62 protein-coding genes (2 of these 62 cut by a window edge) are annotated in these 54920 nt (G+C 64.1%); 48 read left to right on the forward strand and 14 right to left on the reverse strand.

The window, feature by feature from the left end; all coding sequences use genetic code 11:
* The 23 genes from rplC to G404_RS17565 form a co-directional block, all read left to right on the forward strand.
* Window positions 1-686, forward strand: partial view of a 50S ribosomal protein L3 gene (rplC, locus tag G404_RS0100300; protein WP_028639307.1) — the 3' portion only. Its footprint begins 40 nt before the window's first position; 686 of the gene's 726 nt are visible here — the last part of the coding sequence; its start codon lies off the left edge, out of view; the stop codon is at window positions 684-686.
* A 3-nt stretch (window positions 687-689) separates the two neighbouring features.
* A complete protein-coding gene (gene rplD, locus G404_RS0100305; RefSeq protein WP_028639308.1) occupies window positions 690-1313 on the forward strand; it encodes a 50S ribosomal protein L4 in 624 nt (207 codons plus the stop codon).
* Window positions 1306-1611 (forward strand): 50S ribosomal protein L23, encoded by a 306-nt coding sequence (locus G404_RS0100310; protein WP_028639309.1) that lies wholly within the window; start codon window positions 1306-1308, stop codon window positions 1609-1611. Before rplD ends, G404_RS0100310 begins: the two co-directional genes overlap by 8 nt.
* 13 nt (window positions 1612-1624) lie before the next feature.
* Complete coding sequence (gene rplB, locus G404_RS0100315; protein WP_028639310.1) at window positions 1625-2461, forward strand: 50S ribosomal protein L2; 837 nt, start codon at window positions 1625-1627, stop codon at window positions 2459-2461.
* Window positions 2462-2467: 6 nt separating this feature from the next.
* Window positions 2468-2746 (forward strand): 30S ribosomal protein S19, encoded by a 279-nt coding sequence (rpsS, locus tag G404_RS0100320; protein WP_028639311.1) that lies wholly within the window; start codon window positions 2468-2470, stop codon window positions 2744-2746.
* Window positions 2746-3123, forward strand: coding sequence for a 50S ribosomal protein L22 (rplV, locus tag G404_RS0100325; protein ID WP_036519809.1), 378 nt, complete (start codon window positions 2746-2748; stop codon window positions 3121-3123). The genes rpsS and rplV overlap by 1 nt, the downstream gene beginning before the upstream one ends.
* A gap of 3 nt (window positions 3124-3126) precedes the next feature.
* On the forward strand, window positions 3127-3822 hold the full coding sequence (rpsC, locus tag G404_RS0100330; protein WP_028639313.1) for a 30S ribosomal protein S3: 696 nt from the start codon (window positions 3127-3129) through the stop codon (window positions 3820-3822).
* A gap of 15 nt (window positions 3823-3837) precedes the next feature.
* Entirely contained in the window at window positions 3838-4272 is a 435-nt protein-coding gene (gene rplP / locus G404_RS0100335; protein WP_028639314.1) for a 50S ribosomal protein L16, read from the forward strand.
* A 12-nt stretch (window positions 4273-4284) separates the two neighbouring features.
* Window positions 4285-4488, forward strand: a complete 204-nt coding sequence (rpmC, locus tag G404_RS0100340) for a 50S ribosomal protein L29 (protein ID WP_028639315.1) — start codon at window positions 4285-4287, stop codon at window positions 4486-4488.
* A gap of 11 nt (window positions 4489-4499) precedes the next feature.
* Window positions 4500-4769, forward strand: coding sequence for a 30S ribosomal protein S17 (gene rpsQ, locus G404_RS0100345; protein ID WP_028639316.1), 270 nt, complete (start codon window positions 4500-4502; stop codon window positions 4767-4769).
* A gap of 64 nt (window positions 4770-4833) precedes the next feature.
* Entirely contained in the window at window positions 4834-5202 is a 369-nt protein-coding gene (gene rplN, locus G404_RS0100350; RefSeq protein ID WP_028639317.1) for a 50S ribosomal protein L14, read from the forward strand.
* Window positions 5202-5519, forward strand: a complete 318-nt coding sequence (gene rplX / locus G404_RS0100355) for a 50S ribosomal protein L24 (RefSeq protein ID WP_028639318.1) — start codon at window positions 5202-5204, stop codon at window positions 5517-5519. The genes rplN and rplX overlap by 1 nt, the downstream gene beginning before the upstream one ends.
* A complete protein-coding gene (rplE, locus tag G404_RS0100360) occupies window positions 5512-6093 on the forward strand; it encodes a 50S ribosomal protein L5 (protein ID WP_036519810.1) in 582 nt (193 codons plus the stop codon). Before rplX ends, rplE begins: the two co-directional genes overlap by 8 nt.
* 31 nt (window positions 6094-6124) lie before the next feature.
* The gene (gene rpsN, locus G404_RS0100365; protein ID WP_028639320.1) at window positions 6125-6430 is read left to right on the forward strand and encodes a 30S ribosomal protein S14; all 306 of its coding nucleotides are present in this window, start codon (window positions 6125-6127) and stop codon (window positions 6428-6430) included.
* Window positions 6431-6440: 10 nt separating this feature from the next.
* Entirely contained in the window at window positions 6441-6836 is a 396-nt protein-coding gene (rpsH, locus tag G404_RS0100370) for a 30S ribosomal protein S8 (protein WP_028639321.1), read from the forward strand.
* A complete protein-coding gene (gene rplF / locus G404_RS0100375; protein ID WP_028639322.1) occupies window positions 6836-7369 on the forward strand; it encodes a 50S ribosomal protein L6 in 534 nt (177 codons plus the stop codon). Before rpsH ends, rplF begins: the two co-directional genes overlap by 1 nt.
* On the forward strand, window positions 7369-7719 hold the full coding sequence (gene rplR / locus G404_RS0100380; protein ID WP_028639323.1) for a 50S ribosomal protein L18: 351 nt from the start codon (window positions 7369-7371) through the stop codon (window positions 7717-7719). The genes rplF and rplR overlap by 1 nt, the downstream gene beginning before the upstream one ends.
* A 3-nt stretch (window positions 7720-7722) precedes the next feature.
* On the forward strand, window positions 7723-8457 hold the full coding sequence (gene rpsE / locus G404_RS17555; protein ID WP_036519811.1) for a 30S ribosomal protein S5: 735 nt from the start codon (window positions 7723-7725) through the stop codon (window positions 8455-8457).
* A gap of 6 nt (window positions 8458-8463) precedes the next feature.
* Complete coding sequence (gene rpmD / locus G404_RS0100390; protein WP_028639324.1) at window positions 8464-8640, forward strand: 50S ribosomal protein L30; 177 nt, start codon at window positions 8464-8466, stop codon at window positions 8638-8640.
* A gap of 218 nt (window positions 8641-8858) precedes the next feature.
* Complete coding sequence (rplO, locus tag G404_RS0100400; protein ID WP_028639325.1) at window positions 8859-9371, forward strand: 50S ribosomal protein L15; 513 nt, start codon at window positions 8859-8861, stop codon at window positions 9369-9371.
* Window positions 9372-9527: 156 nt separating this feature from the next.
* Entirely contained in the window at window positions 9528-10895 is a 1368-nt protein-coding gene (gene secY / locus G404_RS0100405) for a preprotein translocase subunit SecY (RefSeq protein ID WP_028639326.1), read from the forward strand.
* A 44-nt stretch (window positions 10896-10939) separates the two neighbouring features.
* Complete coding sequence (locus G404_RS17560) at window positions 10940-11584, forward strand: adenylate kinase (RefSeq protein WP_036519814.1); 645 nt, start codon at window positions 10940-10942, stop codon at window positions 11582-11584.
* Window positions 11585-11697: 113 nt separating this feature from the next.
* Window positions 11698-12765 carry an SRPBCC family protein gene (locus G404_RS17565; RefSeq protein ID WP_036519878.1) on the forward strand — a complete coding sequence of 356 codons (1068 nt, stop codon included), beginning with the start codon at window positions 11698-11700 and terminating at the stop codon, window positions 12763-12765.
* Between the two features lie 6 nt (window positions 12766-12771).
* Here G404_RS17565 and G404_RS0100430 read toward each other — a convergent pair whose 3' ends face one another.
* The 4 genes from G404_RS0100430 to G404_RS17570 form a co-directional block, all read right to left on the reverse strand.
* Entirely contained in the window at window positions 12772-13566 is a 795-nt protein-coding gene (locus G404_RS0100430; RefSeq protein ID WP_028639328.1) for a phosphate/phosphite/phosphonate ABC transporter substrate-binding protein, read from the reverse strand.
* Window positions 13563-14447 (reverse strand): fatty acid desaturase, encoded by an 885-nt coding sequence (locus G404_RS0100435; RefSeq protein WP_051279994.1) that lies wholly within the window; start codon window positions 14445-14447, stop codon window positions 13563-13565. Before G404_RS0100435 ends, G404_RS0100430 begins: the two co-directional genes overlap by 4 nt.
* A gap of 68 nt (window positions 14448-14515) precedes the next feature.
* Entirely contained in the window at window positions 14516-15421 is a 906-nt protein-coding gene (locus G404_RS0100440; RefSeq protein WP_028639330.1) for a homocysteine S-methyltransferase family protein, read from the reverse strand.
* Between the two features lie 114 nt (window positions 15422-15535).
* The gene (locus tag G404_RS17570; protein ID WP_051279995.1) at window positions 15536-16666 is read right to left on the reverse strand and encodes a YXWGXW repeat-containing protein; all 1131 of its coding nucleotides are present in this window, start codon (window positions 16664-16666) and stop codon (window positions 15536-15538) included.
* Window positions 16667-17086: 420 nt separating this feature from the next.
* Between G404_RS17570 and rpsM the strand changes: the two genes are divergently transcribed.
* From rpsM to G404_RS0100505, 12 genes are all read left to right on the forward strand, one after another.
* Complete coding sequence (gene rpsM, locus G404_RS0100450; RefSeq protein ID WP_028639331.1) at window positions 17087-17455, forward strand: 30S ribosomal protein S13; 369 nt, start codon at window positions 17087-17089, stop codon at window positions 17453-17455.
* A 78-nt stretch (window positions 17456-17533) separates the two neighbouring features.
* Complete coding sequence (rpsK, locus tag G404_RS0100455; RefSeq protein ID WP_028639332.1) at window positions 17534-17923, forward strand: 30S ribosomal protein S11; 390 nt, start codon at window positions 17534-17536, stop codon at window positions 17921-17923.
* Between the two features lie 115 nt (window positions 17924-18038).
* A complete protein-coding gene (locus G404_RS0100460) occupies window positions 18039-19100 on the forward strand; it encodes a DNA-directed RNA polymerase subunit alpha (protein WP_028639333.1) in 1062 nt (353 codons plus the stop codon).
* Between the two features lie 119 nt (window positions 19101-19219).
* Window positions 19220-19645, forward strand: coding sequence for a 50S ribosomal protein L17 (gene rplQ, locus G404_RS0100465; protein WP_028639334.1), 426 nt, complete (start codon window positions 19220-19222; stop codon window positions 19643-19645).
* 106 nt (window positions 19646-19751) lie between these two features.
* The gene (locus tag G404_RS17575; protein ID WP_051279996.1) at window positions 19752-21863 is read left to right on the forward strand and encodes a prolyl oligopeptidase family serine peptidase; all 2112 of its coding nucleotides are present in this window, start codon (window positions 19752-19754) and stop codon (window positions 21861-21863) included.
* Window positions 21864-21914: 51 nt separating this feature from the next.
* Window positions 21915-24173, forward strand: a complete 2259-nt coding sequence (locus G404_RS0100475) for a prolyl oligopeptidase family serine peptidase (protein WP_245584320.1) — start codon at window positions 21915-21917, stop codon at window positions 24171-24173.
* A gap of 76 nt (window positions 24174-24249) precedes the next feature.
* Window positions 24250-24573, forward strand: coding sequence for a DUF1476 domain-containing protein (locus G404_RS0100480; RefSeq protein ID WP_028639336.1), 324 nt, complete (start codon window positions 24250-24252; stop codon window positions 24571-24573).
* Entirely contained in the window at window positions 24573-24815 is a 243-nt protein-coding gene (locus G404_RS0100485; RefSeq protein ID WP_028639337.1) for a BolA/IbaG family iron-sulfur metabolism protein, read from the forward strand. The genes G404_RS0100480 and G404_RS0100485 overlap by 1 nt, the downstream gene beginning before the upstream one ends.
* Before the next feature lie 38 nt (window positions 24816-24853).
* Complete coding sequence (grxD, locus tag G404_RS0100490) at window positions 24854-25189, forward strand: Grx4 family monothiol glutaredoxin (protein ID WP_028639338.1); 336 nt, start codon at window positions 24854-24856, stop codon at window positions 25187-25189.
* A gap of 407 nt (window positions 25190-25596) precedes the next feature.
* The gene (locus G404_RS0100495) at window positions 25597-26379 is read left to right on the forward strand and encodes an NUDIX hydrolase (RefSeq protein WP_028639339.1); all 783 of its coding nucleotides are present in this window, start codon (window positions 25597-25599) and stop codon (window positions 26377-26379) included.
* A 104-nt stretch (window positions 26380-26483) separates the two neighbouring features.
* A complete protein-coding gene (locus G404_RS0100500; RefSeq protein ID WP_245584321.1) occupies window positions 26484-26759 on the forward strand; it encodes a hypothetical protein in 276 nt (91 codons plus the stop codon).
* Between the two features lie 307 nt (window positions 26760-27066).
* Window positions 27067-27705: a sugar transferase gene (locus G404_RS0100505; protein ID WP_245584322.1), complete on the forward strand. Its 639-nt coding sequence runs from the start codon at window positions 27067-27069 to the stop codon at window positions 27703-27705.
* A 57-nt stretch (window positions 27706-27762) separates the two neighbouring features.
* On the opposite strand, the gene G404_RS20575 is transcribed toward G404_RS0100505, so the two are convergent.
* Both G404_RS20575 and G404_RS0100515 read right to left on the reverse strand, forming a co-directional pair.
* On the reverse strand, window positions 27763-27909 hold the full coding sequence (locus G404_RS20575) for a hypothetical protein (RefSeq protein ID WP_169719662.1): 147 nt from the start codon (window positions 27907-27909) through the stop codon (window positions 27763-27765).
* Between the two features lie 609 nt (window positions 27910-28518).
* Window positions 28519-29094: a polysaccharide biosynthesis/export family protein gene (locus G404_RS0100515; protein WP_028639342.1), complete on the reverse strand. Its 576-nt coding sequence runs from the start codon at window positions 29092-29094 to the stop codon at window positions 28519-28521.
* Between the two features lie 564 nt (window positions 29095-29658).
* Between G404_RS0100515 and G404_RS0100520 the strand changes: the two genes are divergently transcribed.
* From G404_RS0100520 to G404_RS0100550, 7 genes are all read left to right on the forward strand, one after another.
* Window positions 29659-31845, forward strand: coding sequence for a GumC family protein (locus tag G404_RS0100520; RefSeq protein WP_036519890.1), 2187 nt, complete (start codon window positions 29659-29661; stop codon window positions 31843-31845).
* A gap of 44 nt (window positions 31846-31889) precedes the next feature.
* The gene (locus tag G404_RS17580; protein ID WP_051280020.1) at window positions 31890-33329 is read left to right on the forward strand and encodes a hypothetical protein; all 1440 of its coding nucleotides are present in this window, start codon (window positions 31890-31892) and stop codon (window positions 33327-33329) included.
* A 112-nt stretch (window positions 33330-33441) separates the two neighbouring features.
* Entirely contained in the window at window positions 33442-34845 is a 1404-nt protein-coding gene (locus G404_RS0100530) for a DUF4139 domain-containing protein (protein WP_028639344.1), read from the forward strand.
* Window positions 34846-34853: 8 nt separating this feature from the next.
* Window positions 34854-36434 (forward strand): DUF4139 domain-containing protein, encoded by a 1581-nt coding sequence (locus G404_RS17585; RefSeq protein WP_051279997.1) that lies wholly within the window; start codon window positions 34854-34856, stop codon window positions 36432-36434.
* 79 nt (window positions 36435-36513) lie between these two features.
* The gene (locus tag G404_RS0100540) at window positions 36514-38025 is read left to right on the forward strand and encodes a DUF1800 domain-containing protein (protein WP_028639345.1); all 1512 of its coding nucleotides are present in this window, start codon (window positions 36514-36516) and stop codon (window positions 38023-38025) included.
* Between the two features lie 115 nt (window positions 38026-38140).
* Window positions 38141-39358, forward strand: a complete 1218-nt coding sequence (locus tag G404_RS0100545) for a DUF1501 domain-containing protein (RefSeq protein WP_036519816.1) — start codon at window positions 38141-38143, stop codon at window positions 39356-39358.
* A gap of 72 nt (window positions 39359-39430) precedes the next feature.
* Complete coding sequence (locus G404_RS0100550) at window positions 39431-40195, forward strand: sulfite exporter TauE/SafE family protein (RefSeq protein WP_028639347.1); 765 nt, start codon at window positions 39431-39433, stop codon at window positions 40193-40195.
* Here G404_RS0100550 and G404_RS0100555 read toward each other — a convergent pair.
* Window positions 40188-41420: an MFS transporter gene (locus tag G404_RS0100555; RefSeq protein WP_028639348.1), complete on the reverse strand. Its 1233-nt coding sequence runs from the start codon at window positions 41418-41420 to the stop codon at window positions 40188-40190. The two genes, G404_RS0100550 and G404_RS0100555, sit on opposite strands and share 8 nt — an antisense overlap.
* Window positions 41421-41584: 164 nt before the next feature.
* On the opposite strand from G404_RS0100555, the gene G404_RS17590 reads away from it, so the two are divergent.
* The gene (locus tag G404_RS17590; protein ID WP_051279999.1) at window positions 41585-43444 is read left to right on the forward strand and encodes a methyl-accepting chemotaxis protein; all 1860 of its coding nucleotides are present in this window, start codon (window positions 41585-41587) and stop codon (window positions 43442-43444) included.
* On the opposite strand, the gene G404_RS0100565 is transcribed toward G404_RS17590, so the two are convergent.
* The 4 genes from G404_RS0100565 to G404_RS0100580 form a co-directional block, all read right to left on the reverse strand.
* Window positions 43441-45006: a sensor histidine kinase gene (locus G404_RS0100565; RefSeq protein ID WP_036519818.1), complete on the reverse strand. Its 1566-nt coding sequence runs from the start codon at window positions 45004-45006 to the stop codon at window positions 43441-43443. The genes G404_RS17590 and G404_RS0100565 overlap by 4 nt on opposite strands.
* On the reverse strand, window positions 45003-45713 hold the full coding sequence (locus G404_RS0100570; protein ID WP_036519821.1) for a response regulator transcription factor: 711 nt from the start codon (window positions 45711-45713) through the stop codon (window positions 45003-45005). Before G404_RS0100570 ends, G404_RS0100565 begins: the two co-directional genes overlap by 4 nt.
* Before the next feature lie 11 nt (window positions 45714-45724).
* Window positions 45725-47296, reverse strand: coding sequence for a DUF4153 domain-containing protein (locus G404_RS17595; RefSeq protein ID WP_051280001.1), 1572 nt, complete (start codon window positions 47294-47296; stop codon window positions 45725-45727).
* 110 nt (window positions 47297-47406) lie between these two features.
* A complete protein-coding gene (locus G404_RS0100580; protein ID WP_028639351.1) occupies window positions 47407-48129 on the reverse strand; it encodes an endonuclease/exonuclease/phosphatase family protein in 723 nt (240 codons plus the stop codon).
* 90 nt (window positions 48130-48219) lie between these two features.
* On the opposite strand from G404_RS0100580, the gene cls reads away from it, so the two are divergent.
* The 4 genes from cls to G404_RS0100600 all read left to right on the forward strand — a co-directional run bounded on the left by cls (window position 48220) and on the right by G404_RS0100600 (window position 52776).
* Window positions 48220-49650 carry a cardiolipin synthase gene (gene cls, locus G404_RS0100585; RefSeq protein ID WP_245584323.1) on the forward strand — a complete coding sequence of 477 codons (1431 nt, stop codon included), beginning with the start codon at window positions 48220-48222 and terminating at the stop codon, window positions 49648-49650.
* A gap of 11 nt (window positions 49651-49661) precedes the next feature.
* A complete protein-coding gene (locus G404_RS0100590; RefSeq protein WP_028639353.1) occupies window positions 49662-49931 on the forward strand; it encodes a hypothetical protein in 270 nt (89 codons plus the stop codon).
* Between the two features lie 93 nt (window positions 49932-50024).
* Window positions 50025-50282 carry a hypothetical protein gene (locus G404_RS0100595; RefSeq protein WP_028639354.1) on the forward strand — a complete coding sequence of 86 codons (258 nt, stop codon included), beginning with the start codon at window positions 50025-50027 and terminating at the stop codon, window positions 50280-50282.
* 1 nt (window position 50283) lies between these two features.
* Window positions 50284-52776, forward strand: coding sequence for a TonB-dependent receptor (locus G404_RS0100600; protein ID WP_036519824.1), 2493 nt, complete (start codon window positions 50284-50286; stop codon window positions 52774-52776).
* Between the two features lie 18 nt (window positions 52777-52794).
* On the opposite strand, the gene G404_RS0100605 is transcribed toward G404_RS0100600, so the two are convergent.
* A complete protein-coding gene (locus tag G404_RS0100605; protein WP_028639356.1) occupies window positions 52795-53298 on the reverse strand; it encodes a DUF1993 domain-containing protein in 504 nt (167 codons plus the stop codon).
* 148 nt (window positions 53299-53446) lie between these two features.
* Here G404_RS0100605 and G404_RS0100610 point away from each other — a divergent pair, with 148 nt between their 5' ends.
* Complete coding sequence (locus tag G404_RS0100610) at window positions 53447-53698, forward strand: hypothetical protein (protein WP_028639357.1); 252 nt, start codon at window positions 53447-53449, stop codon at window positions 53696-53698.
* A 17-nt stretch (window positions 53699-53715) separates the two neighbouring features.
* Here G404_RS0100610 and G404_RS0100615 read toward each other — a convergent pair whose 3' ends face one another.
* Window positions 53716-54105, reverse strand: coding sequence for a nuclear transport factor 2 family protein (locus tag G404_RS0100615; protein WP_028639358.1), 390 nt, complete (start codon window positions 54103-54105; stop codon window positions 53716-53718).
* A 61-nt stretch (window positions 54106-54166) separates the two neighbouring features.
* Window positions 54167-54920, reverse strand: partial view of an outer membrane beta-barrel protein gene (locus G404_RS17600; RefSeq protein WP_051280002.1) — the 3' portion only. It continues 446 nt past the right edge of the window; 754 of the gene's 1200 nt are visible here — the last part of the coding sequence; the start codon falls outside the window, past its right edge — the gene reads right to left on this strand; the stop codon is at window positions 54167-54169.

The raw sequence follows: 54920 nt of genomic DNA on the forward strand, positions 1-54920 counted from the left end.
GCCTTTTCCAGGAAGATGGTCGGCACGTGCCGGTCACTGTCCTTTCGCTTGAAGATTGCCAGGTGGTTTCGGTTCGCACCGCTGAACGTGACGGTTATGTCGCGCTGCAGCTGGGTGCGGGCGTTGCCAAGCAAAAGAACGTGGCCAAGCCGCAGCGTGAGCATTTCGCGAAAGCCGAAGTGCCGCTGAAGGCTGAAGTCGCCGAATTCCGCGTCGCCGACGACGCGGTGCTCGATGTCGGTTCGACGATTGCTGCATCGCACTTTGCGATCGGCCAGTATGTCGACATCACCGGCCACACGCAGGGCAAGGGCTTTGCCGGCGCCATGAAGCGCTGGGGTTTCGGGGGCATGCGCGCCACGCACGGCGTGTCGATCTCGCACCGTGCCCACGGTTCGACCGGCAACCGCCAGGATCCGGGCCGCGTGTTCAAGAACAAGAAGATGGCCGGCCACATGGGCGACCGTCAGCGCACCCAGCAGAACCTCGAAATCGTCCGCACCGACGACGAACGCGGCCTGATCTTCGTCAAGGGCTCGGTCCCTGGGTCGAAGAACGGCTGGTTGCTCGTGCGCGACGCGGTCAAGGTCGATCGCCACGGTGATGCGCCTTACCCCGCCGGCATCAAGCATGCTGTCAACAACAACGAAGTCGCACCTGCTGCGACCGATGGCCAGGAGGGCTAAGTCGTGAAGGTTCAGGTCCTCAATCTGGACGGGACTGCCGCTGGCGACGTCGAACTGTCGGATGACGTGTTCGGTCTAGAGCCGCGCGCAGACATCCTGCATCGTGTCGTCACCTGGCAGTTGGAAAACCGTCGTGGCATCGCCCGCAAGGCGCGCGAACGCAGCGATGTTGCCCGTACCGGCAAGAAGTTTGGTCGTCAAAAGGGCGGCGGTACCGCGCGTCATGGCGATCGCAAGGCGCCGATTTTCATCGGCGGCGGCAAGGCGCACGGCCCGCGTGTTCGCGAATTCAACATTTCGCTGAACAAGAAGGTCCGCGCACTCGGTCTCAAGATGGCGCTGTCATCGAAGGTCAACGGCGGCCTGGTGGTTGTCGACAACCTCGACATGACCGATGCCAAGACCAAGGTGCTTGCAGGCACGCTGGCCGAACGCGGTTTCGGCAAAAAGGTGCTGGTGGTCGATGGTGACGCGGTCAACGAGGGCTTTGCCCGCGCTGCGCGCAACCTGATCGGCATCAACGTGCTGCCGGCGATCGGTGCCAATGTCTATGACATCCTGAAGCATGACACGCTGGTGCTGACCCGCGCGGCTGTCGAAAAGCTGGAGGCGCGTTTCCATGGCTAAGGACGCAATCGACACGCGCCACTATGACGTGATTGTGGCTCCCCACATCACCGAAAAGGCGACGCTGCTGTCCGAACACAACGCGGTTGTGTTCAAGGTCGCGCAGGCTGCGACCAAGCCCCAGATCAAGGCGGCCATCGAAGCGATCTACAATGTGAAGGTCGCGGCGGTGAACACCCTGGTGCAAAAGGGCAAGACCAAGCGCTGGAAGGGCAAGCCCTACACGCGCTCCGACGTCAAAAAGGCCGTTGTGACACTGGCTGCCGGCCAGTCGATCGACGTCACCAGCGGTATCTGAGGGCGCAAGGATCATGGCACTCAAGAGCTATAACCCGACCAGCCCCGCACGCCGCGGCCTGGTCCTCGTCGACAAGTCGTCGCTGTGGAAGGGCAAGCCGGTCAAGGCATTGACCGAAGGCAAGTCCAAGACAGGCGGCCGCAACAACAAGGGTCACGTGACCAGCCGCGGCATCGCGGGTGGCCACAAGCAGACGTACCGCTTCATCGACTTCAAGCGTCGCAAGTGGGATGTGCCGGCAACGGTCGAGCGTCTGGAATATGACCCCAACCGCACCGCGTTCATCGCGCTGGTCAACTATGCCGATGGCGAACAGGCCTATATCCTGGCGCCGCAGCGTCTTTCCGCAGGCGACGTCATTGTCGCCGGCGAAAAGACCGACGTGAAGCCGGGCAATGCCATGCTTCTGTCGCAGATGCCGGTTGGTACCATCGTCCACAACGTGGAGATGAAGCCGGGCAAGGGCGGTCAGATCGCACGTTCGGCAGGCACGTATGTGCAGGTCGTCGGGCGTGACCGTGGTCTCGTCATTGTTCGCCTGAATTCGGGTGAGCAGCGCTATCTGCGTGGCGATTGCATGGGCACCGTGGGCGCCGTGTCGAACCCCGACAACGGCAACCAGAACCTGGCCAAGGCCGGCCGCAACCGCTGGCTGGGCAAGCGTCCGCTGACACGCGGCGTGGCCAAGAACCCGGTCGACCACCCGCACGGTGGTGGTGAAGGCCGGACCTCGGGCGGCCGTCACCCGGTTACCCCGTGGGGCAAGCCGACCAAGGGTGCCCGCACCCGCCACAACAAGCGCACGGACAAGATGATCATCCGTTCGCGCCACGCGAAGAAGAAGAGGTAACACCCCATGGCACGTTCCGTCTGGAAGGGCCCCTTCGTCGAGCTGCACCTGCTGAAAAAGGCGGAAGCCGCGCAGGACATCGGCTCGCGCGCTGGCCCGATCAAGACCTGGTCGCGTCGTTCGACCATCTTGCCGCAGTTCGTTGGTCTGACGTTCAGCGTCTACAACGGGCACAAGTTCATCCCCGTCTCGGTGAACGAAGACATGGTTGGCCACAAGCTTGGTGAATTTGCGCCCACGCGCACGTTCCCCGGCCACGCCGCCGACAAGAAGGGCAAGCGCTGATGAGCAAGCCTTCCGCTCCCCGCCGCGTCGCGGCCAATGAAGCTCTGGCAGTCAACACCACGATCCGTGGTTCGGCCCAGAAGCTGAACCTGGTTGCCGCGCTGATCCGTGGTCGCAAGGTCGAGGATGCTTTGAACATCCTGACCTTTTCGACCAAGGCGATGGCCGTCGATGCCCGCAAGGTGCTGGCGTCGGCCATCGCCAATGCGGAAAACAATCACAACCTGGATGTCGACTCGCTCGTCGTGGCCGAAGCCAGCGTTGGCAAGTCGATCACGATGAAGCGCTTCCACACCCGTGGTCGTGGCAAGTCGACCCGGATCCTCAAGCCGATTTCGCGGCTGCGGATCGTTGTCCGCGAAGTCGAGGAGGCCTGATCCATGGGTCACAAGACCAACCCCATCGGTCTGCGTCTGCAGATCAACCGCACCTGGGACAGCCGCTGGTTTGCCGAAGGGCAGAGCTATCAGCGTCTGCTCAAGGAAGACCTGACGATCCGCAAGTTCATCGTCGAGAGCCTGCCCCAGGCAGCGATCTCGAAGGTGGTGATCGAACGCCCCGCCAAGGTGTGCCGCGTTTCGATCTATGCGGCCCGTCCGGGCGTCATCATCGGCAAGAAGGGCGCAGACATTGAAAAGCTGCGCGCCAAGCTGTCGAAGCTGACCAAGAGCGACGTCAAGCTGAACATCGTTGAAATCCGCAAGCCGGAAATCGATGCCAAGCTCGTCGCCCAGGGCATCGCCGATCAGCTGGTTCGCCGCGTGGCGTTCCGCCGTGCGATGAAGCGTGCCGTGCAGTCGGCGCTGCGTCTGGGTGCCGAAGGCATCAAGATCACCTGCGGCGGCCGTCTGGGTGGCGCGGAAATCGCGCGCGTCGAATGGTATCGCGAAGGTCGGGTGCCGTTGCACACGCTGCGCGCCAACATCGACTATGCCGAAGCCGAAGCCCACACCGCCTATGGCGTGATCGGCATCAAGACCTGGATCTTCAAGGGCGAGATCCTGGGTCACGACCCGCTGGCGCAAGATCGCCTCATGCTCGAGGCACAGACCTCGGGCGTGCGTCCGTCACGCTGAGGGTGAGATAGAGCCATGTTGCAACCCAAAAAGACCAAGTTCCGCAAGGCGTTCAAAGGCCGTTTGCACGGCAACGCCAAGGGCGGCACCGACCTCAACTTCGGCTCGTACGGGCTGAAGGCGATGGAACCGGAACGCGTCACCGCGCGCCAGATCGAAGCGGCCCGTCGTGCGATTACCCGCCACATCCGCCGTCAGGGCCGTTTGTGGATCCGGATTTTCCCCGATCTGCCGGTTTCGAAAAAGCCTGCCGAAGTCCGTCAGGGCAAGGGCAAGGGTTCGGTGGAATACTGGGCCGCACGCGTCAAGCCGGGCAAGATCCTGTTTGAACTCGATGGCGTTCCCGGTCCGCTGGCCGCAGAGGCGTTCAGCCGCGCGGCCATGAAGTTGCCGATCAAGACCAAGGTTGTGGCTCGCCTCGGCGATACCTCGCACCTTGGCGGCGAGTAAGGAGGAAAGACGATGTCCAAGTTCGAGGACCTGCGCCTCAGGAGCGACGACCAGCTTTCCGCTGATCTCGCCGAATTGAAGCGCGAACAATTCAACCTGCGGTTCCAGGCGGCGACCAGCCAGCTGGAGCGTCCGGCACGCATTCAGGAAGTGCGCCGCCAGATTGCCCGCATCAAGACGCTGCAGACCGAACGGTCGCGCAGCGTGAAGGCCTGAGGAGACCCGCCGTGCCAAAGCGTATCCTGGTCGGGACCGTGGTTTCCGACAAGAATGAAAAGACCGTGGTGGTCAAGGTCGAGCGCAAGGTGAAGCATCCGCTTTACGGCAAGATCATCCGCCGCTCGAAGAAGTACCACGCCCATGACGAGGACAACGCGTTCAAGCTGGGCGAAACGGTGCGCATCGAGGAAACGGCGCCCTATTCGAAGCAGAAGACGTGGAAGGTTATCGACCGCGTGCTGGCCGGCAAGGTCGCTGCCATCGAAGCGGACGTCTGAGGTCGCACAGCAATTTGGAACTGCCGGACTGGTTCCGGCAAGCCACTGAGAAGGAACCGGATCAATGATCCAGATGCAATCCAATCTTGAAGTCGCTGACAACAGCGGTGCCAAGCGCGTCCAGTGCATCAAGGTGCTGGGCGGGTCGAAGCGCCGTTTTGCCGGCGTCGGCGACGTCATCGTGGTGTCGATCAAGGAAGCCCAGCCGCGTGCCCGCGTCAAAAAGGGCGATGTCCATCGCGCCGTGATCGTTCGTACCCGCAAGGACGTGCGTCGCGCCGATGGCAGCGTCATCCGCTTTGACACCAATGCGGCGGTGCTGGTCGGCAAGAACGAAGAACCCATCGGTACGCGTATCTTCGGACCCGTGGTGCGCGAACTGCGCGCCAAGGGCTTCATGAAGATCATCAGCCTTGCGCCGGAGGTGCTGTAATGTCGGCTGCCAAGATCAAGAAGGGCGACACGGTCGTCGTTCGTTCGGGCAAGGACAAGGGCCGTACCGGCACTGTCGTCCAGGTCCTGCCGAAGGATGACAAGGTGATCGTGGGCGGCGTGAACATCGCCACCCGTCACCGCAAGCCCAGCCAGCAGAACCCGCAGGGCGGTCTCGACCGCTTTGAGGCGCCCATGCACATCTCGAAAGTCTCGGTCGCCGACAAGGATGGCAAGCCCACCCGCGTGCGGTTCGAGGATCGTGATGGCAAGAAGGTCCGCGTGGCCGTGAAGTCCGGGGAGGCGATCGATGTCTGAGACATACATTCCGCGTCTTAAGACCAAGTACGACGCCGAAATCGCTGCGGCGATGACGGCCAAGTTCGGCTACAAGAACGTGATGGAAGTTCCCAAGATCGAAAAGATCACGCTCAACATGGGCGTCGGTGAAGCCAGCCAGGACAAGAAGAAGGTCCAGACTGCTGCATCCGAAATGGAACTGATCGCCGGGCAAAAGCCGGTGATCACCAAGGCGAAGAAGTCGATCGCGCAGTTCAAGCTGCGTGAAGGCATGCCGATCGGTTGCAAGGTTACCTTGCGCCGCGAACGCATGTACGAATTCCTCGACCGCCTGATCACGATCGCAATGCCCCGCATCCGCGACTTCCGTGGGTTGAACCCCAAGTCGTTCGATGGCCGTGGCAACTATGCGATGGGTCTCAAGGAACAGATCATTTTCCCCGAGATCAGCTACGATCAGATCGACAAGGTTCGTGGTCTCGACATCATCGTAACCACCACCGCAAAGACCGATGACGAAGCGCGCGAGTTGCTGCGTCTGTTCGGTTTCCCTTTCCCGCAGGATGCCGCCGAACAGGCGAAAGCTGCCTGATTAGCCATTCTGGAAGAAAGAGCTTAAGTCCATGGCGAAACTGAGTTCGATCAACAAGAACGAGCGGCGCAAGAAGCTCGTTGAAAAGTATGCGGCCAAGATCACCGCATTGAAGGCCAAGGCGAACGACAAGTCGCTCGATGATACCGAGCGTCTTATCGCACGCCTGAAGCTGGCTGAAGTGCCACGCAACGGTAACCCGACCCGCGTGCGCAACCGCTGCAACACCACAGGCCGTCCGCGCGGTTATTATCGCAAGTTCGGGCTGTGCCGCATCGAGCTGCGCGATCTCGCCAACAAGGGGTTGATCCCCGGCGTGACCAAGTCGAGCTGGTAAGGATAGACCGATGGCATTGACCGACCCACTGGGTGATATGCTCACCCGCATCCGCAACGGACAGCGCGCGAAGAAGGACTCTGTCCTGAGCCCCGCGTCAAAGTTGCGTTCACACGTGCTCGAAGTGCTTCAGCGCGAAGGCTATATCCGTGGCTTCACCGAAGACACCACGGGTCTGCATCCGCAGCTGCGTATCGAGCTGAAGTATTTCGAAGGCCAGCCGGCGATCAAGCACGTGGCCCGCGTTTCAAAGCCTGGCCGCCGCGTCTATTCCGGTTCCAAGGAATTGCCGGTGATCCGCAATGGCCTTGGCATCTCGATCGTCTCGACGCCGCGCGGCGTGCTTTCGGATGCCGAAGCGCGCGCTGCCAATGTCGGTGGCGAAGTGCTTGCGGAGGTGTTCTGATGAGCCGCATCGGTAAAAAGCCGGTGGCAATCCCGGCAGGGGTGTCCGCCGACATCGCCAACGGCGTGCTGACCGTCAAGGGGCCCAAGGGAACCCTGACGCTGACGCTCGTCGAAGACATCAGCTATGCCATCGAGGACGGTATGATTTCGGTCACGCCGGCCAACGATACCAAGCGCGGTCGGGCCTTTTGGGGCATGCAGCGCACGCTGGTATCGAACCTCGTGACCGGTGTGACCGAAGGGTATACCAAGACCCTGCAGATCACCGGTGTCGGCTATCGTGCTACGTCGCAGGGGACCAACCTGAAGCTGCAGCTCGGTTACAGCCACGATGTCGATTTCGCCGTGCCGGAAGGCATCGAGATCAAAACCCCGGATAACACGACGATCAACATTTCCGGGATCGACAAGCAGAAGGTCGGCCAGGTTGCGGCCGAGATCCGTCGCTGGCGCAAGCCCGAGCCTTACAAGGGCAAGGGCATCAAGTACCAGGGCGAGTTCATCTTCCGCAAGGAAGGGAAGAAGAAGTAATGGCCAAGCTGTCTCTCTTCGCACGCCGCCGCCGCCGCGTACGTACCGCGCTCAAGGCGAATTCCGGTGGGCGTCTGCGCCTGTCGGTTCACCGTTCGGGTCGCCACATCTACGCCCAGATCATCGACGATGCCGCCGGCCGCACAGTCGCCGCTGCTTCGACGCTGGTGAAGGGCGAGAAGTCGATCGGCGCGACCACCGATGCTGCAGCCAAAGTCGGCAAGGATATTGCCGAAAAGGCGAAGGCCGCCGGTGTCACTGCTGTCGTGTTCGATCGCGGCGGTTTCCTGTTCCATGGCCGCGTCAAAGCGCTGGCCGACGCTGCCCGCGAAGGCGGGCTGGAGTTCTAAGGCATGGCTGACGAAACCAACGTGGAAGGCGCAGTTGCCGTCGAGGCAACTGCAGCCCCTGAGCCCCGTGAAGGCCGTGGCCGCGGCCGTGGCCGTGGCAACGACCGTGGCGGAAACAGCGGCGGCGGCGATCGTGATCGCGGCCGTGGCCGTGGCGGCGATCGCGATCGTCGCGGTCGGGGCAACAATGACGAGGATGGTGGTGAAGAGCTGATTGAAAAGCTCGTCCACATCAACCGCGTGTCCAAGACGGTCAAGGGCGGCAAGCGTTTCGGCTTTGCGGCGCTGGTCGTGGTTGGCGACGGCAAGGGCCGGGTCGGTTTCGGCCACGGCAAGGCACGCGAAGTGCCCGAGGCCATCACCAAGGCAACGGCGTCTGCCAAGAAGAAGATGGTGCGCATTCCCCTCAAGGAAGGCCGCACGCTGCATCACGACGGCAAGGGCCGTTTCGGTGCGGGCAAGGTGAACCTGCGTTCGGCTCCGGCCGGTACCGGGATCATCGCCGGTGGTCCGATGCGCGCCGTGTTTGAAAGCCTGGGCGTTCATGACGTGGTGACCAAGTCGGTTGGCACTTCGAACCCCTACAACATGATCCGCGCCACGTTCGACGCGCTGACCGACCAGACTTCGCCGAAGTCGGTTGCGCAGCGTCGCGGCAAGAAGGTCGCTGACCTGCTTGGCCGTGGTGGTGCCGCACCGGTGGAGGCAGAAGCCGCCGCCGAAGCCATCGTGGAGTAAACAGCCATGGCCACCATCAAGATCAAGCAGATCGGTTCGCCGATCCGTCGCCCCGAAGCCCAGCGCAAGATGCTGATCGGCCTCGGGCTCAACAAGATGCATCGCGTTGTCGAACTTCAGGATACCGCTGAAGTGCGCGGCACGATTGCCAAGCTGCCCCACCTGGTGGCAGTGGTCGATTGATCGGTTCCGATCGGTTGAACGGACAGAACCCCGGTGGCAACACCGGGGTTTTTTCGTGGGCGGTGGGTCCCTGCAAGGCGCTGATCATGCCTGCCGCAGCGCGCCGCAGGCGTTTGCATCGGTGAACTTCGGGATAAGGGGTGACAAATCCCAGGCGGCCCGCTAAGGGCGCCACTCCTATCAGCGCGACTCAAAGCGAAAGCGAGTGCTCCATGACAATCAAACTCAACGAACTGCGTGACAACGATGGCGCCCGCAAGGGCCGGATGCGCGTTGGACGCGGCATCGGCTCGGGCAAGGGCAAGACCGCCGGCCGCGGCCAAAAGGGCGCCAAGGCGCGCTCGGGCGTGTCGGTCAACGGCTTCGAAGGCGGCCAGATGCCGCTGCACATGCGTCTGCCAAAGCGCGGTTTCAACAACATCTTCGCCAAGGACTATGCCGAGGTAAACCTTGGCCTGGTGCAAAAGGTGATCGACGCGGGCAAGCTCGACGCCTCGGTCGTGATTGACCACAACGCGCTGAAGGCCGCCGGCCTTGGCCGCGGTGGCAAGGACGGCGTGCGTCTGCTCGCCAAGGGCGAACTGACCACCAAGGCCTCGTTCAAGGTTGCCGGCGTGTCCAAGGGCGCGGCTGCAGCGATTGAAGCGCTGGGTGGCAGCGTCGAGCTGATCATCAAGGTTCGCGCCGAAAAGCCGCCGCGCGAAAAGGGTGTGTCGAAAAAGACCGCCTGACCCGCGATTTTATTGGGTACCGGTCCGGGCGCAGGGGTGTTGCATCCCTGCGCCCGTACTATATGGGCTTTCAGGCAATCGGAGCGGCGGCGCAGCTTTGCGTGGGCAGCAGCTCGGGTTTGGGTATAAAAGTCAGCAAAGGCTTCGGTTCCGATCATGGCATCACGCGCCGACAACATCGCCAGCAATCTCAATCTGGCCAATTTCTCCAAGGCAACCGACCTGCAAAAGCGGATCTGGTTCACGGTCGGGGCACTGATCGTGTTCCGGTTCATGAGCTTTGTGCCGCTGCCGGGCGTCAATCCGATGATCCTGGAGGCGCTGTACAGCAAGGCGCAGGGCGGTGTGCTCGACATCTTCAACACCTTTTCGGGTGGGTCGCTGCAACGCATGAGCCTGATCGCGCTTGGCGTGATGCCCTATATCACCTCGTCGATCGTCGTGCAGCTGGGTGCGTCGCTGCATCCCGCGTTGGCCGCCTATAAAAAGGAAGGCGAAAGCGGGCGCAAGAAGCTGAACCAGTACACCCGCTATGGCGCGGTGTTCCTGACGGCACTGCAGGGCTGGTTCCTGGCCACCGGGCTGGAAAGCATGGGCGCTTCGCAGGGGCTGCAGGCCGTGGTCGACCCCGGCCTGATGTTCAAGGTCGGTGCGGTGATCAGCCTGATCGGCGGAACGATGTTCCTGTTGTGGCTGGGTGAACAGATCACCAGCCGGGGGATCGGCAACGGTGTGTCGCTGATCATCATGGCCGGCATCGTCGCGCAAATGCCAAAGTTCTTTGGCAACCTGTTCGATCAGGGACGCACGGGTTCGCTGCCTGCATTTGCGGTGATCGGCGTGGTCGTGCTGCTGATGGCGGTGGTGGTGTTCATCTGTTTCATCGAACGCGCCCAGCGCCGTCTGCTGATCCAGTATCCGCGCCGTGCCACACAGAACGGCATGATGGCCGCCGATCGCAGCCACCTGCCGCTCAAGCTCAACACCGCCGGCGTCATTCCGCCGATCTTTGCCAGTTCGCTGCTGCTGTTGCCGCTGACGATCACCCAGTTTGCCGGTAAATCGGTTTCGCCCGACACCATGACGGGCCGGGTGATCGTGGGGCTGAACCAGGTGCTGGGCCACGGCAAGCCGGTCTACATGATCCTGTATGCGCTGGGCATCGTGTTCTTCAGCTTTTTCTACACCGCCGTGGTGTTCAATCCCGAAGAAACCGCCGACAACCTCAAGCGTAACAACGGCTTTATCCCGGGCATCCGCCCGGGCCGCAACACCGCGATCTACCTGGATTATGTGCTGACCCGCATCACCGTGCTGGGGGCCGCCTATATTACCATCGTCTGTGTTGTGCCCGAATGGATCATGTCGCAAACGGGCATGTCGCAGCTGTTCTTCGGCGGCACCAGCCTGCTGATCGTGGTCAACGTGACAGTCGATACGATCACCCAGATCCAGTCGCACCTGCTGGCGCACCAGTATGGCGACCTGATCAAGAAGGCCAAGTTGAAGGGCCGCATGCGCTGATCGCCTGCAAGGCGGCGCGCGGATTAACAAGGGGGGATTGCCTCGTGAATATCATCCTGTTGGGACCGCCGGGTGCAGGCAAGGGCACCCAGGCGCAACGACTGGTCGAACGCCACGGACTGAAGCAGCTGTCGACGGGAGACATGCTGCGCGCGGCGGTAAAGGCGGGGACGCCGGTCGGTCTTCAGGCAAAGGCGGTGATGGACGCAGGGCAGCTGGTGTCCGATGCCATCGTTTCGGCGCTGATCGGTGACGAACTGGATGCGATGGGCCCGGCGCAAGGCGCCATTTTCGACGGCTATCCGCGGACCGCACCACAGGCCGCAGCGCTCGACGATATCCTGGCATCGCGCGGGCGCAAGCTTGACCACGTGATCGAACTCGATGTCGACGAAGATGCGCTCGTCGTGCGGATCACCGGGCGTTATACCTGCGCGCATTGCGGCAAGGGGTATCACGACCGGTTCGAACAACCGCTGGTGGCCGGCACCTGCGACAAGTGCGGCAGCCACGAATTCAAGCGCCGACCCGATGACAACGAAGATACCGTGCGCACCCGCATGGCCGAATACCGGGCAAAAACCGCCCCGATCCTACCGATTTATGAAGCTCGCGGGATTGTTTCGCATATCGACGGCATGGCGCCGATGGATGATGTGACGGCCGCGATCGAGGCGGTCATCGCCTGACGCGGGCCGCGCGTGCCGGCATCGATACAAAGCATGAAACCCGGCGGGTCGGACTCGCCGGGTTTTTTGCTTTGTGGCATAGGCGGACCCTCATGATCTGGGTGGATTCGGGAATGGCGAGCAGGGCTTTGCGCAAGGTTGGGGCAGGGGCTCTGGTGGCGGCGTTGATGCAGGCCGTGCCTGTGCGCGCCGATGTTACCGCGCAGGGCCCGATGGGCTTTGTAACGCGCAATGTCGTGGTGATCGCGGGCAACCCCGGCGCCGTGTGGAAACGCCTGGTTGTGCCTTCGGGCTGGTGGTCGGGCGAGCATACCTTTTCCGGCGATGCGGCCAACCTGTCGCTCGATCCGGTGGCGGGTGGCTGTTTCTGCGAGCGATTGCCCGCCGAAGCCGGTGATGCGGCCAAACCGGGCAAGCCCGGCGCGGCGCCCCGGGCGCCATCGCGCGGCGGGGTCGAACACATGCGCGTGGTGTTTGTCGACCGAACCAAGGCGCTGCGGATGATCGGCGGTCTGGGGCCGTTGCAAAGCGAGGCCGTCAGCGCCACGCTGACCGTGACGCTCAAGCCGGTCGAGGGTGGTACCCGGGTGATTTTTGAATATGTTGTGGGTGGTTACATGCGCTATCCCGCAGACAAGATTGCGCCCGCGGTCGATGCGGTGATGGCCGATCAGTTGTTGGCCCTGGCCAGGCTGTTTGGCCCCGTCGGGCAAAACGCCGCCGCGCCGGCTGCGGCACCGGCCGCGCCTGCCCAGGTCGCGGCGCCGCCGCCTGTTGGCAGGGGGCTTGACCGCAAAGGCCTGCTGGTGCCGCGCGGCAAAGTGTGGAGCCTGCCGTCGAGCGGCCAGGCGACGCCCCCGCCGCCAGAGCCTGCACCGCCGATCGCGCCTTTGCCCAGCACACCGGTTCCCCAGGATGTATCGGTGCTGGACACGTCGTCACCCGCGTCGCCCACGGCGGCCAGCGCCGCAACCCCGGTGCCGGTGGCGGCACGCCCCGACGCGCCGGCCGAACCGGCGCCCGCTGCACCCAAGTCCAAGCCTCGGACAAAGCCGTCGGCGAAAAAGCCTGTGCCGGGCGTCGTGGCCAAACCCGCGCCCGCCAGCGACGATCCTTCGCGCGATTCGATTGAATCCGCGCTTGATGCCGCATTCCCGCCGCCGCCGCCCGCGCCGCAATAGTCGGGTTCAGTCCAGCACCGGATAGCCGGCGCGCGCGGCATCGGCCTCAAGCGAGGGTATGATCGCATAGGCGGTGCGTTGCAGCAGCGATATGCCATCCAGCCGCAGCACGTCGCGCGTGGCGGCAAGCGCCGGATCGTCGATCACGTCGGCCAGGACGCGGCGCAGCAGCGCGACATCGCGTCCGGGGGCGCAGATCAGCGGCAGGCCAGGGGTTGCCGCGGTCCAGTCCAGCACTCGGATGCGCCGCGCCAGCGCCGGGTATCGGTCGGTCAGCAGCGCAAGCGTCACCGCATCGATGGCGGCGACATCGGCTTGGCCCCCGACCACCGCCCACACGCTGCGCGCATGCGCGCCGGTTTCGATCACCCGGCCGAAAAAGCGCGCGCCTTGCGCGAGCGGTGCAACGGCCGCGCGCAACAGGTTCATGCCGGTGTTGGAATCGCGCGCATTGATCGCGGCGGTCCGGTTTGCCAGGGCCGCAAGGCCGGGGGCCGGATCATCCTGCCGCACAATCACCGCCGAGCGGTGCCATGCGCCTTCGCAGCCGGGCGCGCGATAGATCGGGGTTGCCACCAGTTCGACCCCATGACCCAGGCGGGTCGTCAAAGGGTAACCGCAAGTCTGCGCCAGCCACAGCGACGGGTCGGTCCAGATCCCGTCAAGCGGGCGGGTCCGGCACAGTTGGGCAGGCACGTCGCCATGCCCGGCATCGCGCAAACGCGCGGCAATCGCCTGCCACAGGCGGGTGTTGGCATCGTGCAACCAGCGTGGGTCATACATGCCCAGCGAAGCGATCATCGCCCCGGATGCACCAGCCGGTCGTGCGGGCGCAACAGATAACGGGCGACGATGTCGCGATAACCGGCATAGCGCGGGGCCCGGGCAAACGCCTGCGGATCGGCGCGATACAGCGCCGGCAATCGATACCACGGCACGGCGGGCCGGGCGTGGTGCCACGGGTGCAGATTGTTGTGCAGGAACAGCAGTGCCAGCGGCCCGAAATCGGCAACGACCGCGGTGCGGGCGGCCGGATCGGCGTCGGCGCGGTGTTCGGCAAACGAGCGGATCAGCAGCAGCGACGTGCCGGGCCAGACAAAGCACAGCGCATAGACCCACAACGACAGGCCGACATGATCGAGCCACGCCACGATCAGCCCCAGTGCAACCAGATGCGGGGCCCATTCGCGCGCCACGGCCCACGGATCGCGCCAGGTGCGCCGCGCCTCTGACAGACCGAACCGCGCGACGCGGATCGGCGGACCGAACACGATGCGGCCCGCCAGCGTCGCTTCAAGCGTGGCCAGCCGATGCGCCAGACCGCCAGAACGCGCCAGGTAATTGCTTTCGGTGTCGTCGAACGGATCGGTCAGGTGCGGCGTCGCATGGTGTGCGGCATGTTCACGCGCATAGACCGCATATGGCAACCACAGCGACAGCGGCGGGAACCCGATGGCATTGTTGATCCAGCGGTTCCGGGTGGGATGGTCGTGGATCACTTCGTGCTGCAGCGATCCCTGCCAGGCCACGATCCAGCCTCCTGCCAGCAGCAGGACGGGCCAGGGCAGCATGGCGTGCCAGGCGGTCAGCACCAGCCAACCGCCGTAGATCACCACGGTCAAGGCCAGGGTCGGCCATTCGATGGCCGGTCGCGATATCGGAAATTCGTCTGTGGCGCCCATGGACGCAAAAGGTATCGCGACGCGTACTTTTGTCTAGACATGTTCGCTAATAAGGTGATCGCAAATCCTCATCTATCCACAGCGTCGGCAAAAACGCGCAACGCCGCAATATGTTCCGGCCCGATGCCGCAACAGCCACCGATGATCGTGGCACCCGCGTCGCGCCAGTCTTGCGCAAATGCGGCATAACCGGCCGGATCGAGGTCGGCGCGAATGTCGAGCAGCACGGCATTGGCCTCGGCCTCTTCAGGCTGCGGCGGGAACGCATTGGCATAGACCCCGATTGCCAGATCGCCGGCAGCGCGTGCCGCGCGCACCGCATCGGCCATGACTTCGGGCTGGCTGCAATTGAACAGGATGGCGCTGGCGCCAAGCCGCCGGGCAAGACGCGTGGCTTCGGTCACGCTTTCGCCCGAGCGCAATTGCGCAACGGCATCCGGATGGGTGTCGTCGAGCGTGAACGACAGCCACACCGGTTTGCCGGTGCCCGCGGTCAGTTCGCCCACGAGCTCGGCCTCGCTCAGCGAAGACAATGTTTCGGCCTGCCAGTGATCGACAAACGGGTTCAGCGCAGCCACCAGTTTGGCCAGGATCGGGCGCGCGCGGTCAATATCGACCAGATCGGGACGGTATGATCCGCACACCGGGGGCAGCGATCCGGCCACGGCAACCGGGCGCGGCGCGGCGTCGGCCACTGCACGCGCCAGCGATCCGGCGCGTGCGGCCCATGCCTGCCCATGCGCGGCAAACCGGTCTTCGCCGATGTGAAAGGGGACGACCGCATAGGTGTTGGTGGTGATGACGTCGGCGCCCGCGTCCACATAGCTTTGATGGACGCGCGTGACGTATTCGGGCGCCTCGATCAATGCCAGCGCCGACCATTCGGGCTGTTTGAACGGCGCCCCGATCCGTTTGAGTTCGCGACCCGTCCCGCCATCGAGCAGAGTGAAGGGCGTTCGGTCGGCTTTGCTCACGGCGGAATCTCCCAGATGCGCGGGTGCGCTGCGGGCTTTTCGTTCGCTGGCAGGTTCTGGTCAAGCGCGGCGTGCAGGGCGGCCCGGCCGGGCCGAGCCACCCTGCGAGGGCGCTTACTGGTGTTCGTGTTCCGGCCTTGGCGCGGGCTTTGGCGGTGCCTTGGGTGCAGGCGCCGGTCTGGGCGCCGCAGGCGGCGCCGGGCGATAGGCGTTGGGCGCAGGGGCCGGGTGATAGGCATTGGGCGCTGGCGCCGGCCGCGGTGCCTGGCCATAGGCTGGCGCGGGTGTCGGTCGCGGAGCCTGGCCATAGGCGCCGGGTGCCCCCTGATTTTGCATCGCCGGGCGCGTGGGCTGCACAGGCACCGCGCGTGGGGGCGCGCCATAGCTGTTTGCCGGACGACCGGGATATTGCCCTGGCGTCATGCCCGGCGCGGGGCGCTGATACGGGGTCGGGGCGCCGCCACTGGTGCCGCCCCGGCCCAGCGCGGCGGCGCGCGGGATCGGCGTGCCGTCGGTGCCCACGCGATGGACCGCCGGGGGCTGCCAATGCGGCGTCACGTTCGATGCCACGTTGCGCGGGTTGCTGGCGGCCTGCTGCACGCGTTGCTGTTGCGCAGGGGTCGGCGCGATGTGCGGCGCCTGCGTTGCGCGCAGTTCCTGCGGCGTGGGCTGGGCATGCACCCCGCCGGTCCCACCGGCATAGCTGGTGCGCGGGCCATTGTTGTTGATCACGGTGGTCTGCTGGTAATAGACGTTGGTCACGCGCGTGTTCGACACGTTGATGACGGCGCGGTTATAGGCAAGGTGCCCACCTTCCCAACGGCCGCCCTCCCAGCCGTGGCCATGATAGCCAAAGCCATAGTCGATCCCGCCGTACCAGCCGACTTCGCGGCCCCAGTAACCACTGTGAAAGCGAAATGCGCCATTGTCCCAGCCCCACCAGGCCGGGGTCCACAGCAGGCCGGGTTCGGGCGGCAGTTCCCAATATCCCGGCGCCCAGAAATAATCGTCGACGTCATCGCTCCATGCCCAATGTCCGGGCACCCAGATATAGTCGGGGCCGGGCAGGGGCGGTTGCTCATAAACCGGCATCGGCGGCGGCGCATAGCCGATGCGGATGTCCAGCCCGAGCGAAAACTGGGCTTGCGCCGCTGTCGGCATCACCATCGCCAAGGCGGGTGCGGCAAGCGCCAGCGCGGCGATTGCGCGTGCGGACAGGTATCTGGATGATGTGGTCTTGGCCATGGTGTTTCAGCCCCTCTTCGTCGATCAGTCTGGTTGATCGGTGTTTACCCTTATAAACACCTATACCGGACTGCCTCATGAACAAAACACCAAAGCGCACGACGAGCACCTTTGACCTTTGTCGGGGAATCCGGTATTTCTAATGCTACAGGGGGCGCCGCCATCCGTTTCCAAACGGATGCTTGCCTATGCGCCGAAATGCTGTTGACGGACTTCGCGAATCCGCCTAAGCGCCCCTTTCACTCGGAACCGACTGGAGAGTTTCTGTTTGCGTCAGCGCGCGTTTGGGCACTGGCAAGGGCAGATGGCTTTGGGATCGGTTGGCGAGTGTTTCGCGATGAGATAGGGCCCGGATCGGGCAGCAGCGGAATGGACCGGTGTGAACGATCAGGCGCTCTGTGGAGCTGAACGGAGAATAAAGTGGCTCGTATTGCCGGGGTGAATATCCCCACGAACAAGCGCGTAATCATTGCGCTGACCTACATTCATGGCATCGGCGCGTTCCAGGCACGCCAGATTGCCGACAAGCTGGGGATCGACCACAGCCGTCGCGTGCAGGACCTGTCTGACGCGGAAGTGCTGCAGATCCGTGAAGCGATCGACGCCGATCATACCGTGGAAGGCGACCTTCGTCGCGAAACCGCGATGAACATCAAGCGCCTGATGGATCTTGCCTGCTATCGCGGCCTGCGCCATCGCAAGGGCCTGCCGGTTCGTGGACAGCGTACGCACACCAATGCGCGCACCCGCAAGGGCAAGTCCAAGCCGATCGCCGGCAAGAAGAAGTAAGTCGGCGCGGAGCCGACCGTTTCGCGGTCTCAGGCTCCCCCGGTTTCCCACGGTTTTTCGACAGGAATACACACAACAATGGCTCGCGAACCTCAGCGTATCAAGCGGCGGGAGCGCAAGAACATCACCAGTGGTGTCGCGCACGTCAATGCCAGCTTCAACAACACGATGATCACCATCACCGATGCCCAGGGCAACGCCATTTCATGGTCGTCCGCCGGCATGATGGGCTTCAAGGGCAGTCGCAAGTCGACGCCGTATGCCGCGCAGGTCGCGGCCGACGATGCCGGCAAGAAGGCTGCCGAACACGGCGTCCGTACGCTTGAAGTCGAAGTGAAGGGCCCCGGTTCGGGCCGTGAAAGCGCCTTGCGCGCGCTTCAGGCGGTTGGTTTCACGATCACCGCCATCCGCGATGTGACCGCGATCCCGCACAACGGTGTCCGTCCGTCAAAGCGTCGCCGGGTCTGACCTGTCGGCAGGCGTCCGGCGTGGCGGTACCACCGCGCCGGCAACGCCCAATATTGGACCGGTCGCAGCCTGATATGCTGACGCCGGCGCACTCGATCAACCCCAGGGGAATTCCATGACTGTCAACATCAAGAACTGGCAGGAACTGAAGAAGCCCAACACCCTCGAGGTCCGGCCCGGCAACGATCCGCAGCGCCGCGCGACCTTCATCGCCGAACCGCTCGAACGCGGCTTTGGCCTGACGCTCGGCAATGCGCTGCGCCGGGTGCTGTTGTCCTCGCTTCAGGGCGCTGCGGTTACTTCGATCCGCATCGAAAACGTGCTCCACGAATTCTCGTCGCTTGCCGGCGTGCGTGAAGACGTCACCGATATCGTGCTCAACGTTAAGCAGATCGCGCTCAAGATGCAGGGCGAAGGCCCCAAGCGTCTGCAGCTTTCGGCCACCGGGCCGGGCGAAGTGCGCGCTGGCGACATCGCGGTGACAGGCGATATCGAAGTTCTGAACAAGAACCTCGTGATCTGCAACCTCGACGAAGGCGCGACGTTCAACATGGAACTGACCGCCGACACCGGAAAGGGCTATGTCCCGGCCGTGTCGAACCGTCCGATCGACGCGCCGATCGGGCTGATCCCGATCGATTCGCTGTATTCGCCGGTGCGTCAGGTTTCCTACAAGATCGATGCTGCGCGCATCGGCCAGGAACTGGACTACGACAAGCTGAACCTGACCGTCGAAACCGACGGCACGGTAACCCCCGAAGATGCCGTGGCCTATGCCGCGCGCATTCTGCAGGACCAGCTGTCGCTGTTCGTACACTTTGACGACCAGCTGCCCACCGGTCATGTCGTGACCTCGACCGGGCTTGCCACGCATGCTCCGGAAGAAAGCGACGCCAACCAGCTCAACCGCTATCTGCTCAAGAAAGTGGACGAACTGGAACTGTCGGTGCGTTCGGCCAACTGCCTCAAGAACGACAACATCATCTATATCGGCGATCTGGTTCAGAAGACCGAAGCAGAGATGCTGCGCACCCCGAATTTCGGCCGCAAGTCGTTGAACGAAATCAAGGAAGTGCTGTCGTCGATGGGGCTGCGTCTCGGGATGGATATCCCGGGCTGGCCGCCGGAAAACATCGAAGAGATGGCAAAGAAGCTGGAGCAGGAGCTTTTGGGTTAACCCCCGAAAGCTTCGGCTTTTATACACCGGTTTGCTAGCGGGGCCCCACGGCCACCCCGTCCAAAACATCGGCCAGGTCTGGGTTACCTGATACGGACCCAAAACAAACGGAGTGCACCATGCGTCATAAACTCGGCCAGCGTAAGCTGGGTCGTACCTCGGCCCACCGCATCGCGATGCTGCGCAACATGGCAGCCGCGCTGATCAAGCACGAGCAGATCACGACCACCGTGCCCAAGGCGAAGGAACTGCGTCCTTACGTCGAAAAGCTGATCACGCTGGGCAAGCACGGTGGCCTGTCGAACCGTCGTCTGGCGCATGCGCGCCTGCTCGACGCGACGCAGGAAAAGAAGCTGTTTGAAGTTCTGGCGGCCCGCTATGCGGATCGCGACGGCGGTTATACCCGCATCATCAAGGCCGGTATCCGCGCGTCGGACGCTGCGCCGATCGCAGTGATCGAACTGGTCGACCGTGATACGTCGGCCAAGGGCCAGGATTCGGGTCCGGTTTACACCGCCGATGAAGACGAGTTCGAAGCCGCCTGATCCACAAGATCAGGCAGGTTTTGATAGGGGGGCGGCGCTGACGGGCGCCGTCCCTTTTTTGCATTTGGTCCGTGCCGGTACCGGTACCCGGGGGGCACAACCCGCGATGACTGGACACGATGTGACCGAAACTGCCGCGAACGCCCGCTTTGGCCCCTATCCCGCTTCGCCCAGGGTGCCGCTCGACGAACAGATGTTCGGGCAGACGGTGTCCGACCCGTGGCGCTGGCTGGAGGCCGATGTTCGTCAGGATGACGGCGTTGCGCAGTGGGTCCGGCAACAAAGCCGGTTTGCCGAACGCTATCTTGCGGCTTTGCCCGAACGTCCGGCATTTGCTGCGGCGATGCGGCGCTTGATCGATTACGAACGGGTCGGACTGCCGGTGGTGCGTGGCGCCCATGTGTTCCACCGCTGGAATTCGGGGCTGATGAACCAGTCGCAATTGCGGGTGGGCGATGCCGATGCGGCATCGTCCGCCGCAGATCGGGTGCTGCTTGATCCCAACACCTGGGCGGGCGACGGCGCCGCCGCGCTCGACAGCTGGACACCGTGCGACGATGGCAGCCTGGTGGCCTATGGCGTGCAGGATGGCGGATCGGACTGGCGCACGGTGCAGGTGGTGCGGGTGGCCGATGGCACAGTGCTGCCCGACATGCTGCAATGGGTGAAATTTTCAGGGCTGGCGTGGATCGGCAATCATGCCCTGATTTATTCACGATTTCCTGCACCGGATCAGGACGATACATTTCAGGCGCTGAATTACCATCAAAGCGTCTGGTTGCATCGCATTGGCACCGCGCAAAGCGAAGATGTGCTGATCCATGCGACGCCCGAGGTGCCGGGGCGGGGCCATGTGGCCAGCGCAACCAGCGATGCGCGCTGGCTGGTGGTGCATTCCAGCGATGGCACCGATCCGGTGAACACCGTGGCAATTGCGCCGATCAGCGACGGGCAGATCGGGCCGGTGCATCCGTTGATTGCCGACATGACTGCGCAATGGAGCCTGATCGACGGCCTGGGCGACAGCCTGTGGTTCGTGTCGGGCGCCGATGCACCGCGCCGAAAAGTGGTGCGCGTCGATGTGGCGCGTGATGCCGGCGTCGCGCGCTTTGCCACGGTGGTGGACGAACAGGATGACACACTGGAATGGGCAGCGCTTGTCGGCCAACGGCTGGTGCTGGGCTATCTGCACGATGCCCGTTCGCTGGTCCGACTGGCCACGCCTGACGGCGCCGACCTGGGCGAAATCGCGCTGCCAGGGCTGGGGTCTGTCGGCGGTGTCAGCGGACGGCCGGACGATCGCGCCGGATATCTGTCGTTTGCAAGCTTTACCACCCCGGATACCGTGCTTCGGTTTGATCCGGCCGACGGGACGACAATGGCGTGGCGCGCCCCCGAACTGACATTCCAGCCCCGCGATTATCGCGTAGAACAGGTTTTCGTAACCTCGCGCGATGGCACGCAAGTGCCGATGTTTGTCGTACGCCGCGCCGATGCCAGCGGGCCGGTGCCCACGCTGCTTTATGGCTATGGCGGGTTCAACGTGTCGCTGTCACCATGGTTTTCGGCCACCACCATGGCGTGGCTCGAATGCGGCGGGGCCTATGCGCTGGCGAACTTGCGCGGCGGCGGCGAATATGGCGATGCGTGGCACCATGCCGGCCGGCGTGCGCACAAGCAGAATGTGTTTGATGACTGCATTGCGGCGGGCGAGTGGCTGATTGCGCAGGGCCTGTGTCCAAAAGACGGGCTGGCGATCCAGGGCCATTCCAATGGCGGATTGCTGGTGGGCGCGGTGGTCAACCAGCGGCCCGACCTGTTTGCCGCGGCCAATCCCGGCGTGGGCGTGATGGATATGCTGCGGTTCGACCGGTTCACTGCCGGGCGGTACTGGGTCGACGATTACGGCTATCCCGGTAACGCCGCCGACTGGCACGTGCTGCGCGGCTATTCGCCCTATCACAACGTGCGTGGCGGTCGGGCCTATCCCGCGATCCTGGTCACCACCGCCGACACCGACGACAGGGTCGTGCCCGGGCACAGTTTCAAATATGCGGCCGCCTTGCAGAACGCCGCCATCGGGCCAAAACCGCACCTGATCCGCATCGAAACCCGCGCCGGCCACGGCAGCGGCAAACCGGTCGACAAGGTCATTGCCGAAGCCGCCGATGTGCAGGCATTTCTGGCGCACTGGACCGGGCTGACCCCAGCTGCGTAAGCTTTGCCCTCGTGCACGCAGGCGCGGTGTGCTAGTCCGTGGCATGACAAGATGATGCAGCGGGAATGGAAACGTCTGAAACGGGTGCTGCTGTGCGGCATGGTCGGGCTGGCCTGGCAGGCCGTACCGGCCTGCGCCAAAGACGCCGCGTCGGGCGGTGGGGCCGCGGTCGACGGCGTCGAAACATTGGCCACCCATGTGCCAGCCACGAATGCCAGCCCACCCGCGCTGGCGATGCCGGCCGTGCGGTATCCGTTTGCGCATCGCGACAGCATTGCCGACCGGGCGTTTGGCGAAGTGGTGGCCGATCCGTGGCGCTGGCTGGAGGGTGATCTGCACAGCGATCATGCTGTGGCCGACTGGGTCTCGCGTGAAGATGCCTTGTCGCGCGGGTATCTCGATAGCCTGCCCGGGCATGACCGCTTTGCCCATGCCTTGCGCACCTTGTACGATTTCGAACGCTACAGTCTGCCCAAAAAGGCCGGACATCGCTATTTCTTCCTGCGCAACAGCGGCTTGCTCAACCAGTCGGTGCTCACCGTCCGCGACGGTCTGAACGGCAGGGATCGGGTATTGCTAGATCCCAACCGCGGCGGTCAGGGCGACTACGCGCTCGACATCTGGGCCCCTTCGCGCAGCGGGCACTATCTCGCCTATGGCGAACAGCGCGGCGGCAGCGATTGGCGCACGATCCGGGTGATCGATGCCGGATCGGGCGTGGTGCTCGACGATCGCCTGGAATGGGCCAACGACACCATGATCGGCTGGGTCGGCGACAGCGGGTTTCTGTATTCGCGCTATCCGGAGCCGCGCGGCGCCGATACGCTGCATGCCCCGCTGCACGACAAGGCCGTGTGGTTTCATCGTATCGGCACCGCGCAGGACGCCGACGAACAGGTCTATGCCACGCCCGATCATCCCGCCTGGGGCCACAAGGCGCAAGTTACCTCGGACGGGCGCTGGGCGGTCATCATGACCGAAGCGGGCACTGCGCCGCAACGGGCGATACATCTGGTCGATCTGGGCGTACCGCGTCGCGCCGGCCGTTGGCCGGTGCTGACGCTGGTCGAACCGATCAATCACGACTGGAAACTGGTCGACGGGCTGGGCAATCGGCTGTGGTTCGTCACCAACGATGGCGCGCCAAACTACCGGTTGGTGCAGATCGATTTGGGCGTCCGGCCCAGGGCGCGTGTCGTGATCGGCGAACAGCGCGGGATGCTCGAAGCCGGTCGGATCGTGGGTGATCGGCTGATCCTGTCCTATCTCGATGCCGGGCAACGCGTGGCGGTGGTGACCGACCTGCAGGGACGCCCGGCGCACGCGATCACGATCGCTGCCAACGGCGCGGCCACCGGGTTCAACGGCCGACCGGGCGATCCCGAAACCTTTTATCAGTTTTCCAGCTATAACCAGCCGCCTGCGATCTATCGCCTGGATTTGCGCAGCGGACAGGTCACACCATTTGCACAGGCCAGTGTACCGTTCGATCCGGCTGATTTCGTGATCGAAGACCGCCAGTATCGCTCGCACGACGGGACGATGGTGCCGATCACGATCGTCCGCAAACGCACGCTGGTGCTGTCGCGCACCGCGGCGCCGACGCTGCTTTATGGCTATGGCGGGTTCGATATTGCGCTCAATCCCGGCTATTCGCCGTGGCGCATGGCCTGGCTCGAGGCGGGCGGCGTGTTTGCCGTTGCGGCGGTGCGCGGCGGTGGAGAGCTTGGTCCTGCGTGGTACCAGGCCGGGCGCGGAGCAAACAAGCAGAACAGCTTCGACGATTTTATCGCGGCCGGCGAATGGCTGCTTGAAGCGGGTATTGCCCGCAGGGGCAGTCTGGCCGCACAGGGCGGCTCAAATGGCGGAATGATGGTGGCAGCGGTGATCAACCAGCGGCCCGATCTGTTTGTTGCCGCCAATCCCGACGTGGGCGTGATGGACATGCTGCGGTTTGACCGGTTTACGCAAGGCAGGGCATGGATCGATGATTACGGCGATCCCGCGCGCGAGGCTGATTGGCGCACCTTGCGCGCCTATTCGCCCTATCACAACATCCGGACAGGGGCCGATTATCCGGCCATTCTGGTAACCACCGGCGACAGCGACGATCGCGTGGTGCCAGCCCACAGCTTCAAATATGTTGCTGCGTTGCAGGCAAATGCGACGGGCGATCGGCCCCACTTGCTGCGGGTGGAAAGCGATGCCGGGCATGGCGCAGGCAAACCGGTGGACAAGCTGATTGCCGGCGGGACCGATGTGTTGGCGTTTCTGGCGGCATGGACCGGATTGCCCCCACCGCCACCCTGAAAGGGCGCGGTCTTTGCTTGCGACTTGGCAGCAGCGTCACTATCGCGACAACAGACCATCTGGAAGGACCGCCGCGATGACCCTGTTTGACGATCGCGAACACGCCGAAGAGGCCCGGTTTGCGCACAATGCAGAGATTCTGTTCCGCATCCAGGCGCGCCGCAACAAGCTGCTGGGCCATTGGGCTGCCGAACGCATGGCGCTCGATGCCGCCGAAACCGAAAGCTATGCGCGTGCGGTGGTGCAGGCCGAATTTGAAGAGGCGGGCGACGAAGACGTGATCCGCAAGGTGCTGGGCGATCTGCTGATGGCCGGGATCGATGTGTCCGAAGCCGATGTGCGCAAGGCGCTGGAAAGCACGGCGGTCGAAGCGCGCCGGCAACTGATGGGTGAAGTCTGATGGCCATGGTCGCAGATGACATTGCCGCGTTGATCCGCGCCGCATTGCCCGATGCCGAGGTAACGATCACCGATCTGGCAGGCGACGGCGATCATTATGCCGCGCATGTCGTGTCGGCAGCTTTTCGCGGTCAAAGCCGCATTGCCCAGCACAAGGCGGTCTATGCCGCGCTGGGCGGCCGTATGGGCGGGGTGCTCCACGCCTTGCAATTGACCACGGCCGTGCCCATTTCTGCCGCATAACAGCCGATTGTCCCGTTTCAGGAGCGCCATACCCCATCATGTCCGACACCAGCAGCACGCACGCCCGCATCGCGCAGATCGTCCAGAGCAACGATGTCGTCCTGTTCATGAAAGGCACGCCGCTGTTTCCGCAATGCGGATTTTCCAGCCGTGCAGTGGCCATCCTGGAACGTCTCGGCGTTGAATATGCCAGCGTCGACGTGTTGCAGGACATGGAAATCCGCGGCGGGATCAAGGACTTTTCCGAATGGCCGACGATCCCCCAGCTTTATGTCAAAGGCGAATTTGTCGGCGGGTCCGACATCATGATGGAAATGTACGAAGCCGGCGAGCTTGAGCAACTGGTTGCAGAGGCGGGTGTCGCGCGCGCCTAGGCCGGCAATTGCAGTCGGCCGGCAGGTTTGTGCCGGATGCACGCATTGAAAAAGCGGCCCTTGCTTGCGCAAGGGCCGCTTTTTCAATTTGGGGACATGAACGGGCCGGGGGGACACCGGCAGGAATTCGGTCCGGGGCATGAGGCGAAGCCGGAAACTTGGGGACTGGCTTCGCCTCAAGACTATGGGGCATCTAGGGACATCGATTGATATGCATGACCCGTGCCAAATGCTCAAAGAGCCGCAAATTCGGCAAATTCGGTGGGGCCTTCTCCGTGATTGTCAGGGCTTGTGTAAAACGATCCGACAGGGGTCAATTTAAAGCGCTCCTGCCCGTCACAGCCTCTTGGCAAGACCGTCCCGGCGGACCATCGTAGGCCCAACCAGAATGATAATGGATTGGCCTGATGGAATTGTCAGAGGATGTGCCGCCGGCACGGCCCGCAGCGACCGTGGTTGTGTTCAGACGCAATGCCGACGGTGGCCCGCCCGAACTGCTGCTGCTCGAACGATCGGGAACGATGGCGTTTGCCGGTGGGGCCACGGTCTTTCCGGGCGGTGCGGTGGACAAGGCCGACCGCGAATTTGCAAGCCGTGCGCCCGGTGCGGCCGCGCTTGATCCCGACGATGCCGCCGCCAGGGTGGCCGCAGTGCGCGAAACGCTTGAGGAAAGCGGGCTGATCATCGGTGTAAAAGGAACCGTCACCGCCGACCGTGCGATCGCAGCGCGCCAGCGTCTGCTGGCAGGTGACAGTCTTGGCATGATCCTGGCGGCCGAGGGCTGGAGCATCGATTGGGACAGCCTTGTCCCGTTTGCCCGGTGGTGGCCGCGCCACCGCGAAATCCGCGTGTATGACACGCGTTTCTACCTTGCCGATGTCGGTACCGGGGCGCTTGACCTTGTGGTTGATGCCACTGAAAATCGGCACTTGTTCTGGGCAACGGCAAGGGCGGCGCTTGATTTTGCCGACTCCGGGCGGATCAAGGTGATCTTTCCCACCCGGCGCAATCTTGAACGGCTGGCGCAGTGGCCCGATTTCAACGCTGCCCGGGCCCATGCGCTGGCAACGCCGATCCGGACAATATCGCCGTGGATGGAACAGCGACAAGGGGTGCCGTGGCTGGTGATCCCCGCCGACGCCGGATACCCGGTGGACGGTGAACCGTTGGAAAGCGCTGCACGGGGATAGAATGCTCGATAATGAATAGACCAGGCGCGCGTGCGCATCGGCGTCCCATGCGTAAAGTTCCCTATCTACGAGGCGCCCCGATTTAAGTGCCCGCGCGTAACGTCATGGCAGTTGAGGTGACTGTCATGCCGTTGCGCAAGTTCCGCTATCTTCCCGAAGATCTTGACGACCCGGGCGTGCGGACCCGTCTGGCGGCCGATCATGACGCGTTTGTCGCATCGCCGGTCCACCGCATGCAGCAAAACCTGTGGTCATTTGCCGAAAGCACACCAGAGCCTGCAACCGCGTTGTATCCCGGCTGGTTGCGGCTGACGATTCCGCTGGCCGCGTCTGGTGGGCTGTGGTGCGGCATCTTCTGGCTGCTCGGATATTTTCGATAATGCTGCATCGGCACGTAACGCCGTCCAAATCGAACCGTCCCGGGTCTATCGTTCGCTGACCATCGGCCGGTTGCCCTTCATCGTTGCCTGGTTCGGTCATGCCACGCCGTTCGGATCACGATGAGGGAGACACCCGTTGCGCATGCGAATGCCCGCCTCTGTTGCGGCCCCGACGCCCTTGCCGGAAACGGCGACTTCGTCGGATGAATCGGCGCATCACGATACCGTTTCCATACGGGGCAGGGCCAATACCGGGGCGATGGTGTCGCGATCGGCCCATGGCAGGCCAGTTGTGCGGCATTATCCGGTGCGTGCCGGGCGGACCGCGCGGTTTGCCGAAGATGGCGTGATCCGCGCCTTTGACGTGGCGGGGGCACTGTTGGTGTTGATCCTGGCATTGCCGGTCATGGTGCTGGTGGCGCTGGCGGTAAAACTGTCCGGGCCGGGCCCGGTGCTGTTTGCGCACCGCAGGGTGGGGCGCAACGGTCGGCGTTTTGCCTGCCTGAAATTTCGCACCATGGCCGCCGATGCCGATGCACAGCTGCGCGCTCTGCTCGATCGCGATCCGGCGGCACGGGCGGAATGGCAAAGCTGCCAGAAATTGCGGCGCGATCCGCGCGTCACCCCGATCGGGCGATTTTTACGCCGCACCAGCCTCGACGAACTGCCCCAGGTGTTCAACGTGCTGATGGGGTCCATGAGCCTGGTCGGGCCAAGGCCGATCGTGGAATCCGAAATCCCCCGATACGGCCGCCATTTTGCGATCTATTGTCAGGTGCGTCCTGGCGTTACCGGATTGTGGCAGGTGCAGCGCCGGGCCGAAACATCGTATCGGCGGCGCGTGGCATTCGACGTGGCATTTGCGCGCGCACGTTCGCTGCGGCTCTATCTGCTGATCCTGGCACGCACAGTACCGGCAGTCTTTGCCGGCAAGGGGGCGTGGTAGCAATCAACCACGGCAATCACCTGCCATGCTGTGATTGCGCCGGCACAATACGCCGGATCAAAGAAAAAAGTAGGCGACGGCCAGCCAGAACACCTGGCTGATGGCAAGCCCGATGATCAGGCCGCGCGCTGCATCAAGCCCGCCGGCATCCGCCCGGTTGGCGCCATAGTCGAACGAATTATCGCTCCAGATTACCTTTTCCATACTGCGTCCCTACGATGTGCCACGCTTTTTTACGCAGCTTATTGGCGACACTTGCGGCATCTTTTCCTCGGGCCCGTAAACCGGGCCACCCATTGCCGTCTTGTATGCAACCCTACCGCGCTGCGGCCCTTTGTTGCACTGTTTAACGGTTGCACCGTGCTAACGTTGAAACCGCAATATTTAGTTAATCACTCAACCACATTTTTTCAATATGTATAAGGATCAGCAACTTGTCCGTCCGGTGATCCGTGATGGTCGCGCTGCGCGGGTTGTGTGACAATTGTGCAGGTGCAGCGTACTTGGCAGAACCGAGCCGACATTCAGTGTAATTCCAACACTATTTGTATTGCGCAGTGCATCACAATGGCCAAAATTTGATCAATTTATGACGGATTGAACAGCGGGTTCAGCGCAAACATTTGCCAAAGCAGGTGCTCATTACATCCTGGTTCTCTCCAGACTGGATGCGTTATCCACAGACAATCCACCAACGCGGACATCCAGGGCCGGTTCCATCGCAGCCGATCCTGTGTCGCGAAAACGCGGGCAGGGCGTTGCATGCGCTGCGCCGCGGCTGTTACTCGGGCACCGGGCGTCATTCGGCCGGCTTCAGAAATAGCGTTCGCCGATACGGATCGTGTCGCCGGGTTGCACGCCGACCGGTGCCCCGCGCAACGCAACACTGCCTTCCTCCGGTCTGTCGTTGCGGCGCAGAAAGACCACGCGGCTGTTGGCGCGATAGGTAAACCCGCCCGCCAGGGCCACCGCCTTTTCCACGGTCAGTCCCGCGGAATAGGGGTATTCGCCCGGCTTGTTCACTTCTCCCAGGATGTAAAACGGACGAAAGTTCAGCACTTCGATGCTTACCCGCGGATCGTGAACGTATCCGGTGTCAAGCCGATGGACGATATCGGCAGACACCTGGTCGATCGTGCGATTGGCGGCATCGACCGGGCCGATCAGCGGAAAGGCCACAGCGCCGGCCGGCGTCACGCTGTATTCGCCGGTCAGCGCGGGTTCGTTGTAGACCGTGATCCGCAATTTGTCGCCGGCGCCCAGATGATACGCCGCCAACCCCGATGTCGGACCGGTGATGACCAATGGCGCGATCCGTTCCTGCGCGCAGCCTGACAGAAACGGCAGGATCATGATTGCCGCAGCAACCGTACGCATCAATTTGCCCATGTTTGTCCCCATGTGTTCCGAAAATGGCCATGCAATGACGGCGTCGGCCAGGTTCAACGCATACCGTGCCCTGGCGGCGACCACCGTGCCCCCGGTTCTATTCCCACCGACCAAAAGCTCAATTGCGCGCGCCGTAACGAAAAATCCGCCTTGGACCTATTCAGCGTCGGCTGGACCAGTGGGCGATCATCGCGATGCTCTGCCAAAGTCGTGCCTGCCGCGCCCGCATGGCAACGCGCCTGGCGCCGATGCTTAGGGTTTTTGCCCAGTTCTGAGGCGCGGCATCGCGCGTATCGATCGCATGTGGGGCAGGGCCCGGGTGGCACCTGTCGCCACAGCCGGTTCCGCTGCGGCACGGCTTTGGCGGTGCTTTCGCTCCGCTGCGGATATGCTTGGGCTTTCTTGGCGGCCCAGCCTGCCTAGTCTGATCTTCGCAGCCCGGCAGTCGTCTGGTCCGGGGGGCACCAAAGGCGACGGATGCCATGCATCCGCCGGGTTCGGGAACGCGTGCGGGCATTTTGCCTGGCGCAACACCCGCGCACCGCCAGCGAAGGAGCACAACGGGTGAGCACGGCCGTCAACACACTGGAATCAAGCGCAGTCGGTGCGTACCGGGGGCTGGGTGACGTCATGCCGGCACGGCTCGTCGAAACCCGCACGACCTCGGCTGCGGGTAGTGACCGGATCGATCTCAAGTTTCTGGTCGGCATTTTCCGGCGCCGCTCGGGGCTGTTCGTTTCGGTGCTGGGCAGCGCGCTGGCGCTGGGTGCGGTGGTCACTGCGGTCCAGCCCCGCATCTATGTCGCGCATGCCGATGTCACGCTCAACAACAAGACGGTGGCGATTGCGCCGACCAGCAGCAACGACCGCATCGTCGACCAGCAGGCACCCAACGACGCCTTTGTCGACACGCAAGTGGCGCAAGTAACGTCGAGCGAAAACATCAACGCGGTGATTGCGCGCCTGCGGCTCGATCGCGACCCGGCCGTCACGGCCGACGCCCCCCCGGCCGGTCAGCACGCGGCGGCGATCGAATTTCTGCACAGGCATCTGTCGGTGCAGCGGATCGGTTCGACCTACGACATCGGCATCACCGTCGACAGCCCGAGTGCGGCGCAGGCCGCAACCATCGCCAATGCCTTTGCCGAACAGTTCACGCGCGGCGCGCTCAACGCCAAGCGCGAAGATGCACGCCAGACGACCGCGCTGATCGCTGCCCGGCTCGACCAGCTGCGCAACCAGGCGCTGGCCGACAGTGCTGCGGAACAGGCCTATCGCATTGCGCACAATCTGCTCAGCACCAACCAGGGGGCGCTGACCGAGCAGGAAATCTCGTCCTACAACCAGGGTATGGCACAGGCGCGCGCCGAAGCTGCCGAAGACGGTGCGCGGCTCGACGCGGCGCGCCAGCAACTGGCCACCGGCGGCAATGTCGGTGAAACCGTGGCCTCGCCGGCAATTGCGGCCTTGCGCGCCCAGCAATCGACCGCCGCCGGCGAACTTGCCGCGCTTGAGGCACGCTATGGCGCGTTGCACCCGGACGTGATCAAGGCGCGCGCCGCCTTGCGCGCAATCAACGAACAAGTGGCCGGGGAAACCCGTCGGGTGATCGCGGGGCTTGAGGCAAAGGCCAACGCCTCGCAACAACGGCTCGGCTCGCTAACGGGATCCCTGTCGGTATCGCGCGGGGCGTTTGCGCGCAGCAATTCGGCCAAGACGGGCCTTCAGGATCTTGAAAAGAAATCCGAAACTTCGAACGCGCTGTATGAAAGCTATCTCAACCGGTACAAAGAACTGACCGCGCGCGAAGGCACTGAACAGGCCGATGCCGACATGCTGCACCCCGCCAGCGTGCCGCTCGTGCCCGACAGCCCGCATGTGCTGATCAATCTGATCCTGTCGCTCGCCGTGGGGCTGGGCCTGGGCATCGCTGCGGCCTTTCTGGCTGAATTAAATTATACCGGCATCACCACGGGCGATGATATCGAACAGCGACTGGGCGTGCGCTATCTGGGCACGATCCCGTCGTTGTCCTCGGTCATGGCGCGGGCCGGCACGCGTGATCCGGCGCAAGCCCTGATCGAAAGCCCGCGTTCGGCCTTTGCCGAAAGCTTTCGTTCGTTGCGCGCCTCGATCGCGATGAACACGACCAAGGCGCGGATCATCGCCATTACCTCGTCCTTGCCCGATGAAGGCAAGACGACCACCTCGATCTGTCTGGCGCGATCGATGGCCGCTTCGGGGGACCGGGTGCTGCTGATCGATTGCGATCTGCGCCGTCAGGGCGTCAGTGAATTCGTGCCCGATCGTGAAGGTCGGCCCGGTCTGATCGAAGTCTTGCGCGGCGAAGTTGCGTTGCAGGATGCGGTGGTCGTCGACCCGGCCACAGGCCTGTCGATCCTGCCGGTCTCCACCCGTTCAAACCAGGCCTCGGAGCTGTTGACCGGGGACGAGATGGATCGTCTGCTCGATGCGGCGCGCGCGCAGTTTCACGCGGTGATCATCGACACCGCGCCAGTGCTGCCGATCGCGGACGCACGGCTGGTGCTGGGCAAGGCTGATGCCTCGGTGTTTGTCGTCCGCTGGCGCAAGACTCCCGACAGTGCATTGCGTGCGGCGTTGCGGCTGTTGCCGGGCAACCGCGTGCAATTGGCCGGTGTCGCGCTGACCCGTGTCGACATGCGGCGCCAGGCGCGCTTTGGCTATGGCCAGGATGCGTTTTACCACAGCTATCGCCGCTATTACGCCTGATACTGCACAAGGGCCCGGCCTGAAATCCTGACGGGATGTGTCTGATGCAATTGACAATCATAGGTGCGATCCAGGTCCTGTTCGGTCTGGTGCTGTTGCTGGCGGGCAGTGTTGAGGCGATGTTTGCCTTTCTGCTGGTCACCACGCTGTTTTCCGGCTCTGCGGCGATCGTGCTGGCCTCGGGTTCGTCGATCCCGCCGATCGATTTCGCGCTGTTGTTCATGGCCATGCGCCTGGTTGTGCCGGGATCGGGGCAGATGCGCGCGACAGTGCATGCGGTAGAGGCCAATGGCTGGCTGCTGGTATTCGTTGTCTATGGGCTGGTCATGGCGTTTGCCGGGCCACGGCTGTTCGCCGGCCAATTCGCATTTGCGCCGCTGCGCGCCGAAACCGGGGCAACGTATACCAGCCGGCTGAGTTTTCTGCTGGCCACGCGCAGCTTTGAACCCAGCCCGCAGAACATGACGTCGTCGATTTATCTGGTCGGTACACTGGTGGCGGCAACGGTGGCGCATGTGGCGTGCAAGGCGCCTGCGGGGCGCATGACGCTGGTGCGCACGATGGTGTTGGTGGGCATCGTGCATTGCCTATTCGGTGTGCTGTCGGTGGTGGGGCGGGGCACGGCGATCAATGATGTGCTCGGTTTTTTTCGCAATGGCAGCTATGCGCAACTGACACAGGACGTCGAAGGCATCTCGCGGATGTCGGGCATTTCGACCGAACCATCGACATATGCGGCGTTTGGCGTGATCTGGTTCGTGTTTCTGGCCGAATGCTGGTTGCGCCGGGTGAATCCATGGCTGACAGGAACAGCCGCGGCGTGCCTGGGCGCGGCGTTGTTGGCCAGCACTGCGACCACGGCCTATGTCGGGCTGGCGGCATGGTTTGGCCTGGTGGGCTTGCGCAGTCTGTTCGTGCCCGGCGCGATGCCTGCCGATCGCGCGCTGTGGCTGGCGGTGCTGGGGCTGGGCGCGGTGGTCGCGGGTTCGCTCGTGCTGTTGTGGCAGCCGCAACTGGTTGATCGGATCATGCTGTTTTCGCAGCATATCCTGGTTGACAAGCTGTCATCGGAATCGGGCATTCAGCGGCGGTTCTGGGCACTGCAGGGCTATCACGCGTTTATCGGAACCTATGGCATCGGCGTTGGCCCGGGCAGCTTTCGTTCGTCCAGCCTGTTTACGGCGGTGATCGGATGCGTCGGCGCTGTGGGCGCGCTTGCGCTGCTGGCGCATGCGCTGATCGCGTTCAAGCCGCTGCGCTGGTCGACCTATGTTCCGGCCAGCGATCCCGATCTGGCGGTGGCTGGGGCCTGCGCCTGGGCAATGCTGATGGCGCTGGTTGTCGCCGGCATCAACGCACCCAGTTGCGATCCCGGCAGCGATTTTGCGCTGTTGAGCGGGGCCGCGCTCGCCTTGCGCGGGCGATCGGCGCGCCACGCGGCCCGTCCTGTGCTGGACCTGTCGCCGGTGGCGGTGCTGGCCTGACCCGTGCATCCGACTGCCGTGCAGGCGGGGCGCATGGCCGCACCGGGGTATGCCTGCGGACGCCAGGCTTGCAGTCTGAAACCCGGATCAATCGGCGGGATGGGGCAGCGGTATGACACGTGCAGCAGGCTGGGCAGCGCTGGCGATGGGAATGACGGCCCCGGTTGCCCAGGCGGCGCCGATCGACGCGCCTTCGGCGCAAGGGGACGTGTCGGTCACGATCTATGCCAACAACCAGGCGCTGGTGCAGGATGTGCGCAGCATCGTGTTTGCCGGCGGCCGCCAGAAAATCGAATTTCGCAATGTTTCGGGGCAGATCCGGCCCGAAACCGCAGCACTGGTTGCCGCGGACATGCAGGTGATTGAACAGAACTTTGATTACGACCTGTTGAGCCCCGCCAAGATCATGGAAAACGCGGTGGGCGAAACGGTGACTTTGGTGCGCACCAATCCCGCCAATGGCGCCGAAACGCGCGAAACCGCCAAAATTCTGGCGGCCAACGGAGGCGTGGTTTTGCAGATCGGCAGCCGGATCGAGGTCTTGCGCGATGATGGCCTGCCGGTCCGGGTGATCTTTGACCACGTGCCCGAAAACATGCGGGCCGATCCCACGTTGTCGGTCATGGTGGATGCCAGGGCCGGCACACGACCGGCAACCTTGCGCTATCTGACGCCGGGGCTGGGGTGGCGCGCCGATTATGTTGCCCTGTTCGACGAGGCCAAAGGCCAGATCGATGTGCAGGGCTGGGTTACGCTGACCAACAATTCGGGCACGACCTACCGCGATGCGAATACCGTTCTGGTGGCGGGCAATCCGCGCCTGATCGGGCAGGGGTATCAGGGCATCCCCACCGACGCCCCCGATGGCGAGGCAACGATGGCCGAGGCCGGCACCGAAAGCGGCGCGCGGCAAAGGCTGGGCGATTATTACCTCTATCCATTGGCCGAACGCACCACCGTGGCCAATATGCAGACCAAGCAGGTCAGCTTTCTCGATGTGCACGGCGCGCCTGCCACGCACGGGTATGAAATGCGGCTGGGATGGTTGCAGACCAGTGGCCAGCCGTTGAGCGCGGCCACGGTCTATCAGTTTTCAACCGGCAGCAAGGCAGGGCTGGGCGATCAATTGCCCGCCGGGATCGTACGGTTCTATCTGCGCGATGCCAAAGGCCAGGCGCAGTTCATTGGCGAACACGCCATCGCGCACACGCCAATGGGATCGCGCCTGTCAATTTCCACAGGCGATGCCTTTGATGTAAAAGTCAAACCCGTGGTGGAAAGCCGGACGCGGCTGGGCAATGGCCATTGGCGCACGCTGATGCGTTACACCCTGACCAATGCTCTGCCCGCGCCGGTGACAGTGCAGTTGGTCCAGAACGGGTTGTGGGGCGATGTCAAAGTGGAAAGCGAAAGCCTGCCGCATACCCGGCCCGATGCCGGCTCTGCGCAATGGCAGGTGCCGGTGCCCGCCAATGGCAAGATCGACGTGACCGCCACTTTCGAAACCCGCTGGTAACCCGTACGATGCGCTGGCTGGCGCTGGGTCTGACATGGGCGGCTGTGTGGCCCGCCGCGGCGCAACCGGTGCGCGATGTAATTGCCTCGGCACCGGTCGACCGGTCTGTCACGATCTACCGCGCACCGGGGCGCAATGGCGGGCAGCTGACGCTGTCGCAATTGCACGGCTTTGCGGTGATTACCGAAACGCGCGATGTCGTTCTGCCCGAAGGGCGGGCGCGGCTGTCATTCACCGGCGTTGCCGACGGGATCGTTGCCGAATCGTCGCTGGTGTCGGGACTGCCGGGCGGGGTGATCGAAAAGAACCGCGACGACGCACTGCTGTCGCCCTCGGCGCTGCTGCGTGCCAGCGTCGGGCGCGCGGTAGAGTTGCGCCGTACCGATCGCAAGACCGGCAGGATCACGGTGACCCCGGCGCGGATCGTGTCGGCCAGCGATCAGGGTGTGGTCTTTGCCAGCGCCGCCGGGAACGAGGCGCTGCGCTGTGATGGCCTGGCAGAGACGTTTCAATATTCGGGCACGGGCGACGGTCTTTTTGCCCAGCCGACACTGTCGGTGCTGACCCGATCGGCCAGGGCGGTCCACGCGCGGATCACGCTGACCTATATCGCCGAAAATTTCGACTGGAATGCCAATTATATCGCGCGGATCGGCAGCGATGGCAAAACGCTTGACCTGACCGGATGGATCACGCTGGCCAATGGCAATGGGGTCAGCCTGACCGATGCGCAGACGCAGATCGTGGCGGGCGGGTTGAACCGGGCCTATGTGCGGCAATACCTGCATGCCGCGCCGCGCGTGATCGCGCGCTGCTGGCCGATGGCCAAGACCAGCGACATTCCCGAAAAGCCGGGCCGGCCCTATCAACTGGTGCATCCGTGGCATGCCGACGATGCGGTCAGCCAGGAAATCATTGTCAGCGCGCAACGCCGCAAAGCGGATTATCTGGTCGCGCCGGCAATGATGCTGGCGGCACCTGCACCGCCGCCGCCGCCCGAACAACTGGGCGATCTGAAACTCTATCGGCTGGGCGAACGCACGACGATTGCCGCCCGGCAGATGAAGCAGACGCGGTTGATCGCGCAGGCGGCGGTATCTTTTTCCGCCGATTACCGCGCCGATCTGCGCCTGTTCCCGGGGCAGGACATTGCGCCACCACAACCGGTCACGATCATGCTGCACCTGACCAATGACAAGCAACACGGCCTGGGCCTGCCGCTGCCATCGGGTGCGGTGCTGATCGAGCAGCAACAGGCGGGCCAGGACATGGTCCTGGGCGAACCCGGCTTGAGCGATACAGCCGAGGGCGAAAAACGCGATCTGCCCATCGGATCGGCCGGTGACATCACGTTTGCATGGGCGCGCGTTCCCGCAACGGCAGACAGGCGGCAGTCGCGCTATCGCGTCACACTGACCAATGCATCGGGCAAGGCAGCGACAGTGGCGTTGCGGCTGTTCAGTCCGTATGGCTGGGTTCCGACCGACGCCTGGGCGAAAGTCGCCAAGATCGACGGTGTGCCAACGATGACCATCGCGCTGGGCGCGGGCGAAGCCCGGCAAGTGCCGGTCGAACTTTACCGGCAATAGGCATGTTGCGATTGCGGTTCACCTGCCGCTAAACTTTGGTGGCCTACATCATCCCCAACAGCTTCGGGATGATGCACCCATGATCAAGTCTCGCCCTGGTTCAACATGTCTGGCGCTGGCCTGCCTGACGCTTGTGGCAGGCGGCGCGCGCGCTGCCGATGCATCACCTGTACCGGCGCGGTTGCACCTGGCTGAACGATTGAGTTGGGGGCCGCGCGGTGATGAGCCGTCGCTTCCAGCGGGCGAGCCCGCCGCCGCGCTGGCGGTGCCGATCAACGCCGCCCTGCCGCCCGCCGCAGCACAGGCGATCGCCGCGATGCGGATCAGCCGTCAGCCGATGGCAGATCTGGTCATGACCATGGTCGAGCGCCGCCGCGCGATCAACGCGATGACCGACCCCGATGCCAGGGCCGCCGCAGACAAGCTCTGGCAGGGCGAGATGGGCGATCTGTATCGCGAAGTGCAGACGCGCGACATCCTGCGGGCGCTGTATTCTCCGGCGCAACTGGGCGAACAATTGACCTGGTTCTGGGCCAACCATTTCAGCCTGCATGCACAAAAGCGCGAAATCCGGGCCATGCTGGGCGGTTGGGATGATACCCTGCGCGCCCATGCGCTGGGCAAATTCCGCGATCTGCTGGCCGCCACGGTAACCCAGCCCGCGATGCTGCAATACCTTGACAACGAACAGAATGCAGGCGGCCACATCAATGAAAACTATGCGCGCGAAATCATGGAATTGCACACCATGGGGGTGGGGTCGGGCTATACACAGAAGGATGTCCAGGAACTGGCGCGCGTGCTGACCGGTGTGGGCGTGCGGCTGACCCCCGATGCGCCGCATCTGGGGCCGGACAAGGCGCCGTATTATGTTCGCCAGGGTCTGTTCGAATTCAATCCAAACCGCCACGACTTTGGCGACAAAGTGCTGCTGGGCCAGACGATCCGGGGCCAGGGTTTTGCCGAGGTGCAGCGCGCGATCGACATCCTGGCCAGCCAGCCTGCCACGCGCAACCATGTGTCGCGCAAACTGGCGCTGTTTCTGCTGGGGCATGAACCCGGCCCTGCGCTGTTGAACGCGATGACCGCCGAATGGCAGGCGAGCGACGGCACGATCGCGCAGGTGGTCGATGTGGTCCTGCGGTCCGACGAATTCCGCGCATCGCTGGGACAGGGTTTCAAGGATCCTGTGCACTATGTGCTGTCGGCAGTGCGCTATGCTTATGGCGGACGCGTGATCCGCAACGCCGACCCGATCATCAACTGGCTGAAACGCATGGACGAGGCGGCCTATGGACGCGAAACGCCTGATGGCTGGCCGCTTGAAGCCTCTGCCTGGACCGGACCTGGCCAGATGGAGACGCGCTTTGAAATCGCCAAGGCAATCGGCAACGGATCGGCCGGCCTGTTCAAATCGCGCGACCCGGGCGGGGGCGACGAACCAGCATTTCCGCAATTGCAGAACGCATTGTGGTTTGCAGGGTTTGACCGTGCGATCGGCCCGCAGACGCGCGCTGTGCTCGACCATGCCGGATCGTCGCAACAATGGAACATGCTGCTGCTTGCCAGCCCCGAATTCATGCGGCGCTGATGTTGGAACCACTCGCCACCCCGCACCCCCGGCCCATCGGCCCACTGTGTACCTTCGGTGGACGGATGTGCCGGGGGTGCGGGGCGGTGGGTGGCGCAAAAAAAGGACCATGCTGATGTTTGATCGTCGCACAATTCTGACCGGAGCCGGGTTGACCGGTTTGTCGCTGCTGGGCGGGCAGGCCATGGCCGCGCCCGCCGCAACGGGCACGCGGTTCCTGCTGGTGTTCCTTCGCGGCGCCTATGACGCGGCCAATGTGATCGCGCCGGTGTCCAACGCGTTCTATCATGAGGCGCGGCCCACGCTGGCGCTGGCGGCGCCCGATCCGGCCAATCCGCAGGCGGCGCTGCCGCTTGATGCCGACTGGGCGCTGCACCCGGCGTTGCGCGACAGCATGGCGCCGATGTGGCAGGCGCGGCAGATCGCATTTGTTCCGTTTGCCGGGACCGATGATATGAGCCGCAGCCATTTCGAAACGCAGGACACGATCGAATTGGGGCAGCCGGTGCAGGGTTCGCGGCGCTATGGCTCGGGCTTTATCGGACGGCTGGCCGGCGTGCTCAACAAAGGCGGCACGGGTACGATCGCGTTTTCCGACACGCTGCCGCTGGTCATGCGCGGCGGACCGATGGTTGCCAATCTGGCGCTTGGCGGCAATGGCAAGCCGCCGATCGATGACGGCGAAACCGCGATGATCGCGGCGATGTACCGGGGGCAACACCTGGGCGCGGTGGATCTGGATTCAGCGGTGCACACCGGGTTTGCCGCACGCCAGACCGTGTGGCGCACGATCGATGACGAGATGAAGGCGGCAGGCCGCGGCGCGATTGCCGCGCGCGGGTTCGAGGCGGCGGCGCAGCGTATCGGCTATGTCATGCGCGATACCTACAATCTGGCGTTTGTCGACGTCGGCGGGTGGGACACCCATGTCAACCAGGGCGGCGCCACCGGGCAACTGGCGGGGCGGATCGGCGAACTGGGCCGGGGGCTGGCGGCCTATGCCACGGCGCTGGGGCCGCAGGCCTGGCGCCAGACCGTGGTGGTGGTGGTATCGGAATTCGGGCGGACATTTCGCGAAAACGGCAATCGCGGCACCGATCATGGCCATGGCAGCATCTATTGGGTCCTGGGTGGCGCCGTGGCGGGCGGGCGCATGGTGGGGCCGCAGGTGCGGATTGCGCCCGATACGCTGAACCAGGGCCGCGATCTGCCGGTGCTGACCGATTATCGCGCGCTGATCGGCGGGCTGTGGCAGCGCCAGTACGGGCTGAGCCAGGCGCAACTGGCGACGATTTTTCCCAACGCGGCGCCGGCGCGGCTCGATCTGATTTAATCGTCTTTTCAAGGCGCCGGTTCGGGACTACCGACCCGGCTGCCCCTTGCTTCAGCCCGACGAGCCCTGCCCATGACCGCTGCCCATGTGTTTCCTTTTGCGCTGCTGTTGGCAGGCGCGGTGTGGGCGGGCGCGCAAAACCAGCTCGCCGGCGGCGGGTCGTTCATCACGTTGCCCGTGCTGATGCTGACCGGGATGGACGCGCGCGCGGCCAATATCACCTCGACCGTGGCGCTGTTTCCGGGGCAGGTGACGGGCGGCTGGCTGGGCCGGGCACATGCCTCGGGCACCGCCAGCCTGACATTGCGCACCCTGATCGTGATCAGCCTGATCGGCGGGGTGATTGGCGCGATCCTGTTGTTGGCAACGCCGTCGAACGTGTTTGCGCAGATGGTGCCCTGGCTGGTGCTGTTTGCCACCGCCGCGTTCGCCTGGGGCTCGTTCTTTCGCAAGGCGCCTGCAGCCGGCGAAACGGCAAAGGCGCTGGGCGCCGTTCCGGCCATGGCGATCCAGTTGGGCATCGCGATCTATGGTGGCTATTTCGGCGGTGGCATCGGGTTTCTGATGATGGCTGCGCTGGCCCTTGGCGGGGCGCCGGTGCGTGCGGCGGCGGCCACCAAAAACCTGTTGGCCGGCGTGATGAACCTGACCGCCGTGATGATCTTTCTGGTGTCGGGCGAAGTGCGCTGGCTGGCGATGGTGGTGGCGATGGTCGGTGCGCTGGCGGGCAGCTGGCTGGGCGCGCAGATGCTGGCCCGCGTCAACGAACGCGCGCTGCGCTTTGTGGTCGTAGCGATCGGCATTGCGCTGACGATTGCGCTGTTCCGGTTCAGGTAGGCGCGCGCCACGCGACCTGGCGCACGGGGCCGATCAGCGGGCCCCACGCCACCATGCCGATCAGCGCGAGCACCGCGGGGATCAGAAACGCCAGCCGGTATGATCCGGTATGCTGCACCACCAGCCCGGTGACCAGCGGCGCGGTCACCCCCGACATGTTGCCGATCAGGTTCTGCAACCCCATCCAGCGCCCCGCTGCCGCCGGACCCGCCAGCGTCTGGCCGGCGGTAAAGCACATCGGACTCATCACCCCGCAGGCAAACGCCGATCCACCCAGCGCCAGCACCACCCAGCCGTGCGGCGCAACGGTTGCGCCGGCCAGCATCACCCCGCTCAGCGCCATGCCCCACAGCATGAAGCGTTTGCGCACGGTGCTTTCATCGTGGCCGGCGCCAATTGCCCGATCCGAGCCAAAGCCGCTGATCGCGCTGCCCAGTGCCTGCACCAGCGGGATCGCCGCGCCGACCCAGGCCATGCGCACCAGCGAATAGTGTTCTGCATTGACCAGGAACGTGGGCAGCCAGGTCAGCAGCAGATACGTCGGATAGGCATAACAGAATTGCCCGATGGCCACACCCCACAGCCCGCGCCGGGACAGGATTTCGCCCCATCCCGGGGTTGCCGCGCGCACTTGCGCCGCACTGCGCGTCGATTGCGGCAGCCTTGTCGCAAACCACGCCGGTAGCCAAAGCAACGACACCGCGCCCAGCACCCAGAACACCGGGCGCCAGCCGACATGGGCCAGCACCAGCCCGCCGATCAGCGTGCCTGCCACCGGGCCGAGAAAGATGCCGATCGAAATCGCGGCATTGGCCTGCCCGCGCTGATGCGCCGGGGCATGTTCGGACAAAAGGCGGGCATTCACCGGAAAAATCACGCTTTCGCCAAGCCCGATCAACAGGCGCAGCGCAAACAGGCTGGCAAACCCGGTGGCAAGACCGCACAGCATCGTCGCCAACGACCACACCGTCAGCCCGCCCGCCATGACCCAGCGCAAGGGCCAGCGTTGCGCGACCATGCCCGCCAGCGGTTGGGCCAGCGCATATGTCCAGAAAAACGACGACAGCAGCAGGCCCATCGCGCCCGAGTTCAACGCCAGTTCGCGCGCCAACAGCGGTGCCGCAATCGCCAGACTGCCGCGATCGGCATAATTGATGAACATGGCCAGCGCCAGCAGCGCCACCAGCCATAACGATATGCCGCGCAATCCTGCTGCGTCTGCCATCTTTTCACCCCCCGATCCCCGCAGTCCACGATCCCGGTTCATGGCGATGCGGTCAAGCGCGCATTCGTTAACCAGGGGACAGGTGCTTGTGCCTAGGGCCGAGTTGGGCGGATTTAAGCCGCATGGTCGCACAACGGTGGTTCTGTTCCATGCGAAAGTACCCCATGCTCGACAAATTCCGGATCGGTACGATCGTCACCAGTTGTGTGGCTTTGCTCATGGCCGTCATTGTTGCCGTGTCGGTGATTGGCAGCAGCGGCTTGCGACAGGTCTCTGCCTCGGCGCAGACGCTCAATACGAGCACCGTGCCCAGCATTTTCCGTCTTTCCACGATCATGACCGATATCGATGTCAGCCGCGTGCGGCTGATGCGCCTGGTCCTGGCGGATGGGGCAAAGGCCACGCAGGACACCGCAAAGGAACTCGACAAGGGTCTGGCCGCCACCGATGCCGCGATGAATGACTATCGCACAGGCGCCGACCTGGATCCGCAGGAAAAACCGGTGTTCGATGCGGCGTTCCAGTCATGGCAGGATCTGCGCGGGTCGATCGTCAAGGCGCGCAGCACGATGCTGGCCGGGCGGGTTGATGCCGCGCGTGCCGAAATCAATGGCCCGATGGTCGGGCTGGCGCGGGCCTCGCGCAAGGCATTCGATGCCGAATTTGCCTACAATCGCGCCAATGCCGACCGGCGTGTGGCCGCCATTCGCCAGCTGGGCGACAACACCTTCGGCCAGACATTCGTGATCGGGATTGCCGGATTGCTGGTGGGCATCGGCGTCATCGCGCTGATCCGTGTCAAAATCCTGCGGCCGGTTACCCGCTTGCGCGATGCGATGACCACGATGGCCGCAGGCACGATCGATATCGACATTCCCGGTGAGGCCAAGCATGACGAACTGGGCGAGATCGCGCGAGCGCTGGGCGCAATCAAACTCAGCATTACCGAACGCGCGCGCGACGATGCCCAGGCGCAGCTTGCGGTGCAGCGCAAAGTGACCGGCGCGCTGAACGCGGGGCTCAATTGGCTCAAGGATGGGCGCCTGACGCATCGCATCGACGAAGCGTTTCCGCCCGAATTCGAAGCGTTGCGCAATGATTTCAACGCGACGCTGTCGGTGCTGTCGGACCAGATCGGTCAGGTGGCCGAAACCGCGCTGGCCGTGCACAACGGTGCCAATGAAATCTCTGCCTCGGCCAAGGACTTGTCCGAACGCACCGAAGAACAATCCGCCTCGCTCAACCACACCGCCGGCACGGTCAAGGATCTGACCGCATCGGTGATCGATGCGCGCAGCGTGGCCACATCGGCCAGCGCCATGGCCCAGGATGCCAGCCGCGAAGCACTCGACAGCGGCAAACTGATGGGTGATGCGGTGGCGGCGATGCAGTCGATTGCGGCATCATCGGCGCAGATGCGCTCGATCGTGGAAATGATCGATGGCATCTCGTTCCAGACCAATCTGCTGGCGCTGAACGCCGGGGTCGAAGCGGCCCGCGCCGGAGAAGCGGGGCGCGGCTTTGCCGTGGTGGCCAGCGAAGTGCGCAGTCTGGCCGAACGCTCGGCCCAGGCCGCGCGCGAGATTGGCGGGCTGATCGAAGCCAGCGGGCGCGAGGTCAACCAGGGCTCGTCGCTGGTCAACCAGACCCAGGGCGCGCTCGAACGCATCGTGACCAAGGCCAATGCGCTGGCGGCAACGATCGGCACGCTCGCCGCCGGTGCCGATGGCCAGGTGCAGGCGATCGAACAGGTCAACATCACGATCACCGGGCTGGACCTGACCACCATGCAGAATGCAGCACTGGTCGAACAATCAACCGCCGCCGCACAGTCGCTGGCCCAACAGGCCGAGCGGCTGACCGCGGTGGTGTCGCAATTCGAAATCGACGGCCCGGCGGGCACGATGCGCCTAGCTGGCGTGTCTCACCCTGCATCCGCCCCGCGTCCTGCGCCCCTGCGCCATCGCGCTGCGCCCACCCAGGGCAACGCCGCGCTGTCGCAGGACGACTGGGCAGAGTTCTAGGCCGGCAACCTGATCACAAACCGGGTGGCGGGTGATGTCGCGTCAAGCGTCAGGCTGCCCCGGTTGCCTTCGATCAGCGCGCGCGCGATCGGCAGGCCAAGCCCCGTGCCGCCCGTTTCGCGTCGGCTGGTGAAAAACGGTTCGAAAATCCGTGCACGGTCGGCCGGGGCTATCCCGCCTCCGTCGTCGGTTACGCGCAGCGTCGTGGTCTGGCCATCGTGCGCGGCGGCAATCAGCGCGTGGCCTGCGCCTGCGGCGCGCGCGTTGTCGATCAGTGTGGTCAGCACGGTTTCCAGCGCCGGCGCGGCAATGGCACAATCGGGCAGGATGCCGGGCAGGGCCAGTTCCACGCGAAAGTCGGGTGTCGACAGTCCGTCGGCCAGCCGCGCCAGCACCGCATGCAAATCGCATCGCGCATCGGCATCGGCGCGCTGCATATCGGCCCGGGCCAATTGCATCAGGCGCGAAATCAACCGGTTCAGCCGTTGCGTGTCGCCGGCCATATTGGTCAACAGGTGGGCGCGTTCGACGCCGGCCATGCCCTCGCCATGGTCCTGCAACAGCTCGATCCCGCCCGACAGGCCCGACAGCGGGGTTTTGAATTCGTGCGCCAATGCGGCGGCAAAATCGCGCAAATAGTGCGATCGCGCCTCGATCGCGGCGGCCATCGTGGCAAAATCGCGGATCAGGCTGTCGATTTCCTGCACGCGCAGCGTGGGTGCAGGCGGAACGGCCCGGCGCCCTTCGGCCAGTGCGCGGGTGGCGCGGCTCAGCGCCTCGACCGGGCGGACGATCGTGCGGCCCAGCACCGCGGTCATTGCCACCAGGAACACAAAGATCGCCGCTGCGCCGACTGCGATCTTGCCCCGATCTTCGTACATGCCGCGAAACAACGCGCGCGGGCTGCGCGAAACCAGCACCACGCCCACCACGTGACCTGCGGCCATGATCGGGCGCGCATGATGCAGCCGCAAATCAGTCGCTCTGCTCAGCCATTCCAATGCAAAAGGCTGGGTGTAGTCGCCGTTGAAGCGCAGCACCGTCATCGCCTGGCCGCCCAGCGCCCCGCGTACCTCGGGCAGCGCGGCCAGCGATCGCCCGGCTTCGGGGCCATTGAGCACGACCCCCTGCCGGTCGAGCAGGATGATCCCGGCCAAAGTCGCGCGCCGGGTTTCCGCGATCACGGGCGCCATCGTCCGCGCCATGCGCACGGCCACCGGATCGGGGGAAACGGGCGTCGGTCGCGCATCGGGGCGTTCGGGCAGAACCGGGCTCGAGCGCAAGTCGATGCTGGTGGCCATTGCCCGATCGTCGGGATCGCGCGGCTCTGGTACGGGCGGGCCAGCCGGTTGGGGCCAGCCCAGCGCGGCGCCGGCGGCGATCGCCGATCCTTGTGCAATCAGTTCAGCCTCGGTGCGGCGCACGAGCGCGTTTTCATACACGCGCAACATGATCGCGGCCACGCCCGGCAGCGCTGCGACCATCAGCAACAGGCCGAACATGATCGTGCGCAGCCGCAGCACCGGCCACCATCGCACCAGCCAGTGCCGCAATCGCGTCATTCCCGCCCGCAAGGCCCCAGGCGATAGCCGATGCCGGCACGCGTTTCGATCACATCGCGCGCCCCGCATTCCGCGAATTTGCGGCGCACATTGCGGATATGGCTGTCGATGGTGCGGTCGGTCACCGCAAAGCCGGGCCCGTGCAGCCGGTCGATCAGCACATCGCGCGACAAGATCCGCTGCGGTGCGGCGGCAAGTGCTGCCAGCAGCGAAAATTCGGTGACGGTCAGCACGACTTCGGCGCCTGCCCAGAACGCCTGCCAGCCCGCCGTGTCGAGCCGGAGGAGGCCATGCGTGACGCCGATTTCCGCAGCTTGCACAGCGGGCGCGGCACTGCGGCGCAGGATCGCCCCCGCGCGCGCCACCACTTCGCGCGGTGAAAACGGTTTGACCACATAGTCGTCCGCGCCCAGTTCTATCCCCAGCACGCGGTCGATCTCGTCATCGCGCGACGACAGGAACAGGATCGGCACGGCGTTGCCGTCCGCGCGCAAGCGGCGACACACCTCAAGCCCGTCCATGCGCGGCATGTTGATGTCCAGCACCACCAGATCGGGTGCCGATCGCGCGACGGCAATCAGCGCGGCTTCGCCATCCGCGGCCTCGACACTGGCCACGCCCGCCTTGCCAAAGGCAAAGCCGAGCACGTGCCGGATATGCGGGTCGTCATCGACGATCAGCACGGTGCGGGGCAAAGGGTAAGCCATGACCCGGTCTGTCATGGCCGGGCCGGTATCGTCAATGGCGCGGCGGACGGCAGACCCCCGCGATCGCGGTCAAGCCCCACAATGGCGCGCAGGGTATGCACATCGCGGATTTCGCATCCTGCCGTGATCGCCGCCATCGGTGAATGCTGCACCGATGGCGGCAACGCGCGCGCGCGCAACGCACCCTGCAACGACCACAGCGCACCGGCCTGGTCGCGGGCCAGCGCGGCTTGCGCATTCTGGCGCAGGATCTGCGCCCACAGGTGGATCGCCTCGGGCGCGCGGCGGCGTTCAAGTTCGACCGCCGGCAGCAATGCCGAGGCACCCGATTGCTGCAGATAGCAGATGTCGAGCGGCGGACCGCTGCCGCCAAGTTCGCGCGCATGATCGATGTTGTAGCGCGCCGCGATTTCGTCCAGATCGACCCAGCAGCACCCCGACACCAAGGCCAAGGCCGCCGCCGCGTTGGCATTGATCAGCCACGAAGCGCTGTTGCCCCGGATCATCCGCCAGCACACGAGCACCAGGCCAAGTGCGACGAGCGCCATCCACAGCAGCGCGGCAATGCGCCACGCGGTCAACGAATAGGCCGCAACATAGTCAAGCGTGCGCAGCGCCGCGCTTGCCACCAGCAACACGTTCTGCATGATCCACACAACCACCAGCCAGCGGATCGGTGTGTGCGCGGCCGTGGCCGATCCGGGGCGCAGCGCGACCAGTACAAAGGCCGCAGCCAGCAGCGCGGTCACGATCAGCGGATAGGCTCCGCGATGCGCATAGGCGGCCAGCGTCATGCCCTGCGGCAGCGGCACCAACCCCCACAGCCAAGCCAGATCCATAGCATTTTGCAGTGCAAACAGCGCGTTGAACGTGATCAGTGACGTAAACACCGAAGCCACAGAGACCCCGGGCAATGCAGTCGTGCCGTAATCGACACATGTGCCGTAGATGCGAAGCAGGATACGCGGGCGCAAAACGCCCCAGACAAGCGTGAACAGCACCAGCCACAGCGTCAGCCTGCTGCCCCAATCCTGCGTCCACGGCGGGTTCAGCAGCCTGCCGAGCCATGCTTCGATCACCGGGTTGGCCGCGGAAAACAGCGCGACGATCACGGCACTGCCGATAACAGGCAGCGCCAGCCGTGCCACCAGGTCACCAAGTGCGGGAACACCGCGCCGCGCGCGCACGCGGAACAGGCGTTGCAGATCGAGCACCGGCGCAACGCTTGCACGCACCCCAAGTTGTGCCAGCCGTTGCATCCACTGCCAGGCGTCACCCGGTCGGGCCACTGTCGGCATCAGCGCGCCGATCCCGAGATATGTCCAATACACGCACCAGGCGATCGGGCCGGGGCGCCACAACAGCGCCAGCGCCATGGCCATTGCCAGCCCCAGCCACGGCCAAGCGCGCCGGTCGTGCCGCAGTGCCGGGCGGGTGATCAGCGCCAATGCGGGCAGCACCAGCAACAGCGCCCCGACTGGCCCCGTCTGCCCCCGGATCAGCGCATCGCCCAGCGCGACTGCGGCCAGCGCTGCCAGCAGCTTCGCCTTGAAATCCCCTTGCGGCCGCAACCCTTGCGCCATCGTGTGCCACTCCGTTGTTTTCAGTGTGGCCGTTGTGGCAGTCGGGCGTGCGGTCCGGTGCGCGGATCGGGTGTGGATCGGGTGGAGCGCCCGTGCAGAAATTGTGCAGATCAGCGGGCAATCTGCGCTGCCAGCGCCAGATGGTCGGACAGCCGCGCCGTCAGGGCCCCCGCGTGCATCAGGGGCAGGGCGCTGCTGCCGACGATATGGTCGTAATCATGGCGTGGCTGCCACGAGGGATAGGTGCAGGTGGTGCGCTGAGGCAGGGTGCCACCGGTCATCGTGCAAAACGCCTGCATCGGCGCGCTGGCGGCCGTGCAGTTGAAATCGCCCATCGCCACCCAGGCGGGCGCGCCGCGCAGCCGTTCGGCGATGCTGGTCAGTTGCACGACCTGCGATGGCGCGCCCAGGCTGAGATGCAGGCAGGCCACGCGCAGGGGCACCGGTGCTGCGACATCGGCCATCACACACCCGCGCCCGGCGATGCGTCCCGGCAGCTTGATATCGTGGATATTGGACAGCGGCCAGCGGCTCAGGATGGCGTTGCCGTGGCGCGATATGCCGGGAACGGTGCGGTTGTGCTGTACCGCGATATGGGCATGGCCCGACAGCGCGACCAGCACGTCGAGCTGCGACCGGAACCCGGCGCGTCGGCCGCCCAGATCGATTTCCTGCAGGCAGACCACGTCGTATGGCGCGATCACCCGCGCGATGTTGCGCAAGGCGATTGTTTTTGATGGCGTATGCAGGACCTGCCGATGGGCATGGATCAGGTAATCCAGCACCCGGCTGGTGCCGATCCCGGCCTGGATATTCCATGTCAGCAGCTTCATTGCGATTTGGCCCGACATCATCAATACCCAGGGTCCTGTGTCATCATCGAAAGAGCCGCCTTGATCTCGCCCATTTCCTGGCCACTCGCAATGCACATCGTGGTCGCCACGGTGCTGTCGTTGCGCATTTTATACCGCCGGTTGCAGGTCAACAGCGCGCTGGCGTGGATCGTGTTGCTGATCGGCATGCCGATTGCGGGGCCGGTGCTGTATGTGCTGTTTGGCGCGCCCACCTTGGGCCAGCGGCGGCTGAAACTGGGGCAGCGCATCCGCCGGTTCTATCAAAAGGCCTATCATGTCGCGCCCACCCACGTGGCGGCGATGGACCGCATTGCCGAACCGTTTGGCGCGCTGGCCGGATCGATCGCGGACGACAGCGGGTTTCCGGTGCTTGCGCGCAACAGGTATGACATCCTGACCGACGCGGGCGCCATTCTCGAGGCGATGGTACGCGATATCGATGCGGCCCAGACCGACTGCTGTCTGGAATTCTATATCATCGATCCGGCGGGCCGGGTGGCCCAGGTGCTCGATGCCGTGCTGCGCGCTGCGGCGCGCGGGGTGGCGTGCCGCATCCTGGCCGATGATTTCGGCAGCAAGGCGTTCTGGCGATCGACCTGGCCCGCGCGCCTGCGCAAACAGGGCGTGCGCGTAATCCGCAGCCTGCCGGTGGCGGTGATCCGTTCGTTTTCCAAACGGTCGGATTTGCGCAACCATCGCAAGCTGCTGATCTGCGACCGCGCTGTTGCCTATACCGGCAGCTTCAACCTGATCGACCCCCACGAGTTCAAGCAGGGCGCGCATGTCGGCGAATGGATCGACCTGATGATGCGGATCGAGGGGCAGATGGTGGATGCCTTGGCCTGTGTGTTCAATGCCGATTGCCTGCTTGACGAACCGGGTGCCGATATCACCAGGGCGACATTGCGCGCACGACCGCTGGGCGGGCAGATGGCGCCGCTGCCCGACACCTGCAACCTGATGCAATTGCTGCCGTCGGGCCCCGAAATGGCCAATTCGACGATTTATGAATTCATCGTCGCGGCCATTTTCAATGCGCGACACAGCGTGCGCATTGTCACCCCCTATTTCATCCCCGATCAGGCGGTCATGCTGGCGCTGAGATCGGCGGCGCGGCGCGGGGTTGCGGTACAGATCATCGTGCCCGAACGCATTGACACCCGCATCGGCCAATATGCCAGCCAGTCCAATTATGAGGATCTGCTGTGCGACGGGGTGCAGATCCTGCGTTTCCGCGGCGGATTGCTCCATGCCAAGGCCGTGCTGATCGATGACGGCATCGCGCTGTTCGGCACAGTCAACATGGATCTGCGCAGCTTCTACCTGAATCTCGAACTCAGCCTGATCCTGTACGAGCCGCGTATCAATACCGACCTTGGCAGGATTATCGACACTTATGCCGCGCGCAGCAAGGCGGTGGTGATGGCCCAGTGGTCAGCCCGATCCGGCCGGCAACGTTTTCTGGAAAACGTCATGCGGCTGGCCGGCCCGCTGTTGTAGGACGATCGGCCATGCGCAAAACCCGCCGTTATCTGCGTGCCACGATGCCCGACGGCTATGTCAAGACGATCGGGCCCACCACCGACGCCTTTACCCATTACTGGCGCATTGTCGCCGAACTGGCCAATGGCAAGACCGAGGTGTTCTGGGGGCACACCCGGTCGCTGGCCGAAGCGCGCAAGAAGAACGGCGCTGCGCGCGATGCGGCCCGGATGCGCGGCTGGACCAGCTTTCGGTTCGAGATCGCCGAACTGGTCGAAGTTCCCGCAGCCGAGGCTTGAGCCGAATCGTGCCGGTGGATCGGGGATTGACGCGCGGGCGCTGATCGCCAAGGTCGCGGGCGCCACATTACCGCTGGCGAAGAACGGGAAACGATGACCGATCCTTTTACATCACAGGCCATGCGCGATCACTTTGCCCATTGCATGCAAGTGCTTGGCGGGGTCACCGCGGCTTCGCGGCGGCTCGATATCGACGAACGGGCGATCCGCCGCTTCATCAATGGCGAACGCCCGCTCAGCGAACGGCTGCTGGCCGATACCGCATTTGCGCTGCGCCGGCTGATTGCCGATGCAACCGCGGCCGAGGCCATCCTCAGCGCGGCAGGTGGCGCCACGTCGACCGAGGCCTGACATGCAACTGCGCCTGGCCGCGCTGGCTGTTACGGCGATCGTGCCAGGTGTGGCGCAGGCCGATGATGCGCCCCCGGCGCAGATCGTGGTGACGGCGCCGCCATCGGGCAGCACCGCAGTGCTGGCCGATACCCCGGTCAATGCGCAAATTCTGTCGGGCGATGCGCTGGATCGTCAGGGGCACGCGAACCTGGCCGATCTGCTTGAGGCCAATCTGGGTTCGGTCACGCTGAGCAACGGCACGGGCAGCCCCTATCAAAGCGATGTGTCCTATCGCGGATTTCAGGCAACGTCGTTGCTGGGTTCGCCGACCGGGCTGTCGGTGTGGCTTGATGGCGTGCGGATGAACGAGCCGTTCGGATCGATCGTCAACTGGGATCTGATGCCGATGAATGCGATCGGCGCGGTGGAGGTCCTGCCGGGATCGAACCCGCTGTTCGGATTGAATACGCTGGGTGGCGCGCTGGTCCTGACGACCAAGAACGGTGGCGACAACGGCGGGCTCGGGATCATGGCGCAGGGCGGTTCGTTTGCCCGCCGCGGCGCGCAGGCAGAGGCAGGCGGGACGTTGGCGGGCAGGGCGCTCGACTGGTTTGTGGCCGGAAATTACGACGATCAGGACGGCTATCGCTGGTACACGCACACCCGCGTCAGCCAGGCCTACGGCAAATTGCGCTGGCACGGCACCTCAGCCAAGGCCGAACTTGGCCTGATCTGGGCCGACAGTGCGCTCAACGGCACGCAGGGCCTGCCGCTGTCGATGCTCGGCACGCCACAGGCGGCCTATACCTGGCCAGACACGGTTGCGAACACCCAGCTGGTGATCAATCTCAAGGCGGATACGCGACTGTCATCGTCGCTGAGGCTCAGCGGCAATCTCTATTATCGCCGATCGGGCAGTCATTCGCGCAACAGCAATGCGAGCCTGGGGCAATATTGCGACGGCGTGATCTATGATTGCAGCGGGCTGGCCCTTGGTGGAACCGCGCTGGACCTTTACGCCGGCAATCCGTTCATGGCGGGATCGGCGGCGAATGCGGGCTTTGCCCCCTATCGCGGCACCCTGCCGATCCATGATTTTACCAGCGGGGTGAACACCACGCTGGTCATTTCCGATATTCATCAGCACACGATCGGCGGCAACGGGCTGCTGAACCTGGCTGCGCCGGTGGGATCGGTGTCCCACGATCTTGACCTTGGCGGCAGCTTTGAAACCGCGGCCATCCGTTATGCCCAGGGCACCGATCTTGCCCGGCTGGTGAATTACCAGACCATACCGATGCCATGGAATGATCTGTATGGCAGCGATACGGGGTTTGAAGGCAGTCCGCTGATCAACAGCGTGGCAATAGCATCGCGCAACACGTCCTTCGACGTGTTCGTGCGCGATCGGATCAGACTGACACCCGCGCTTGGCCTGACGGCCGCGCTTGGCTACGAATTCACGCATCTGTCGCTGGGGGGCAGCAATGCCACCTTGCTCGACCCGGGTGGCAGCTATCGCTGGACCGGCAGCGACGGCAACACGTACTACAACCCGGCCTATATCGGTGCGAGTTACTGGAACGCGGCGACCGGCGCGCTTGCCAGCGCGACGGTTCCGGAGGGCGGCACAGCCGGGCCCGAAATCGATCCGGTCAAAGGCGCACACAGCTACCACCGGTTCAATCCTTCGATCGGCCTGACCTGGAACCCGCGCCAGGATCTGGGCTTTTTCGCCAGCTATAGCGAGGCCATGCGCGCGCCGACCGCGATCGAACTGGCCTGCGCCGATCCGGCCACGCCGTGTTCGTTGCCCACCGGGTTCAACGGCGATCCCGACCTCAAAGCCGTGCTGGCGCACAGTGTCGAACTGGGCGCGCGCGGGACCATGCTCGAACGCGTTGGCTGGAATGCGGCGGCCTATCGCACGCTGGTCGATAACGACATCCAGTTCATCTATGCGCCGTCCGGGCTCGGTTACTTTGCCAATCTTGGCAAGACCGTGCGCAAGGGCTTTGAACTGGGGGTCAATGCCGATTTCGCACGCGTTCATCTGGCCGCCAATTACGGCTATGTGGCTGCAACCTACCGCGACAGCTTCATCGACGCCGAGGGACAGATGGTCACCCCCGGCAGTCGCATCACCGGCATCCCCCGCCAGTCATTCAAGCTGCGCGGAACATTTGATCCAATCGCGACCGTCGTATTGGGCGCCAACCTGATCATGGTGTCGAGCCAATATGCCCATGGCGACGAGGCAAATGTCGATGTGGCGGTGCCGGGCCACACGCTGGTCAATCTCGATGTGCACGTCACGCCGGTGCCGCATGTCGAACTGTTCGGCAAAGTGACGAACCTGTTCGACGTGCACTTTGCCACGTTCGGGGTGATGGGCAACAACCTGTACACCGGCCATGATGAACAGTTTCGCACGCCCGCCGCAGGACGCGCGGTCCTGGGCGGGGTACGGTACAGCTTTGGCGCGGGCCGAACACCGCCCGACGCGGATTGATCCCGGCTGCCGGGGCGATCAGCCCGCGGCCTGGGCACCTGCCAGGAAATCCATCTTGCCCACGGCCACGCCGTTCATGCGCAGCAAGGCATAGGCGATCATGAGATGGAAATAGAAATTGGGCAGCGCAAAGTCGGTGGCAAGCGATTGGCCGGTGAAGGTCATCTGCAGATTGGGAAACGACAGCGTAATCTCGCTCGTGTCGCGTCCTTCGAACGCGGCGGGGGCGGTCTCTTCGCAATAGGCAATGGTTTTGGCGATGCGTTCGCGCAGTTCGGCCAGCGTGGTTTCCTCATCCGCCATCGGGCGCGGCTCGGCCTGCGCGACGCGCATGACCAGCAATTTGGCGGTGTCGCAGGCGATCTGGACCTGGCGCGAAAAGGGGAACATGTCGGGGGCAAGCCGCGCCTCGATCAGCGCTTTTTCATCGACGCCGCTGGCGGCTGCCTTGGCCAGCAGATGGTCCAGCGCGTGCAGCTTCTGGATCATGACGGGGACGGTAATGGCATAGAGACTGGGCATCGCATGGCTCCCTCGGGTTGGCTTTGCGTCACGCGATGGACGCGAAATGCCCCTGATGCAACCGCCGCAGTGTCCCGGTGCCAGGCAAGTTGGCCGCAGCACCACTGGCCCCTATGCAGCCGGTGCCTGTCGGGGTAGGCATAGGCCCATGATGACCATTCCCTGGGATCAGCCGGCGACGCTGATCGATCTTGATGGCCGGACGCCGGTGATCGGCACGGTTCGCGAATGCGTGATGCATTTTGCCATATTCAAACCTTTTGCCAAAGAGCAGGCGCGTATCCTGCTGACCCGGCCGGTGTTCCGCGAAGGGCGCAAGACGCGCACCTGGATCCTTAACCCCGACGAGATCGAGCGGTTGGTCGTGCGGATGAAGTCCGAGAGCGAAAGCGTGGCCTGAACCCGGCCCGCTGCGGATCAGGCCAAGGTAACGTAAATTTCCGCTTCGATCAGCCAGCGGCCACCGATCTGGCGCCATTTGGCGCTGTAGAGGCCGCTGGCGAGCGGTTTGGCGTCGGACGCACGGATGCCGATCCAGGTGCCCTGTTCCAGTGCGACGGGTTCGACCGGCGAAACGGTGATGGTGCCCGGGGTGCGGGTATAATGCGTGCGGTCGTGGCCCGCAAATTCGCGTTTCCAGGTCTGCAATTGCGATTTGCGCCCTGCGATCAGCGCGCTGTCGGTGCCGGTGATCAGCACGACATCAGGCGCCAGCACCGTGGCGATCGCATCCGGATCACACGCAACCAGCGCGCGGTTGAATGCGGCCCGGGCAAGGCGAATGGCAAGTTCGGGTGCATGTGTCATCGCCCGGCCATAGCCCGCTTCGGCGGCCGGGCAAATTCCCCGCGCAACGATGGCCGGCGCGTCAGAACCGGCAGGTCAGCGCGACGCTGAACCGGTTCTGGTCAAAATTGCGGGGCTGGATCGACGGATCGGAAAATCGGCCAAGCCGATGGCTGCCGCTGGCCTCGACCTGCCAACGCGGGCTCAGCAGCCAGGTTGCGCCGAACAGTCCGCTGAAAAACCGGTCATGGAACGGTCCATCGACATATTGCGCCAGGCTATAGGCCAGCGCCGGGCGCAACAGCAGATTGCGGCGCAATTCATGCACCACGGTCAGCGATACGTCCTGCTGTTCAAAGCCGGCGACACCCAGCAGCGGCGCGCGCTGGTAGGCCTTGTCCGCGATCAGGCTGATCGTGGTCAGCCGGGTCGGGCTCCACGCCAGCGACAGGTTGTAATCAAGCCCGCCGATCGGATGATTGAGCGATCCGCGAAAGTCACGGTGGAAATAGCCCACTGCCGCTTCGCCCTGCAGCAGGCGGTTCAGCCCGAATGCGACCCCGACCAGGCCAGCATATTGCGTCGAATCGCGCTGCCCCGCCTGCGGAACATAAAAGGCGTATGTGTTGTTATCGAGTTCCAGATCCACATAGGCCGCCACCCCGGGCGACATGGCCTGCGCGATGCGCGCCTTGCCCTCAAGATAGGTATAGTCGCGATACGACAGGTCTATCACCGTGCCGTCAAGGTCGCGCGGGGCATAGCGATAGCGATCAAGGTGGCCCGAGATTGTCAGCCGGGTGCGATTGAAGCCCTGGTCCAGTTTGAGATCGACG

Source organism: Novosphingobium acidiphilum DSM 19966 (genome assembly GCF_000429005.1).
GTDB classification, from domain to species: domain Bacteria; phylum Pseudomonadota; class Alphaproteobacteria; order Sphingomonadales; family Sphingomonadaceae; genus Novosphingobium; species Novosphingobium acidiphilum.

Excerpts from the sequence above, each read along its gene's own strand:
- G404_RS0100310 (WP_028639309.1), top strand. The coding sequence starts at position 1,306 with ATGGCTAAGGACGCAATCGACACGCGCCACTATGACGTGATTGTGGCT.
- rplB (WP_028639310.1), top strand. The coding sequence starts at position 1,625 with ATGGCACTCAAGAGCTATAACCCGACCAGCCCCGCACGCCGCGGCCTG.
- rpsS (WP_028639311.1), top strand. The coding sequence starts at position 2,468 with ATGGCACGTTCCGTCTGGAAGGGCCCCTTCGTCGAGCTGCACCTGCTG.
- rplV (WP_036519809.1), top strand. The coding sequence starts at position 2,746 with ATGAGCAAGCCTTCCGCTCCCCGCCGCGTCGCGGCCAATGAAGCTCTG.
- rpsC (WP_028639313.1), top strand. The coding sequence starts at position 3,127 with ATGGGTCACAAGACCAACCCCATCGGTCTGCGTCTGCAGATCAACCGC.
- rplP (WP_028639314.1), top strand. The coding sequence starts at position 3,838 with ATGTTGCAACCCAAAAAGACCAAGTTCCGCAAGGCGTTCAAAGGCCGT.
- rpmC (WP_028639315.1), top strand. The coding sequence starts at position 4,285 with ATGTCCAAGTTCGAGGACCTGCGCCTCAGGAGCGACGACCAGCTTTCC.
- rplN (WP_028639317.1), top strand. The coding sequence starts at position 4,834 with ATGATCCAGATGCAATCCAATCTTGAAGTCGCTGACAACAGCGGTGCC.
- rplX (WP_028639318.1), top strand. The coding sequence starts at position 5,202 with ATGTCGGCTGCCAAGATCAAGAAGGGCGACACGGTCGTCGTTCGTTCG.
- rplE (WP_036519810.1), top strand. The coding sequence starts at position 5,512 with ATGTCTGAGACATACATTCCGCGTCTTAAGACCAAGTACGACGCCGAA.
- rpsN (WP_028639320.1), top strand. The coding sequence starts at position 6,125 with ATGGCGAAACTGAGTTCGATCAACAAGAACGAGCGGCGCAAGAAGCTC.
- rpsH (WP_028639321.1), top strand. The coding sequence starts at position 6,441 with ATGGCATTGACCGACCCACTGGGTGATATGCTCACCCGCATCCGCAAC.
- rplF (WP_028639322.1), top strand. The coding sequence starts at position 6,836 with ATGAGCCGCATCGGTAAAAAGCCGGTGGCAATCCCGGCAGGGGTGTCC.
- rplR (WP_028639323.1), top strand. The coding sequence starts at position 7,369 with ATGGCCAAGCTGTCTCTCTTCGCACGCCGCCGCCGCCGCGTACGTACC.
- rpsE (WP_036519811.1), top strand. The coding sequence starts at position 7,723 with ATGGCTGACGAAACCAACGTGGAAGGCGCAGTTGCCGTCGAGGCAACT.
- rpmD (WP_028639324.1), top strand. The coding sequence starts at position 8,464 with ATGGCCACCATCAAGATCAAGCAGATCGGTTCGCCGATCCGTCGCCCC.
- secY (WP_028639326.1), top strand. The coding sequence starts at position 9,528 with ATGGCATCACGCGCCGACAACATCGCCAGCAATCTCAATCTGGCCAAT.
- G404_RS17565 (WP_036519878.1), top strand. The coding sequence starts at position 11,698 with ATGGCGAGCAGGGCTTTGCGCAAGGTTGGGGCAGGGGCTCTGGTGGCG.
- G404_RS0100430 (WP_028639328.1), bottom strand. The coding sequence starts at position 13,566 with ATGATCGCTTCGCTGGGCATGTATGACCCACGCTGGTTGCACGATGCC.
- G404_RS0100435 (WP_051279994.1), bottom strand. The coding sequence starts at position 14,447 with ATGGGCGCCACAGACGAATTTCCGATATCGCGACCGGCCATCGAATGG.
- G404_RS17570 (WP_051279995.1), bottom strand. The coding sequence starts at position 16,666 with ATGGCCAAGACCACATCATCCAGATACCTGTCCGCACGCGCAATCGCC.
- rpsK (WP_028639332.1), top strand. The coding sequence starts at position 17,534 with ATGGCTCGCGAACCTCAGCGTATCAAGCGGCGGGAGCGCAAGAACATC.
- G404_RS0100460 (WP_028639333.1), top strand. The coding sequence starts at position 18,039 with ATGACTGTCAACATCAAGAACTGGCAGGAACTGAAGAAGCCCAACACC.
- rplQ (WP_028639334.1), top strand. The coding sequence starts at position 19,220 with ATGCGTCATAAACTCGGCCAGCGTAAGCTGGGTCGTACCTCGGCCCAC.
- G404_RS17575 (WP_051279996.1), top strand. The coding sequence starts at position 19,752 with ATGACTGGACACGATGTGACCGAAACTGCCGCGAACGCCCGCTTTGGC.
- G404_RS0100475 (WP_245584320.1), top strand. The coding sequence starts at position 21,915 with ATGATGCAGCGGGAATGGAAACGTCTGAAACGGGTGCTGCTGTGCGGC.
- G404_RS0100480 (WP_028639336.1), top strand. The coding sequence starts at position 24,250 with ATGACCCTGTTTGACGATCGCGAACACGCCGAAGAGGCCCGGTTTGCG.
- G404_RS0100485 (WP_028639337.1), top strand. The coding sequence starts at position 24,573 with ATGGCCATGGTCGCAGATGACATTGCCGCGTTGATCCGCGCCGCATTG.
- grxD (WP_028639338.1), top strand. The coding sequence starts at position 24,854 with ATGTCCGACACCAGCAGCACGCACGCCCGCATCGCGCAGATCGTCCAG.
- G404_RS0100495 (WP_028639339.1), top strand. The coding sequence starts at position 25,597 with ATGGAATTGTCAGAGGATGTGCCGCCGGCACGGCCCGCAGCGACCGTG.
- G404_RS0100500 (WP_245584321.1), top strand. The coding sequence starts at position 26,484 with ATGGCAGTTGAGGTGACTGTCATGCCGTTGCGCAAGTTCCGCTATCTT.
- G404_RS20575 (WP_169719662.1), bottom strand. The coding sequence starts at position 27,909 with ATGGAAAAGGTAATCTGGAGCGATAATTCGTTCGACTATGGCGCCAAC.
- G404_RS0100515 (WP_028639342.1), bottom strand. The coding sequence starts at position 29,094 with ATGGGCAAATTGATGCGTACGGTTGCTGCGGCAATCATGATCCTGCCG.
- G404_RS17580 (WP_051280020.1), top strand. The coding sequence starts at position 31,890 with ATGCAATTGACAATCATAGGTGCGATCCAGGTCCTGTTCGGTCTGGTG.
- G404_RS0100530 (WP_028639344.1), top strand. The coding sequence starts at position 33,442 with ATGACACGTGCAGCAGGCTGGGCAGCGCTGGCGATGGGAATGACGGCC.
- G404_RS17585 (WP_051279997.1), top strand. The coding sequence starts at position 34,854 with ATGCGCTGGCTGGCGCTGGGTCTGACATGGGCGGCTGTGTGGCCCGCC.
- G404_RS0100540 (WP_028639345.1), top strand. The coding sequence starts at position 36,514 with ATGATCAAGTCTCGCCCTGGTTCAACATGTCTGGCGCTGGCCTGCCTG.
- G404_RS0100545 (WP_036519816.1), top strand. The coding sequence starts at position 38,141 with ATGTTTGATCGTCGCACAATTCTGACCGGAGCCGGGTTGACCGGTTTG.
- G404_RS0100550 (WP_028639347.1), top strand. The coding sequence starts at position 39,431 with ATGACCGCTGCCCATGTGTTTCCTTTTGCGCTGCTGTTGGCAGGCGCG.
- G404_RS0100555 (WP_028639348.1), bottom strand. The coding sequence starts at position 41,420 with ATGGCAGACGCAGCAGGATTGCGCGGCATATCGTTATGGCTGGTGGCG.
- G404_RS17590 (WP_051279999.1), top strand. The coding sequence starts at position 41,585 with ATGCTCGACAAATTCCGGATCGGTACGATCGTCACCAGTTGTGTGGCT.
- G404_RS0100565 (WP_036519818.1), bottom strand. The coding sequence starts at position 45,006 with ATGACGCGATTGCGGCACTGGCTGGTGCGATGGTGGCCGGTGCTGCGG.
- G404_RS0100570 (WP_036519821.1), bottom strand. The coding sequence starts at position 45,713 with ATGGCTTACCCTTTGCCCCGCACCGTGCTGATCGTCGATGACGACCCG.
- G404_RS17595 (WP_051280001.1), bottom strand. The coding sequence starts at position 47,296 with ATGGCGCAAGGGTTGCGGCCGCAAGGGGATTTCAAGGCGAAGCTGCTG.
- G404_RS0100580 (WP_028639351.1), bottom strand. The coding sequence starts at position 48,129 with ATGAAGCTGCTGACATGGAATATCCAGGCCGGGATCGGCACCAGCCGG.
- cls (WP_245584323.1), top strand. The coding sequence starts at position 48,220 with ATGCACATCGTGGTCGCCACGGTGCTGTCGTTGCGCATTTTATACCGC.
- G404_RS0100590 (WP_028639353.1), top strand. The coding sequence starts at position 49,662 with ATGCGCAAAACCCGCCGTTATCTGCGTGCCACGATGCCCGACGGCTAT.
- G404_RS0100595 (WP_028639354.1), top strand. The coding sequence starts at position 50,025 with ATGACCGATCCTTTTACATCACAGGCCATGCGCGATCACTTTGCCCAT.
- G404_RS0100600 (WP_036519824.1), top strand. The coding sequence starts at position 50,284 with ATGCAACTGCGCCTGGCCGCGCTGGCTGTTACGGCGATCGTGCCAGGT.
- G404_RS0100605 (WP_028639356.1), bottom strand. The coding sequence starts at position 53,298 with ATGCCCAGTCTCTATGCCATTACCGTCCCCGTCATGATCCAGAAGCTG.
- G404_RS0100610 (WP_028639357.1), top strand. The coding sequence starts at position 53,447 with ATGATGACCATTCCCTGGGATCAGCCGGCGACGCTGATCGATCTTGAT.
- G404_RS0100615 (WP_028639358.1), bottom strand. The coding sequence starts at position 54,105 with ATGACACATGCACCCGAACTTGCCATTCGCCTTGCCCGGGCCGCATTC.